A 57,671-nucleotide genomic window follows, 5' to 3' on the forward strand; every position below is an offset into this window, starting at 1 on the left:
CACTCTCTCGACGGAACGCACCACCTCACGCTCTCCCTCACCAACGCCGGCGCCCCCGTCCCCGAAACCGCCGCCCTCTTCCGTCGGCTCCTCGGCTAGCCCCGCAGCCAACTTTCGGCCGCGTCCTCGATCCAGCTCCCGAGATCCGGTACACCGTCGAACGTGTAGAGCGAGTACGGCGGACACCCCTCCAACGGCGTGACGTCGTCGAAGCTGTGGTCCGGCGCGAACAACAACAACCGCCCACCCGCCCGCGGTGCCAGGGTCAGATTCCCGTTCGCCTCGACGCCAACCACGTAATAGGCCTCACCATCGATCGGCACCCCGATCCCCGCCCGCTCCCAGATCCACCCGTAATCCGCGAGCACCTGTCCCACCGCAAGCCGCGTCGCCCCGGCCGTCAACACCTCATTGTGATTCAGCCACCTCGACTCCGGCTCCCCGAACCGCTCGACCACCCCACCGCAAACCCCCGCAAACGCCACGTGCAAAGGGTCAAGACCCTCAGGCCACGCCGAATGCGCCGGCTCCGTCAACCACCCCCGCCGCGCGTCCCCCGTCCCCCACCCCAACAGCTCGTACTTCGTCCCACCCACCTCCACCGCCGTAACTCGAGCCCGCCCCAACAACTCCGACAATCGAGCCAACCCAGCCACCTCACCCCGCCCCCAAGCCCGCGTCTCCCCCACCGCCACCGACTGCCCCCGCTTAACGAACCAAGGCGCCACAGTCAAAAACCGCTCCCAGTCATCCACCCACCCAGTCTCCCGAACCCCAGGTGCACGCGCCGGTCAGTTGCTCGGATGCTGCAGCGTGCTGGAACAGCGGACGGGCGCAGATGCAGGCTGAGGGCTGGGCGGGTGGGTGCGGCGCGTAGCACGCGACGGAGGAGCGGGCGTAGTCGGCGCGGGGGAAGACTTCTTTTGTTTGTTCACGCTCTGTAAGTTTTCGTGACTGGGGGGTGACAGGGGTGGGGTGGGTGGTGACAATTGGCGGTCATGGGTGAGGTGGCTATGGCGGGGGAGGTGGCTGCCCGGATTGCTGCTGCGATGACGTTGGCTCAGTCGGGTGGGCATGCGAGTGCGGCGGTTGAGGTGGAGGCGCTGCGCGGGGTTCTGGGTGGGGTGGCCAGTTATGAGTTGGCTGCGGTGGAGTATGTGCGGGGAGTGGCTGCGCATCACGCGAGTGATGCGGATGAGGCGCTGCGCGCGGTCGAGGCTTTGGTGGGGGTTGCCAAGGCGATTGAGGAGCCTGGGTGGGAGGCCAACGCGCTGCCGATCCGGATCATCAACCTGGCCCGGAGTGGGCGGGGTGGGGATACGGTCAGCGATCTGGTGGCGGCCGAGTTCGCGCTGAGCCGGACGACGGATGCCGGGCTGGTGGCGTGGGCGCATACCGGGTTGGGATACGCGTACGACGTACTGCGGTTGTTCGAGTTGTGCATCCCGCATTACGAGCGGGCGGCCGAGCTCGAGGACGACGTGTTCGAGCTCGCGGAGTCGACGGCGATCGACCGGTTGAACCTGGCGGAGACGCACCTGCGCTGGGCGCACGAGTTGGAGCGGCTCGGGGATCCCTTGTATACAAGCGAGATCCGAGAGCGGCTGGCATCGGCGGCGTACTGGGCGCGGGAAGCCGAGCTGGTGATCGTGGACGACGAGAGCCAGGAGTTCTGGCGGTTGACGGCCCGGCTGTGGCTGGCTGCGGCGGCGATCGAGCTCGATCCGGCCAAGGCAGCCGCGGATCTGGCCGAGTTGCGCGACGAGATCAGCAAGCTGGGCGAGACCGAGCGTCTCGCCATCGCGGGTGCCTATCTGGCGCGGGCGCTGGCCGCTAAGGGTGATCTGGCGGCCGCGCGCGCGGCCGCGGATCGAGCCGCGGCGGACCTGATTCCGCTGGCCGATCCGTCGACGCATGTGCTGGTGCTGCAGGTGCGCTCGGAGATCTCGGCGGCGAGTGACGAGCCGGGATCCCTTGCCGGGTTGGAGTATGCGCGCTCGGTGTCCCGCGGCTGGTGGAAGGAGCGCCAGCGTGCGCTGAACGCCGTCCGGCATGCGCTTGCCAGCCACGATCTCTCCGCGCGCCACGACGCACAGTGGCACGCCGCGCGCCAGGACGCCTTGACCGGCGTGGGAAATCGGCGCGCGATGGCCGAGCGGCTGGCCGCCGCGCGGGACTCCGGGCGCGCGGTCACCTTGCTGGCCATCGATGTCGACGACCTGAAGGTGGTCAACGACACCCACGGGCACGCCTGTGGGGACGAATTGCTGCAGGTTGTGGCCAATCTGCTGGTAGAACAGGCGCGAGCGACCGACGCCGTGATTCGATCGGGCGGTGACGAGTTCTTCGTCGTACTCGATCAGCCGGATGCCAAAGGCGGCGCCCAGCTGGCCGAGCGGATCCGGCTCGCGGTGGCGAAGGTGGCCGCGACCACCGGCAAGCCGTGGTTGCGGCGGCTGGGCCTGAGCATCGGCTACGCCGCCACGGCGGAAGGCGTCGGCGTGGATCAGTTGGTCGCGACGGCCGACCGGCGGTTGTACGACGACAAGCGCCGGCGCAGGTGAGCCGGCGCAATTGAGGTTGGGAAAGGGAGATGGGTGCGCGAGACGTCGGGGGTGACGGCGCGGATCGCGGCGGCGATGACCAGGGCGCAGTCGGGGAGTCCGGCCGAGGCCGCCCTCGAAATCAATCGTTTGCTGGTTGAGCTCGGCCAGGAGCCGAGCCCGGAGCGGGCCGCCGCGGAGTACGTGCGTGCCGTCGCGGCACACCACGCGACTGACGCGGTCGAGGCGCTGGATGCCGTCGACGGCTGTATCCGGGTCGCGCGGGCGATCGACGAGCCGGGCTGGGAGGCGAATGCGATCGCCATCCGGATCGTCACGCTGATCCGCACCGGCGAGGGCGGTGACTCGGTCGCCGACCTGGTCGCTGCCGAGAATGCGCTGTCCCGCACGCTCGACCGTGGGCTGGCCGGCTGGGCGCACACCGGTCTCGGCTACGCCTACGACCTGCTCCGGCTGTACGAGCTGTGCATCCCGCACTTCGAGCTCGCGGCCGAGGGCGACCACGTCCCACTCGGGCTGGCCGAAGCGCCCGCGATCAACCGGCTCAACCTCGCCGAGTCCAACCTGCGGTGGGCGCACGAGCTCGAGCGGCTGGGCGACACGTCGTACGCCGAGGAGATTCGCGAACGCCGGCAGGCCGCGCACCGCTGGGCCGGAGCCGCGGTCGAAGTGATCGTCGAGGCCGATCTGCTCGGATATTGGCCGATCGCCGGCCGGATGTGGCTGGCCGCGAGTAACGACGAGACGGACGCCGCCGAGGCAGCTGTCATTCTGAAGGACTGCCGGGACCAGCTGGCCAAGCTGGGCGATCTGGAGCTGGCCGCGATCGCAGGCACCTATCTGGCCCGCGCGTACGGCGCAGTCGGTCGGCTCGATGATGCGGTCGAGGCAGCGCAGCGGGCCGGCAGTGACCTGCCCCCGACCTCCGATCCGCCGGTGGAGGCATTGGTGCGGCACACCGCCGTACAAATCGCTGCTGAGGCTGGGGATGTCGGTGCGGTGACCGGCCTGCAGTACGCGCGGGCGATCTCGCGCGGCTGGTGGGCTGAGCGGCTGCGTGGTCTGTACGCCGTCCAGACAGCGCTGGCGAACCACGAGCTCTCGATCCGGCACGACGCCGAGTGGCGGGCCGCCCGGGAGGATCCGCTGACCGGTGTGGGCAATCGACGTGCGCTGGACGAGCGCATGTCGCTGGCACACGACGGCGGCCGGTCGATCGCCGTGGTGGCGATCGACGTCGACAATCTGAAGGTCATCAACGACAGCTACGGGCACGCGTGCGGTGACGAGGTGCTGCGGCGGGTCGGGCAGTTGCTGCGTGAGCAGAGCCGTGCTGAGGACGTCGTGGCCCGTGCGGGTGGTGACGAGTTCGTCGTTGTCCTTGACAACCCGGATGAGCGCGGTGCGCGCGAGCTGGTCGAGCGGATCAAGACTGCGGCTGAGCGGTTCGCGCAGGCGGCTGCTGACCCGTGGTTCGCGCTGCTGCGGCTCAGCGTCGGGCAGGCGAGCAGTCTGGACGGGACGCCGGTCGGCGAGCTGCTCACAGTCGCCGACCAGCGCATGTACGCCGAGAAGCGGCGCCGTCGTCAGTAGTCCAGGAAGCCTTCCACCACAAGGCTTCTGATCTGCGGAAGGTACTCCGTGAGGACGTCGACGGCTGGGCGGTCGAGGAGGTCGGCCAGCGCGGCGAGGATCTGGCCGACGCTGAGGTCGCCGTCGCAGGCGCCGACGAAGCCGGCCAGCACGGTGTCGACCTGTTCGGCGCGCCGCATGCCACGCTGGCGGCGCAGCACGATGGTGGCCGGGTCCTCGGCGCCGGGCTGACCGGTGGTCTCCTGGATGACGTCGTCCGCGACTACTAGGTGGAGCGCGGTCAGATCGGCCGGGAGACCTTCACGGCGTTCGAAACGGTGTAGTACGTGCGGGCCGATCGGCCGCTCGATCTCGTACGGCCACTCCTCGGCCTCGAGCTCGCCGGGGACGTTGTGCAGGCTGATCCAGCCCATGCCGATCGCCTCGACGTTCTGATCGGCGAACCAGCGCATCCAGGCGTCGTACCGGGTCTGGTACGCCGGTGTGCCGTGCAGACCGGCGTCGCGGAGCCAGAGCTCGACGTACTCGGAGGGGTCGAGCTGCTCGCGCTGCACGGCCCAGGCGGACCGGTCGCCGGTCCAGGAGGCGATGCGGTCTCGCCAGTCTTCGCCGCGCACACAGGTCCAGTTGGCGAGCAGCTGGAGCCAGCCGCCGTCGGTGAGGTGTTGTGGTGCGTTTCTGACCAGCTGAGCGACCACGCTGTCGCCGGTGAAGCTCGTTTCGCGGTAGGTGAGCTGGGAGTCGGGCGGGGAGATCACGTACGGCGGGTTGCTCACGATCAGGTCGAATCGTTCACCCGCGACCGGCTCGTACAGGCTGCCGTTGCGAACGTCGAGGTCGATCCGGTTCAGGGCCGCGGTTGCGCGGGCGAGCTCGAGGGCGCGTGGGTTGACGTCGGTCGCGACGACCTGGTTGACGCGGTTCGCCAGGTGGAGGGACTGGATGCCGCAGCCGGTGCCGACGTCGAGGGCGCGCTCGGCCTTGATCGGGACGGTCAGGTGCACCAGGCTCAAACTCGCCGGGGCGATGCCCAGCACGTAGTCGTCGCGCATCTTCTCCCGGCGCCCGTCGAGCCCCGGCGTCAGATCCGCAATCACCCACCAGGCCTGCTCGTCCTCCGCGAACGGCCGCACGTCAACCCGCGCCCGGCCGTCGCCGACGATACCCAGCGCGACCAGGTCCACCCCCGGAAACGCCCTGTGTGCAAGGTCTTCCGGTACCTCCCGCTGCAGCAGGAACAGCCGAATCATCGTGTCCAGCGCATCACCACTATCTGTGCGCGCGTACGCCGGCGTCGTCTCGTTCCGCGCTAGCGCCGCGTTCGCCTGGACGCCGAGCCGCGTCGCAACCCCTTCGACGCTGTAGTTGGCCGCTTCGAACGCAGCCCGCAGCCCGTCCACCACACTCCCCGTCAGCTCCACCCCCACATCCTCCCATCACCCAAGACGACTCGAAGTCGGTGAAGGACGGACGCCGAGGGCCGCCGTCGGGGCGGGGGAGGAGCGCTCCGAGGGCAGGCGGGAGGCGGCCCCGGCGGGGTATGGGGTCGGAGACGGCGAGAGCCCGCCCCGGGGTGGGGCGGGCTCGGGGGCCACCGGCCCGCACCACCTCGGCTCAGGTGAGGTGGTGCGGGGGTGGGGTCAGGGGGTGCAAGTGAGTTTGGCTTCGGCCCAGTTGGCGTGGTCGGAGGTGGTGCCGTCGCCGGCGTCGGTTACTTGGAGGGTGAGGGTTTGGGCGTTGGTGACGTCGACGGAGACGGTGGCGGTGGGGGAGGCACCGGTGAGGAGGTCCGAGGTGTAGCGGGCTACGCCGTCCGTCAGCACCTTGAAGGAGACTTTGCCGCGGTCTTCCATTTCGTCGTCGACACCTACTTTGGCGGTGAAGGTTTGGCAGTTGGCGCCGAGGCGGACGGAGACGACCGAGGGGGCGTGGGTGCCCAGGCCTTTGGCATAGGTGACGCCGTTCAGGGTGAGGGGGTTGCCGTCGCCGGCGGCGTCCTCGTTGTTGCTGCGGTCGCGTTCGACCGGACCCCAGCCGTTGGTGGAGTCGAGGAACTCCAGGTCGCTGACCCAGGCTTCGCCGCGCGGTGCGGGTGGGAGGGGTTTGTCGGCGACGGTGGCGGCGAAGAAGCCGAGGCCGCCGCCGGGGAGTTTGATCGCCTTCACGGTCTTACCGGCCGTCAAGGGGACGGCGGTGTAGAAGACGCGGTAGTCGGTGGTGGTGTTGGCCAGACCGGCGGGCGTGTAGCGGCCCTTGACGGCGGTGGCGAGTTTGGCGCCGCCGGTGGTCGGGTCCTGACAACACCAGTTGGGCAGTTGGAAGGGCGCCTGGGACTGCGTGCCATCGGTGTAGAGGATGGTGACCGAGCCGCGGGCGTTCAGGCTGGCCCCGGCGCCGAGCAGCGCCAGGTGCGAGCCGGTGCCCGAGACGAGGATCGGCGCCGTCTGGTTCTTGACCAGGTTCGGCGTCCCGGGGGCACCGGTCGGCCAGGTGAAGTTGGCGTCCTGGACGGTGACGGTCGCGCCGGGCTTGTAACCGTTCGCGGCCAGAGCCTCACCGTTGAAGCTGTTACCCGACCCGTCGAAGTTCCCCTTTGCGTACGTCGAAGCATCGGTGATCCCGACCGTGTTCGCCGCCTGCGAGAGCGACCCGTACGGCAGCTGCGCCGTCGCCACCGCGGTGTTCGAGTACTGCTTGCCGTGAGCAACATACTTCCCGGCCAGCGACAACGTGAACGAAGCCGGCTGGACGTCGGCGCCCGGCGTCACCTGAAGTTTCGCGGTGACAGTCTGCCCCGGCCGAACCGAAGCGAACGACTTCGGGCCGCTCACACTCCACCCAGCAGGCAGCTGCAGATCCAGGTTCACCGACCGCACCGTGTCGCCGGTGTCGTTCCGGAAGGACGCCGTCACCTCGGTCGCCTGACCAGGCGCGTTCCACAGCGCCGGCGCTTCGAGCGAAGGCGTGCCGAAGGTCCGAGCGACCTCCGGCCCGCCGACGGACGACGTACCGAACAGCCGGACGACGGCGCTCCGCGAAGTCGGGATGGACGCGGTCGGAACCGTGACGACGCCGTCCTTGTACGTCCAGCCCTTCACGATCCGGCCGTCGATGGTGACGACCCGCGGCGCCGAGCCGGTGTGCACAGTCAGCTCGTACGGCCGAGCCGCCGGCTTACCGGCGTACGAGCCGTTCAGCGACCCGATCCGAACCGTCACATCACCGCGCCCGTTGGTCGGGGCGTCAACGGCGAAGGTCTGCTGAGCGGACTGACGAGCCCGCGTCACCCGGTCGTCCTCGAACAAGGTGAACGACGACTTGCCCTGCGGGTAGATGTCGACGGTGAGCCGGTCGCCGAAGCCGTGCTCGGCGGCCGCGTTGATCCCCGGCTTCCACATCGGTACGACGGCGCCCGCCTTCACGAACAGCGGGAGCGTGTCGAGCGGCGCGTGGTAGCCGTTGACCGTCGTCGGGCCCTGGTAGACGCGGCCGGTCCAGTAGTCGACCCAGCGGCCCGCGGGCAGGTAGATCCCGTTCTTGACCTCGTCCGCGCCCCACATCGGCGCGACCAGGAACTCCTTACCGGCAAGGAATTCGTACTTCGTGGTGTCGTCCCAGGTCTTCGGGTCGTCGGGGTACTCGAGCACCAGCGACCGGTTCAGCGGTGCGCCGGTGCGGTGCGCCTCGGCGGCGTACGTGTAGAAGTACGGCAGCAGGCGCTCGCGCAGCTTCAGGTACTTGCGGTTGATCGAGGTGTACGGGTCGCCGTACGCCCACGGCTGCTTGATCGCCGGCGTCGCCCAGCCCGACATCGTCATGAAGGCCGGGTTGAACACCTTCCACTGCATGTCCCGCACGTACGACGTCGCGGAGCCGCCGAAGATCCCGTCCACATCACCCGCGCTGTAAGCGATACCGGAGTTTCCGGAGCCGGTGATCGCCGGGATCTGCCACTTGATCGCGTCCAGTGAGCCGCTGTGGTCGCCGGTCCACTGCACCGCGCAGCGCTGGGCGCCGGCCCAGCCCTCGACCATCCAGGCGAAGCCGCGGGCATTGCTGTGCTGCTCGATGCCGCCGTGCGCGGTGTCGCAGGCGGTCAGCGCCATCCGGTAGCCCGGGCCGACCCAGGCGACGTCCAGCTTCCGGACGCGGACGCCGGCCTCGCCGACCTCCGCGGGCTGCCGGTCCAGCGAGGACTGCGTCCACAGGCCCATCTCGATGTTGCGCTTACGCAGCTCGTCACCGGTCTGCTTGAGCGGCGGGATCTCCCGCTTGCCCCACCAGGTGCCTTCGACCTGCTCGAACTCGGTGTTGTCGGAGTAGCCGCAGCCGTAGTCGTCGTTGACGAGCATCCAGCCGCCGGGCATGTCCTCGTCGCGGAACCGTTGGGCGACCTTGACGGCGTCCAGGGTGGTGGTCTTGTCCGGGTTCACCTTCCAGTCGTTGCTCGGGTCCGGGTCCTTGGCGTAGTGACCGCGGTTGTAGCAGTCGGAGTCGCCGTACTCGAGGCCGTAGATCGGCGGCATGAAGGGCCGGCCGCTGAGCTCGGTGTAGCGGTCGAGCGCGGTCTTCAGGTCGGCGATGAAGAAGTAGGCGTCGAAGCGTTTCTCGTCGTGGGAGGTGACGGCCGGGCTGGTGAAGCGGTAGCTGCCCGGGCTGAACGTGTTCCGCAGGACGCCGTAGCCCGCGGTGCTCATGTAGTACGGCGACGCGTTCGGGTTGCCGCCGTCCTCCCAGTTGAAGTCACGGGCGATCTTGATCGTCTGGTCGCGGTGCGAGAAGCGGCCGTTCTGCATACCGCCGCCGAAGTACTGCTCGTTCGCGCCGCGGGTGAGCGACTGCGTGGTGGCGGTGTCGGTCCAGGACAGCGGAACGCTCTCGGCGAGGATCAGGCGGTTGCCGCGGTAGACCGAGAACTTGAGCGGGGCCTTCTGCGCCCGGACCTCGATCGCGCCGGTCGTGAGCGAGTAGTAGCTGCCGCGGTCCCGCCAGGACGTGCGCGGCGTGCCGTAGTCGGTCTTGGTGACGATGTTCGAGCCCTCGCCGGTGTTGGCCGGGTCGGTGAACTGACCGTCCGGGGCGAGCCAGAGCCGGAAGACGTCGTCCTTCAGGAACACCACGCGGACCTTCGCCGGACCGGCGCTGAGCGTGTACGTCGCGCGGTCGGCGGCGAAGCCGGTGACGTCGCCGAGGCTGGTCGCGGCGGCCGCGGGCTCGGCCTGGGCAGCGGCGCCAGTGCTCACCAAAGCGCCCGCGACCAGGGCTATGGCGACTACTGAACGTTTCATGCGGACAAAGATGCTCACTTGGCCTCACTTCACGCATCTATGAACAAGATGTGCACAGTGAAGCGCACTGCGCCCGTCTTGTCACCACGTCGGGCCGAGATCAAGTTGGAACGAGCTCTCCATCACAGGGTGAAAACAGCCGGTGACGATGAGTCGCATGGCGAACTCCAGTCACAACAGCCACACCAGTCCCGCCGCCCCCGGCCGTGACGGCATGCCCGCCGCCCGGCGGGCGGCGGCGGCCGCGGCTGCCCGACTGGCCGACGGCCGGGCGGCTGCGGGCCCGGAACACCCTCGGGCGTTGGCGCGGCGGGTGCTGCTTGCCGGTGGGCTGGCTGCGGGGGCTGTGGGGTTCGGGGTTGGGGCGCCGGCTTGGGCCGGGCCGGTGCCGGTGGATCTGGAGGAGACCGCTCCTGCCGCGCCGACCACGCCTACCGCGCCGACTGCGGCTGCGGCTTCGCCGAAGGATCCGGATTTTCATCCGGTGAAGTTCCGGTTGCCGGAGCCGAGTGGGCGGAAGGCGTTGGGGACGACGTCGATTCATCTGATCGACGAGAAGCGGCCGGACCCGCGGATGCCGAGTGGGCAGCGGGAGCTGATGATCACGCTCTGGTACCCGGCGACGATCATGGGCTCGAAGAAGCTGGCGAAGTACATGCCGGAGCGGACCGCGCGCGAGGTCGACGACTCCTGGACGGGTGAGTACGGGCTGGCGCTGCCGAAGGGCACCTTCGACTTCGCGAACACCGAGACCCACAGCCGGGTGAACGCGCCGATGCAGCAGCTCAAGCACCCGATCCTGCTGTTCTCGCCCGGCTATCAGTACAGCCGGTTCGTGAACACCGCGCAGGCCGAGGACCTGGCCAGCCGGGGGTACGTCGTCGTCGCGATGGACCACACCCACGAGACGCCGACCGAGTTCCCCGGCGGCCGCTTCCTGCCCGGCGTCCCGGCGTCCCAGCTGCCCGACCCGCTGTTCACCCGGCAGGCGGTCGAGACGCGCGTCGCCGACACCCGCTTCGTCCTCGACCAACTCGAGAAACTCGCGGCCGGCCGCGAGGTCGGCGCCAAGGACAACGAGCTGCCCAAGGGCCTGGCCGGCGGCCTCGACGTCCGCCGGGTCGGCATGTTCGGGATCGGCCTCGGCGGGTACGCGACCGCCGCCGCGATGTACGCCGACAAGCGGATCGGCACCGGCCTCAACCTGGACGGCACCCTCCAGGACGACCGCCGGAACGGCCCGGTCGCCGAGGTCGCCACCAAGGGTATGGACCGGCCGCTGCTGCTCTGGGCCTCGGACGAGACGCAGTTCACCGACCCGAAGCAGGACACCTTCGACCTGTCCTGGGCGACCTTCTGGGCCGTCCAGAAGGGCGGCAAACTCAACCTGGCGCTGAAGGGCGCCAAGCAGAAGGCATTCACCGACTACCAGTTCGTCTTCGACCAGGTCTTCCGCGACATCTATGGCGACGACCCGATCATCACCTCGGTGATGACGGCCCTGGTCGGCCAGGTCGACCCCGGCCGCAGCATCCTCGCCCAGCGCGAGTACCTGGCGGCCTATTTCGACACCACCCTGCGCCGCCGTCCCGACGCCCTGCTCCGGCAGAACTCCCCGAAGTTCCCCGAAGTCCACGTTCAGTGGTGAATCCCACGTCCGTGGAGCGCGGCACCCCGGCGGCGTACCCTCTGAGGGCCTGCGACGCGCGGTAACAGAGGTTTTCGGATACTTTCTGAAACCCTGAGAGGGTCGGCCGACGGGTGACCGGTTACCGTGCGTTGACGAGCGCGGAGGAAATCCGTTGTCGGCGGCCGTACTCTGTCCTCGGACGGACCGGCCGTGCCGGGGGAACACAACACCCGGTCACGGGCGTTGACGGCCACAACGAGGAGCGGAAGGAGCACGGTGGCAGGGGCAGCAGGGACGAAGACGACGGCGGGAACCCGTCTGGTGATCGTCGAGTCGCCGAAGAAGGCGCGGATGATCGCCGGTTTCCTCGGGTCCGGGTACGTGGTGGAGTCCAGCTTCGGCCACATCCGGGACCTGCCGAAGGGCGCGGACGAGATCCCGGCGAAGTACAAGGGACTCCCATGGGCCCGGCTCGGCGTGAACATCGAGGACCACTTCGATCCGCTGTACGTGGTGCCGGCCGACAAGAAGGCCCAGATCCGGAAGCTGAAGGATCTGCTCAAGGACGCCGACGAGCTCTTCCTGGCCACCGATGAGGACCGCGAGGGCGAGGCGATCGCCTGGCACCTGCTGGACGAGCTGAAGCCGAAGGTCCCGGTCAAGCGGATGGTCTTCCACGAGATCACCCCGAAGGCGATCCAGGACGCCGTCGGCGCGGCCCGGGACATCAACGAGTCGCTGGTCGACGCCCAGGAGGCGCGCCGCATCCTCGACCGGCTGTACGGCTACGAGGTCTCGCCGGTGCTCTGGAAGAAGGTCATGCCGAAGCTGTCGGCCGGCCGGGTCCAGTCGGTCGCGATCCGGATGGTGGTCGACCGCGAGCGGGAGCGGATCGCGTTCCGCAGCGCCTCGTACTGGGACCTGGACGCCACCCTCGACGCCGGTGAGAGCCGGACGCCGCGGCAGTTCCCGTCCCGGCTGGTCGCCGTCGACGGCGCCCGGGTGGCCCAGGGCCGCGACTTCGCCGCCACCGGCGAGCTGAAGAGCGCGAACACCGTCCACCTGAACGAGGCGACCGCGACGGCGCTGGCGAGTGCGCTGGCCGACTCGCAGTTCACGGTCCGCTCGATCGAGTCCAAGCCGTACACCCGCAAGCCGTACGCGCCGTTCCGGACGACGACCCTGCAGCAGGAGGCCGGCCGCAAACTCGGCATGTCCGCCTCGCAGACGATGCAGATCGCCCAGCGGCTCTACGAGAACGGCAACATCACCTATATGCGTACCGACAGCGTCACGCTGTCGGACACCGCGATCACCGCGGCCCGGGCGCAGGTCCGCGAGCTGTACGGCGCGTCGTACCTGCCGGACAAGCCGCGCGTCTACACCTCCAAGGTGAAGAACGCCCAGGAGGCGCACGAGGCGATCCGGCCGGCCGGCGAGCACTTCCAGACCCCGGCGCAGACCGGCCTGTCCGGTGCGGAGTTCCGGCTCTACGAGCTGATCTGGATGCGCACGATCGCGTCCCAGATGAAGGACGCCGCGGGGAACAGCGTCTCGATCAAGATCGACGCGACGGCGTCCACCGGCGAGAAGGTCGACTTCACGTCGTCCGGCCGGGTGATCACCTTCCACGGCTTCCTGAAGGCGTACGTCGAGGGCGCGGACGACCCGTCCGCCGGGACGGACGACCAGGAGACCCGGCTGCCGGATGTCGCCGAGGGCGACGTGCTGCCCGCGATCGAGGTGCTCGCCTCCGGTCACGAGACCAAACCGCCGGCGAGGTTCACCGAGGCCACCCTGATCCGTGAGCTCGAAGAGCGCGAGATCGGCCGGCCGTCGACGTACGCCTCGATCATCGGCACCATCCAGGCCCGCGGGTACGTGTACAAGAAGGGCACCGCCCTGGTGCCGGCCTGGCTGGCGTTCGCCGTCGTCCGGCTGCTCGAGGAGCACTTCACCCGGCTGGTCGACTACACCTTCACCGCCTCGATGGAGGACATCCTCGACGAAGTTGCCGCGGGCAACTTGCAGCGCGAGGGCGTGCTCGGCCGGTTCTACTTCGGCGACGAGGACACCGAGGGCCTGCAGTCGATGGTCACCGATCTGGCCGATATCGACGCCCGCGAGATGTCGACGTTCCCGGTCGGGGCCGCCGACAGCGGCGTCGTCGTCCGGGTCGGGCGCTACGGGCCGTACGTCGAGGGCAAGGACGAGCGGCGCGCCAACGTGCCGGAGGACCTCCCGCCGGACGAGCTGACCGTCGAGAAGGCGCTGGAGCTGCTGGAGCAGCCGTCCGGCGTCGAGCACGAGCTGGGCAACGCGCCGGACAGCGGCCTGAAGGTCGTCGCCAAGGCGGGCCGGTTCGGGCCGTACGTGACCGAGGTGCTGCCGGAGGACGCGCCGAAGGGCGCCAAACCGCGGACGGGCTCGCTGCTGAAGTCGATGCAGCTGGACACCATCGACCTCGACGACGCGATGAAGCTGCTCTCGCTGCCCCGGGTGGTCGGCAAGGACCCGGAGTCCGGTGACGAGATCACCGCGCAGAACGGGCGCTACGGGCCGTACCTGAAGAAGGGCACCGACTCGCGGTCGCTGGCGACCGAGGAGCAGATGTTCGAGATCACCCTCGAAGAGGCGCTGAAGATCTACTCGGAGCCGAAACAGCGTGGTCGCCGGGCCGCCGCGCCGCCGCTCAAGGAGCTCGGCGAGGACCCGGAGTCCGGTAAGCCGGTGGTGGTGAAGGAGGGCCGCTTCGGTCCGTACGTCACCGATGGGGAGACCAACGCGACGCTGCGCAAGGACGACTCGATCGAGTCGATCTCGCTGCTCCGCGCGGCCGAGCTGCTGGCCGACAAGCGGGCTCGCGGGCCGGTGAAGAAGACCGCGAAGAAGGCGCCGGCGAAGAAGGCCGCGGCCAAGAAGACCGCGGCCAAGAAGACGGCTGCGAAGAAGACGGCGACGAAGAAGACGGCGGCCAAGAAGACCACCGCCAAGAAGACGGCTGCGAAGAAGTCCTAGGGGGCGCGCGTGACGAGTGCGGTCGAAGTCACTGCCCAGCGGCTGCGGGACCGGGGTGAGCGCGTCACCCCGGCCCGGCTCGCGGTGGTCGAGGTGCTGGCCGGCACCGAGGAGCACCTGAGCGCGGAGCAGATCGGCGAGCGGGCCGAGCAGCTCCGGCCGGGGATCCACCGGGCCACCGTCTACCGGGCGCTCGACGCGCTCGGCGAGTTCGGGCTCGTCACACATGTCCACCTCGGTCGCGCCGGGACGACGTACCACCTGGCGGGCGATCTGGCCCCGCGGCACCTGCACCTGCGCTGCGGCCAGTGCGGCACGGTGTACGACGCCCCCGGCGACATCCTGGAGTCGGCGCGGAAGAAGGTCGCCCGCGAGCTCGGCTTTCAGCTCGCGCCCGAGCAGGTCGCGCTGGTCGGCGTGTGCAAGGAGTGTCGGGCCTGATTCGCCCTGTCCATACTTGTTGACGAGTGTGGATTTTTGAACAAGTCCGGGCTTAAAGTCATGACTTGTGACGGATGACCTGAGCTATGTCGAGGACTTCGCCCCCGGTGAGAACGTGCTGCCGGCGCGGGCGTGGCTGGATGACGACACCGAGCGCGTCGCGCTCGGTGGGGACTGGAGCTTCCGGTTGTCGCCGAGTGTCGCCGACGCGCCGGACGACCTGAAGGACCCGGACACCTCCGGCTGGGACACGCTTGCCGTCCCCGGCCACTGGCAGCTGAGCGGGTACGGCGCCCCGGCGTACACCAACGTGGTCTACCCGTTCCCGCTGGAGCCGCCGTACGTACCGACGGACAACCCGACCGGGGACTACGTGCGGACGGTCGCCGTCCCGGCGTCGTTCGCCGGGGCGCGGGTGGTGCTGCGGTTCGAGGGCGTGGACTCGCGGTTCAAGGTGTACGTGAACGGGTCGGCGGTCGGGTGGTCGTCCGGGAGCCGGCTGCCGAGTGAGTTCGACGTGACGTCGCTGGTGACGCCGGGGTCCGAGGCGCGGATCGCCGTCCGGGTGCATCAGTGGTCGGCCGGGTCGTACGTCGAGGACCAGGACATGTGGTGGTTGTCCGGGATCTTCCGCGAGGTGAACCTGCTGGCCCAGCGGCCGGAGGCGGCGACCGACGTCTTCGTGCACTCGTCGTACGCCGATGGCGTCGGCACGCTGCGCGTCGATGCGGACGTCGCGGGGACGGTCGTCGTACCGGAGTTGGGGCTGGAGACGCCGACCGGGGTCGAGGTGACCGCGCCGGTCGAGCCGTGGAGCGCCGAGGTGCCGCGGCTGTACGACGGCGTGCTGCAGACGGCCGGCGGTGCCGTGCGGCTGCGGATCGGCTTCCGGACGGTCGCGATCGCGGACGGCGTCCTGACCGTGAACGGGAACCGGGTGCTGTTCAACGGCGTGAACCGGCACGAGTTCCACCCCGACCGCGGGCGGGCGCTGACCGAGCAGGACATGCTGGACGACGTCCTGATCATGAAGCGGGCCGGGATCAACGCCGTCCGCACCAGCCACTACCCGCCGCACCCGCACTTCCTGTCGCTGTGCGACGAGTACGGCCTGTACGTCGTCGACGAGTGCGACCTGGAGACGCACGGGTTCGGCTACGAGCCCGAGCCGCCGGACCTGCCGAACCCGGTGATGGACCCGCGCTGGCGTGACGACCTGGTCACCCGCATGCAGCGGATGATCCACCGGGACAAGAACCATCCGTCGATCGTGATCTGGTCGCTCGGCAACGAGTGCGGGATGGGCGAGAACCTGAAGGCGATGTACGACGCCGCCAAGGAGCTCGACCCGTCGCGGCCGGTGCACTACGAGCGCGACCTCGAGGCCGAGTTCGTCGACATCTACTCGCGGATGTACACCGACCCGGCCGGCTGCGCGGAGATCGGCGCCGACGCCTCGAAGTACCGGAACCTGCCGTTCATCCTCTGCGAGTACGGCCACGCGATGGGGAACGGGCCGGGCGGCCTGCTCGACTACCGGGACGTCTTCGACAAGTACCCGCGCTGTCAGGGCGGCTTCATCTGGGAGTTCATCGACCACGGCCTGCGGACCACGATCGACGGTCGCGAGGTCTACGCCTACGGCGGCGACTTCGGCGAGACCATCCACGACGGCAACTTCGTCTGCGACGGCCTCCTCTTCCCCGACCGCACCCCGTCGCCGGGGATGCACGAGTTCATCAAGGTCATCGAACCGCTGCGCATCCTTGCTGCTGGCAACGGTGCGATCTCGATCACCAACCGCCACGAGGTCCTCGACACCGGCCACCTCACCTTCACCTACAAGATCGAGGCCGAAGGCAACCAGCTGACCACCGGCACTCTCGACGTCCCCACGATCGCCCCCAGTGCAACCGTCGAGGTAGCGCTCCCCGCCCACGACGCGTCAGCCCCCGAGACCTGGCTGACCGTCACCGCCGCCCTCACCGAGCCCACACCCTGGGCCGAAGCCGGCCACCGCATCGCCTGGGGCCAACTCCGCCTCGACGAGCCCGCGGCGGCCGCACCTGCAGTCAGCGGTTCGCCCGCGGAAGTTTCGGCTGGGGTGCGGGGGATTGCGGTTGGGGTGGTGTCGAATGCTCGGGTGGAGGTTTGGCGGGCTCCGATCGACAACGATGCGCAGCCGGGGGTTGTGGAGAGTTGGCGGGAGGAGGGGCTGCACCGGGTGCAGCAGCGCGTGGTCTCGCAGGGGGAGCGGGACGGGGCGTACGAGGTGGTGACGCGGACGGCGCCGCCCGCCCTGCAATGGGGGCTGCGGAGTACGTGGCGGTGGACGGCGACCGAAGGCGGCGTGCAGCTCGACTTGAGCGTGGTGCCGGAGGGACAGTTCCCGAAGGTGCTGCCGCGGTTGGGCATCACGTTCGAGCTGCCGAAGGTCGAGCGGGTCGAATGGTTCGGGACCGGGCCGAACGAGGCGTACGTCGACACTCGGGAGGCCGCGGCCGTGGGTAAGTACTCGGCGACGGTGGCCGAGCTGCAGACGCCGTACGTCCGTCCGCAGGAGAACGGCCACCGGATCGACACCCGCTGGGCCACCCTCGACGGCCTCCGAATCGATGCCGTAGGCACCCTTTTCGGCCTGACGGTCCGCGACTGGACCACCCACGACCTGGAGACCGCGACCCACGCAGCCGACCTCAAGCCCGGTGACGTCACCCACGTCACCCTCGACATCGCCCAAACCGGCGTCGGCACCGCCGCCTGCGGCCCCGCCCTCCCCGAGCGCGACCAGCTGAAGACAGCCCCGGCCAACCTGTCGGTCCGCTTCACCCAGCAGTAGCACGAAGAACAGGACGTAGCCAGCTACGCACACCGCCCCTCCCGCCCGGGCTGAGCCGCCAACCGGCTCAGCCCGGGCACCACCTCCTGTCCTTCATGCAACCCAACCCGACGTCCAAGAAGCCGTCAGATGGCGATGACGGGGCGGGTGGGTGGGCGGGTGGTGGGGGCTTGGTAGGTGTGCCAGGCGGTGGTCAGGCGGCGGACGGACTCGGTGAGGGTTGGGGTGGGGGTGTGGAAGTGGAGGCGGATGTGGGTGGAGCTGGCGGCGGTGAGGTCGAGGCCGGCGCCGGGGAGGACGGCGATGCCGTGGCGGAGGGCGGTTTGGGCGAAGGAGTTGCCATCGCCGTGGGGGAGGCGGATCCAGAGGACTTGGCCGCCTTGGATGGTGGGGAACGTCCAGGTGGGGAGGTGCTGGGCCAGGAGGGTCGTCAGGTGGGCGTGGCGGGATTGGAGGGTGGCGCCGACGTCCAAGGAGTCGAGTTGGGGCACGAGGTGGGCTGCGGCCAGTTGGGCTGGGACGTTGCCGCCCAGGTCGTGGACGGCGCGGAGGCGGGCGAGCCGCGTGATGAAGGGGGCGGTGGCGCGGACCCAGCCAATGCGCAGGCCGCCCCAGATGCTCTTGCTCAACGAGCCCACTGAGATGACTGAGGACCCGTACGCCGCGAGCGGCGTCGGCCGGGTTTGACCTGGAAAGCCGAGATCGGCTGGAACCTCGTCCTCGATCAGCGGGACGTCGGCAGCGGCCGCGGCGCGGGCCAGCCGCTGACGGTCCAAACGCGGCAGCACCGAGCCAGTCGGGTTGTGGTACGTCGGAATCACATAAGCCAACGCCGGACGCCGATCCCGGCACGCAGCCTCGAATCCGGCCAGCCCGACCGGCAGCCCGCGCAGTACGGCGCCCTCCTCGCGAAACACCTCCAATGCGCCCGGAAACGTCGGCGCCTCCGCCAACACCTGATCACCCGGCGACACCAGCGCATGGGCGAGCAGCGACAACGCCTGCTGCCCACCGTTCGTCACCAGCACCTGCTCGGCAACCGTCGGTACGCCGAGCCGCGTGTACCGCTCCGCAATCGCCGACCGCAGCGACAGATGCCCGTACGGGTAGTACCCGATGTCGCCAGTGATCCGGCCCAGCTCCGGGATCATCCGCGCATACGCCTCGGCCAGCTCCGGCGGCGGCTCACCGGGCGCCGCGCAGATCGCGAGCAGGACGCCGTCGTCCCGCGTCTCCAGCGAGCCCAGGAAGATCGGATCGGCGGGCGCGTCGTCGTCCGCGCCGGTCGGTGTGCCGGCCACGCGGGTGCCGCTGCCCTGGCGGCGGGTGATCCGGCCCTCCGAGCGCAGCAGGTCGTACGCCGCGACGACCGTCGTCCGCCCGACGGCGAGGGCCTCGGCCAGCGTGCGGTCGGGTGGCAGCAGGACGCCGGGCGGTAGCTCGCCGTCGTCGATCAACTGCCGCATCCGGGCCGCGAGCAGCACGTACAGCGGGCCGCGGCCGGACGACCAGCGGCCGAGGCGATCGCACAACTCGATTGGTCTCATCGGCAAACCAATTCTGCCGGATTGGCTCTGGGACGGCCAGCCCTCGGCCCAGACGATGAAGGACATGCCGACCTTTCCCGCGAACCCGCTGCAGTCCCTGTCCGAGATCCATCCGCGCTACGACCTCGGCGAGAGTTACGGCCCCGAGCTCCGGCTGGCGGACCTGCTGACACCCGAGCTGGGCGATCTGCCACTCGGCTACGGCACCGCGCAGGGCGATCCGGCGCTCCGGGCCGCGATCGCCGCGCAGTACGACGTCGAACCCGATCAGGTCGTGGTGACGATCGGAGCGCAGCACGCGATCTTCCTGCTCTCCTTCCTGCTGGCCGATCCCGGCAGCCAGGTCATTACCACCGCGCCGCTGTTCCCGTTGGCGCGCAACGTCTGCGAAACCATCGGTGCGGACGTCGAGGTCATCCCGCTGTCCTTCGACAGCGGCTATCAGGTGCGAGCGGACGACGTCCGTGCGCGCCTCACTCCGGACACCAAGCTGGTCAGTCTGGCCAGTCCGCAGAACCCATCTGGTGTCGCCGTCCCGCTGCCGGTCCTGCGAGAGATCAGCACGGCGATGGCCACGGTCTGCCCCGAGGCGGTGCTGCTGGTCGACGACACCTATCGGGTCGCCGCGTACGGCGATGACTCGGCTGCTCAGTCCGCGCTGGTCCTAGGGCCCAAGGTGGTGACCACTGCATCGCTGTCGAAGTGCCACGGCTCGGCCGGGCTGCGGGCCGGCTGGGTGATCAGCACGGATCCTGAGCTCGTGCAGCGGCTGACGACCGCCAAGTTCAGCACTGTGGTCAGCGGGTCGCCGGTGACCGAGGCGCTCGCCGTGCGGGTGTTCGAGCTGCAGGACGGCATCCTCGCCGAACGCCGCCAGCGGCTGGCGGACGGGCTCGCGGCGACAGCGGCCTGGGTGCAGGAGAACGCCGAGCTGGTCGAGTGGGTCCGGCCCGACGCCGGAGCCTTGTGCTGTATCCGATTGCGGCCTCAGCTCGACCTCGATCGGTTCCGGAGCGCCGCGGCCGGCCTCGGCGTCCGGCTGGCCGACGGCGAGTGGTTCACCGATGAGCCGCGCGTCTTCCGGCTCGGTTTCGGCTATCTGCCGCCGGTCGAGTTCAAGGCCGCGCTGGAGGCTCTGACCACCGCACTGCACAAGGCTGTCGTAGCACCCGACTAGTCTTGGCGGCGTGCCGGAGGCTTACGACCCGTTGACCGACCCTGCACCGGCGCACGACGTGCGCGCGGTGCTGCGGATCCGGGCGTTCCGGCGGCTCTGGATCGCGTTCGGGCTGTCCAGCCTGGGCGACTGGATCGGGCTGCTGGCGCTGACCGCGATGGCGAAGTCCTTCGCCGGTGACGACTACCAGGCGGCGAACTTCGCCATCGGCGGCGTGCTGTTCCTCCGGGTGCTGCCCGCGCTGGTGATGGGCCCGGTGGCCGGCTGGATCGCCGACCGGCTGGACCGGCGCTGGACGATGATCCTCGGCGACGTCATCCGGGCGGCGTTCTTCGTCAGCATCCCGATCGTCGGCACCCTCACCTGGGTGCTGGTCGCGACCGTGCTGATCGAGATCGTCAGCCTGGTCTGGGGTCCGGCCAAGGACGCCAGCGTGCCGAACCTGGTGCCCCGGCACCGGCTCGAGGCGGCCAACCAGATCAGCCTGATCACGACGTACGGGACGGCGCTGCCGGCCGCGGCGATCTTCACCACGATCACGCTGATCTCGCATTTCGCCGGTGACTTCGCGATCGACCTGGCCGTCTACGTGAACGCCGCGACGTTCCTGATCTCCGGGCTCGCGATCGTGTCGGTGGCCGAGATCGGCAAGGCCGTCCACGAGCACGAGGAACACCCGACGCTGTGGCGGACGATGGTCGAGGGCTGGACGTACGTGACCGGGACGCCGGTCGTCCGCGGGCTCGTGGTCGGGATCTCCGGCGCGTTCGCGGCCGGTGCGGTGGTGATCGGCCTCGGCCGCACGTACGTCGAGGATCTCGGCGCCGGCGACCCGGGGTACGGCGTCCTGTTCGGCGCGGTCTTCGGCGGTCTCGCACTCGGTATGGGGTTCGCCCCGCGGATCTTCTCCGGGCTGTCCCGGCGGCGGTTGTTCGCGGCCGGCCTGGTCGGCTCCGGGATCTGCCTGGCCGGGCTCGCGCTGATCCAGCAGATCGAGATCGCGACGATGATCGCGATCCTGCTCGGTTTCAACGCGGGCGCGTCCTGGGTGTCCGGTTACACGCTGCTCGGGCTCGAGGTGCCGGACGCCGTCCGCGGGCGCACGTTCGCATTCGTCCAGTCCGCCGTCCGTACGGTGCTGGCCGTGACATTGGCGATCGCGCCGTTCGTCGCGGGCGCCATCGGCCGGAACACGTTCACGATCAGCGAGCGCTCGGTCACCTACAACGGCGCCTCGATGACGATGCTGATCGCCGCGATCGTTGCCGGAGTCATCGGCTTGCTCGCCTGGCGGCAGATGGACGACCGGCCCGGTGTGCCGTTCTGGCGGGATGTCCGGCGCAGCTTCGGCAAGTCGCCGGGCGTCTACCCGACGACCGGGTTGTTCATCGCGCTCGAAGGCGGTGAGGGCGCGGGCAAGTCGACGCAGTCCGCGCTGCTCGTCGAGTGGCTGCAGGAGCAGGGCCAGCAGGTGCTGCTGACCCGCGAGCCGGGGGCGACCGAGCTCGGGCAGAAGCTCCGGCAGATCGTCCTCGACCCGGCGACCGGCGACATCTCGCATCGCGCCGAGGCGCTGATCTACGCCGCCGACAAGGCCGAGCACGTCGACTCGGTGATCAAACCCGCGCTGAAAGCAGGCGCGGTGGTGATCACCGACCGGTACGTCGACTCCGCGCTCGCCTACCAAGGCTCGGGCCGCGACCTGGATCTGTCCGACGTCGAGCGGGTGAACCGCTGGGCCACCGACGACCTCCGGCCGAACCTGACGATCCTGCTCGACCTGCCGCCGAAGAGCGGCCTCGGCCGCTTCGAGGAGCGGGACCGGATCGAGGCCCAGGCGCCCGACTTCCACGAGCGCGTCCGGGCGGCGTTCCTCGAGCTGGCCGCCGCCGAACCGCAGCACTACCTCGTCCTGGACGCCGCCCAGGACCGCGAGGCGATCGCCCAGCAGATCCGCGCCCGCCTGACTCCGATCCTCCCGAAGGTGGGCCCATGACGGTTTGGGATGACCTCGTCGGTCAAGAGCCGGCCGTCGCCGTCCTGCGGAAGGCCGTGGACGGCGCTGCGGCCGTGCTGCGCGGCGAGTCCGGTGCGGCCGTCGCGGGGATGACCCATGCGTGGCTGATCACTGGGCCGCCGGGGTCCGGCCGGTCGAATGCGGGGCGGGCGTTCGCGGCCGCGCTGCAGTGCCCGGACAACGGCTGCGGCGAGTGCAACGACTGCCGGACGACGCTCAGCGGCGCCCACCCGGATGTGTCGCTGATCCGCACCGAGCTGTTGTCGATCCGGGTCGGCGAGATTCGCGAGCTGGTCCGCAGGGCGGCGATGAGCCCGACCCAGGGCCGCTGGCAGGTGATGGTGATCGAGGACGCCGACCGGCTCACCGAGCAGGCGGCCGACGCGCTGCTGAAGAGTATCGAGGAGCCCGCGCCGCGGACGGTCTGGGTGCTCTGCGCGCCGACCGTCGAGGACGTCGTCCCGACCATCCGCTCGCGTTGCCGGCTGCTCGTGCTGCGGACGCCGCCGGTCGCCGCGGTCGCGGAGATGCTGGTCGGCAAACTCGGGATCGACGCGGAGCTGGCCGGGTTCGCCGCCCGCGCCGCGCAGGGTCACATCGGCCGGGCCCGCGCTCTGGCGCGTGACGAGGAGGTCCGGTCGCGGCGGTCGAAGGTGTTGGAGGTGCCGTTCGCGCTGCGCGATATCGGCGCCTGTCTGAAGGCCGCGCAGCAGCTCGTCGAGGCGGCCAAGACGGAGGCCAAGGCGAGTGCGGAGAAGGTCGACGAGAAGGAGCGGCTCGCGCTCGAGCAGGCGCTCGGCGTCGGCACGAAGGGCGCCCGGCCGCGGGAGGCCGGCGCCGCGATCAAAGAGCTCGAGGACCAGCAGAAGGCGCGTGCCAAACGCTGGGAGCGCGATGTGCTCGACCGGTCACTGGTCGACCTGATGGCGCTCTACCGCGACGTCCTGATCGTCCAGACCCAGGCCGGTACCGAGCTGATCAACGCCGAGCTGAGCCGCCCGATCGAGCAGTTCGCCGCCCGGACGACACCCGAGCAGACGATCCACCGGATCGACGCGATCGCCGGCTGCCGGGAGGCGATCGAGACCAACGTCGCCCCGCTGATCGCGCTCGAGGCGATGGCCATCGCGCTATTCGAGGGCTGAGACGCTCGTCCGGTGCTCGGGCGACCGCTGTAACACCAGCGGCGATCCTGGCGATGTCCGTGTGTCCGGGCAAAGCAGACCGCTCGGCAGAAGCGCCGAACGGACCCGAAAACTCGATGACGCAGCCGCCCCCTCCGATCCAGCCTGCGCGGCCGGCGTTGCCGTCCGCGGAGTCCTGGCTGGCCGGGGTGCCGACGCCGGCGCAGCAGCGGCAGGACCGGTACGCCGTGGCGGCGCTGGTGACGAGTCTGCCGGGTATGGTGCCGATCGCGGTGGTGCTGGCCGGGATCGCGCTGCGCCGGATCAAGCGCACCGGCGGCCGCGGTAAGCGGTTCGCGTACGGCGCGCTGGTGATCAGCCTGTGCTGGGTGATCATGACGTCGGTCGCCGTCGCACTCGGCCTGGCCGACCGGATCCGGACCGGCGTCGGCGAGACCGTGCCGATCGCCCGGGTCGAGGTCGGCCGCTGTTTCGACGCGGATCTGGAGGCCGAGACGCTGCGTCAGGTCCGGATCGCGCACTGTGCGAGCCCGCACACCGGCGAGGCCTACGCGACCGTGCGCGCGGAGCTGACCGGCAAGGACGCCGAGGCCACCCAGACGATCGCCACCCAGCAGTGCGCGACCGCGTTCCGCGAGTTCATCGGCAAACCGTACGAGGATTCCGAGCTGGACATGTACTTCGTCGTCCAGGAAGATCGTGCTGTTGCTGATGGCAACGTGTTGTGCCTGGTCGGGATGCCGGGGAAGAAGCTGACCGGCAGTGTGCGTGGATCGCAGCGGTAGGAACTGGGGGAAACCGTGAGTCAACCGCCCTACGGACCGGACCCCGGTCGTCCGCAGGACCAGCCGCCGGCGTTCCCGACGTACGGCCGGCCGGAGCAGCCGCCGGCGCCGCAGCAGCCCTCGGGCTGGGCCGCGCCCGGCCAGCCGACGCCGCCGCAGCCGCCACCACCGGCCCAGCCGCAGCCCACACCGGCGTACCAGCCCGGCCCGTATCAGCCAGGTCCGCCGCAGCCCAACCCTTATCAAGCGGCGCCGCAGCAGGGGTTCGGGCAGCCGTACCCGCAGGCGTACGGCTACGGCTACCCGGCGCAAGGCGCATCGAAGACCAACCCGATGGCGATCGCCGCGATCGCCTGCGGTCTCGGCGGGCTGGCGACGATGATCTCGGCGCCGTTCGGCGTCGGCTTCGGGATCGCCGCGCTCGTCCAGCTCCGTAAGCGCCCCGCCGAGACCGGTAAGGGACTGGCGATCACCGGCATCGTTTCGGGCGGGCTGATCACGCTCGGCTACGGGTTGTTGTTCACGCTGATCGCCGTCTTCAGCTCCGGCGTCGACGACGATCCGTACAGCGCGCCCCTGCCCGGCACCAGCACCTCCGGCACGTACGTCGACGAGCTGGCCGTCGGCGAGTGCTACGACGACGGCGACGAGGACGGCGAGGTCACCCGCCGTGACTGCGCCCGCCCGCACGACGGCGAGGTCATCTCGAACGTGACGCTGCCCGACGGCCCGTACCCCGGTGACGCCGAGGTCGACCGGCTCGGCAAGGTCCGCTGCGGTGAGGAGTTCGCGACCTACGTCGGGAAGACCGCGGACAAGTCCGAGCTGGACCTGGCCTGGTGGACGCCGACGAAGCGGCTCTGGGAACGCGATCACGACCGTCTGGTCGTCTGCTCGGCGTACGGCGCCGCGTCCGGCGATCGGCTGACCGGCTCCGTGAAAGGCACCAAACGCTGATCGATTCCCGGCGCGGCAAGTACGCTGGCCGCGTGGGCATGGTGATGGCGGTGTCGTTCGAGCGCTACGGGCGGCTCTACTACCTGGACCCCGGCCCGCATCGTCCGCGCGTCGGGGAGAAGGTGCTGGTCCCGACCGACGACGGTCCCGAGGTCGCCGAATGCGTCTGGGCGCCGCAGTACGTCACCGAGGAGATCGGCGGGCTGCCGGAGTGTGCGGGCATCGCCACCGCCGCCGATCTGGACCGCGACGAGCAGAACCGCGAGCGCCGGGCCGACGCCCGGGTGATCGCGAAACGGCTGATCCGGCAGCACGACCTGCCGATGAAGGTGGTCGGGATCGACTTCGTCGACCGGCGGGCCGACGTCGACCAGCTGGTCATCGTGTACTTCTCCGCGCCGCATCGGGTCGACTTCCGCGAGCTCGTCCGGGAGCTGGCGCGCGGCCTGCGGGCCCGGATCGAGCTGCGCCAGGTCGGCGCGCGCGACGAGGCGCGGCTGCAGGGCGGGATCGGGCCGTGCGGGCGCGACCTGTGCTGCGCGACCTTCCTGAAGGACTTCGAGCCGGTCAGCGTCCGGATGGCCAAGGACCAGGACCTCCCGCTCAACCCGCTGAAGATCTCCGGCGCCTGCGGCCGCCTGATGTGCTGCCTCAAGTACGAGCACCCGCTCTACCAGGAGTTCAACGCCAAGGCCCCGGCCGTCGGCACCGCGGTGGAGACCCCCGCGGGTGATGGAGTGGTGGTCGGGCACAACGTGCCGAGTGACACGGTCGTGGTCCGGTTGGCGGCGTCCGGGCGGCGCTGCGCCTGCAGCCGGGCGGATGTCTGCTCGCCCCGGCAGCAGTACGAGGCCTCCAGTACGACGACGCCCGACGCGCCGCCGGTCGTGCCGGAGGCGGTCGTCGAGGGCCCGGAGACCAAAGAACAACGTCGCCAGCGCAAACCCCGCCTTCGGCGTCGCCTGAACCAGGACGAGGGAGAATCCGAGCAGTGAAGCTCAGCAGGACAACCGTCGTACTAACTACCTTCGCGGTGCTGCTGAGCGGATGCGGTGTGGCGAGCCGGGCGCAGGACGCCGACCGGGGTGGCAGCACCACGGGCGGGCCGCGGCCGTCGTCCGGTCCGGTGGGGCCGATTCCGGCCGGGCTGGAGCAGTTCTACCAGCAGAAGCCGGATTGGGAGCGCTGCGGCAGCGGTCAGCAGTGCGCGACGATCACCGTCCCGCTGGACTACCAGAAGCCTGCTGGGAAGACCATCGAGCTGCAGGCCCGGAAGGTGCTGGCCAAGGATCGCGGCGGCCGGATCGGCACGCTGTTCATCAACCCGGGCGGCCCCGGCGGCTCCGGGGTCGACTTCGCGGAGTCCGCCGGGTTCGCTCTCGGTGCGAGCCTGCTGCGCAAGTTCGACGTGATCGGCTGGGATCCGCGCGGCGTCGGGAAGTCGACGCCGGTGAAATGCCTGAGCACCGAGCAGATGGACAAGTTCATCGCGACCGACGGCAGCCCGGACGACGAAGCCGAGATCACCCAGCTGAACGACCAGGCCAAGATCCTCGCCAACGGCTGTCAGCAGGGCTCCGGCGAGCTGCTGCCGCATGTCGGCACCAAGGACGCCGCGCGCGATATCGACGTCCTGCGTGGCATCGTCGGCGACGCCCAGCTGAACTTCCTCGGCTTCTCTTACGGCACCTACCTCGGCGCGACCTACGCCGAGCTGTTCCCGAAGAACGTCGGCCGGCTGGTGCTCGACGGCGCCGTCGACCCGGCCAAGACGTCCGAGGAGAACAACCTCGCCCAGGCGAAGGGGTTCGACACCGCGCTGGAGGCCTTCGCCGAGGACTGCGCGCAGCGCGAGTGCCGGCTGGGCCGTTCGAAGGCCGACGTCCTCGCACAGGTCGACAAGCTGCTCGCCGACACCGATGCCCAGCCGCTCCCGGGCGACGACGAGCGGCAGGTGACCCAGGCCGTGGCGGTGCTGGGCGTGATCTACCCGCTGTACGTCAAGGAGTCCTGGCCGCGGCTCGAGGACGCCGTGGTCGACGGGCTGAACGGTAAGGGCGCGCGCTTGCTCGCGCTGGTCGACGAGTACACCGACCGCAGCAGCTCCGGCTACGCCAACAACAGCGGTGAGGTCATCTACGCCGTGAACTGCGTGGATCGTCCGGACATCACGTCGCTGGCCGAGGCCAAGAGCGAGGCGGTCGAGTTCGCGAAGGAGTCACCGCGGTTCGGCCCGTACCTGCTCTGGGGCTCGCTGCCCTGTATGAACTGGCCGGTCAAGGCCGAGGACAAACCGCACCCGATCAAGGCGGCCGGTGCGAAGCCGATCGTCGTCGTCGGCACCACCCGCGACCCGGCCACGCCGTACGCCTGGTCCGTCGGCCTGGCCGAGCAGCTGGAGAGCGGCGTGCTGATCTCCCGGGACGGCGACGGTCACACCGGCTACAAGGCCGGCAACTCCTGCGTCGACCAGGCCGTCGAGACCTACCTGCTCCAGGGCGTCGCCCCCGCCGCTGACATCAAATGCTGAACTAGCTCGGCCGGTAGTCGGCGTCGGCCAGTTTGAGGGACGACGTCGCGCGCTCGAGGACGGCGCGCAGGCCGGCCTCGTCCTGCGGGCGGCCGCCGACGGTGATCTCGACCGCGGAGCTGTCGCCGTTGTCGGTGGAGATCCAGCGGGACAGGCCCATCCGCGGGCCGCGGGTCTTGTCGACGTAGGTGTACACGAGGGTGCCGTTGTCGCGGCTGATCACGGTCAGCTGCTGCTCCTGGATGCTCCGCTCGCGGTCGCTGACCTGGCGGTCGGGCGACTTGCTGCTGCCGCGGGTGTCGAAGCGGATCTGCCAGACGCCGGTCGGATCCAGGTACCGCGGGCGGGTGCCCTCCTGGGCGGACCGCCAGCCGGTGGGGATCTCGCTGGTCACCGGGGCCTTCTGGGTCCCGAACGTCTGCGCCGCGTACTGCAGGCTGTCGGCCTGCAGACCGTCACCGCGGGGCGACGGCGTCGTGGTGGGTTGACTCGTGACGGTATCGGTGGCCCGATCGCCGTCGTCGCGGTTGCCGTTGATGGCCAGCACGGTGCCGAAGACCGCAACACCGACGGTCATTCCCGCCAGTGTCATCAGCAGCGCCTGGTGCCTGGGCGTGAGCATCCCGACCTCGCTTCCCTGTCTCGCCCCTGATTATCGTCCACGAAGGGGGCGTCCCCACAATCGGCGCGTACGCTGGCACGTCGTGACCACGCCCTTCGATCAGGCCTTGCGGCGTTACGACGCCGGGACCGCCGAGCGCGCCGACCTGAAACTGCTGACCAAGGAGCTGCTGAAGCTGCTGGTCGCCAAGGCCCCCGGCCATGCGGTCGAGGTCCGGGTGCCGCCGTACGGCGCCGTCCAGTGCATCGAGGGGCCGCGGCACACCCGCGGGACGCCGGGCGCGGTGGTCGAGATGCCGGCCGAGCTGTGGATCGAGCTGGCGCTGGGCCGGACCGACTGGCCGGCCGCGCGCGGCTCCGGCAAGCTCCGCGCGAGTGGCGAGCGGACGGATCTGAGCGCTTGGTTGCCGCTCGTGACCGAATGATTACTTACCGGACAGAAAGGGGCCGCGACACCCCGCCCCGGGTGCCGCGGCTATAGATACAGACGCTCGGTCGGCCCAGAAAGTTCACTATTCGAAGAAAATCGAAAAGATTCTGGGCCGACCGGTATGTCAGCGCCCGGCGGTGTTGGTCCGCCAGACGACCGAGCGTCCGTTGATGATCTGCAGGTCGCCGCTGTTCTGCAGGACCAGGACCGAGCCCTTGCGGTTGGTCTTGCTCGACCACAGGGCCTTCTTGGCGGCGCTGTAGACGACCAGGTTGCCGTCGGCCTGCATGGCCGCGAACGCGCCCTTGCTCTGGGTCTTGGTGCTCCACAGCGGCGTCTTGCCCTTGACCAGGACCAGGTTGCCGTCACCCTGCATGTACACGCGGTAGGTGCGGTTCACCGACGTCATGTACTCCGGGTGCTTCAGGACGCGGTTGGCGCCGAGCGTGCCGACCACCATGTAGCGCGACCAGTTCGGCTTGTTCCGGGTGTTGTAGATCACCAGGTTGTTGTCGTTCTGGACGACGAGCCGCGCGTTCGCACTGGTGCCGGTGTTGCTCCGCCAGACGGCGGTCTTACCGGACACGACCTGCAGGTCGCCGTTCTTCTGCATCACCAGGACCGACGCCTTGCGGTTGGTGGCGGTCGACCACAGCGCGGTCTTGCCCTTGTAGAGCACCGCGTTGCCGTCGCCCTGCATGATGAACTTGAACTGCTTGTTCTTGGACAGGATGTACTGGCCGGCCTTGAGCTTCATGCCGGGCTTCAGCGTGTCCGAGGCCGCGGCGACGGCGGCGGGGGCCGTCGTGGCGGTGGGCGCGGCCTGCGCGGCCACGGGCGCAAGCAGGGTGGCACCTGCGGCGGCGGCCCCCGCGGCGAGGGTGGCGAACACCTTGGTGCGTGCCGACTTGGTCGAGATCATCCGGTTTCTCCGTCTTCAAAGGCTGGGTACCGACAGTCAGGATTGACGCCGAGGGCAACCAATCGGTTCCACCGTAGACACAAAAGGGTTCGTTTTAGCACGATCGAACTGACACTATGTGCCAGTGGCAGCAAGTTTCCGAGCGCGGCTGGCCCGGCTCCGTGTCGACCTGACTCCGTGGCGTGGTTCCCGGGACTTCCGGATCCTGCTGGTCTCGGGGTCGGTCTTCTTCCTGGGCGCGATGTTCGGCTACGTCGCGCTGCCGTTCCAGCTCTATTCGCTGACCCAGTCCAACTTCGCGGTCGGCGCGATGGGCCTGATCAACATCGTCCCGCTGGTCGTTTTCGGCCTGTACGGCGGCGCGCTCGCCGACCATGTCGACCGGCGCAAGATGCTGATCTTCACCGGTCTCGCCCAGGTCGTCGTCTGCGCCGTGCTGCTCGCGAACGCGCTGCTGGCGAGCCCGCAGGTCTGGGTGATCTACGTCTGCGGCGCGCTGAACGCGATCGCGGCCTCCTTGCAGCGGCCGAGCCGGGACGCGCTGTTCCCTCGCGTGGTCAAACATGCCGAGCTGCCGGCCGCCGTCGCGCTGAACGCGTTGACGCTGCAGGCCGGTCAGCTGGTCGGCCCCGCGCTCGGCGGCGTCCTGATCGGCACGGCGGGCGTGGCCTGGGCATTCGGGATCGAGCTGGTGGCGTTCGTGATCGCCACCTTGTTGTACCTGGGCCTCAAGCCCTACCGGGTCGGTGAGCATTCACAACCGCCGTCCTTGCGGGTGATCGGGCAGGGAATCCAGTACGCCGCCCGGCGCAAGGATCTGCTCGGGACGTACGTCGTCGACATGGTCGGGATGTTCATGGCGATGCCGATCGTGTTGTTCCCGGCGTTCGCGACCGACGTACTGAAGGAGCCGAAGCTGCTCGGGCTGCTCTACAGCGCGGAGGCGGTCGGCGCGTTGCTGGCGACGCTGAGCAGCGGCTGGACGCAGCGTGTGCACCATCACGGGCGCGCGGTGGTGCTGGCGGCCGCCTGCTGGGGTGCGGCGATCGGTGTGGCCGGGTTGGCGCCGAACATCTGGTTCGCGCTGGTCTTCCTCGCCTTGGCCGGTGCTTCCGACATGGTGTCCGGGCTGTTCCGGTCGGTGATCTGGAACCAGACCATCCCGGATGAGATGCGCGGCCGGCTGGCCGGGATCGAGATGCTCTCCTACATGCTCGGCCCGATGGGCGGCCAGAGCCGATCCGGCCTGGTGGCCGACCTGACGAGTGTGCGGACGTCGATTGTCAGCGGCGGCATCCTCTGCGTCGCCGGAGTCGCGGCCACCGCGGCCGCGCTCCGCGACTTCTGGCGGTACGACGCGCGCACCGATGAGCATGCGGTCCGCGAACGCGAGCTGCGCGCGGCAGCCGAGGCCAACGAAGCGTAGGCTTTGTCGCACCATGCGTATCCGTCCGGCAGTTCCGTTGGTGTTGTTCGCAGTGGTCGCCGCTGGGTGCGGTGGCCCTGGGCAGGAGACGGCGCCGAGCGTGCCGCCGCTGGTCTCGGTGCCGACGACGCCCAGCCTGACTCCGACCGAGACGCCGTCGACGCCGCCGTCCGCGAAGGTTGCCGACACGTTGTGCGTGCGGATGGATCAGGCATTGGTGCAGTCGACGCTCGCGGTGCCGCTGGTGGAGATTCAGCCGAAGCCGATGCCGGCCGAGTTCGGCGTGCCGATCACGTACGACGTCTGCCAGCTGCAGCTGAGCCAGCTGCCGAACGGGCCGGTGCTGCGGGTCGGCGTATCGCTGCAGCTGGCGACGAAAACGACGTTGGCCCAGCAGCAGAAGGCTTTGAAGGGTCAGGCCGCGGTCGTCGGTGAAGGCGGGTTCGGGAACGCGACTTCGGTGGTCTTCCTGTTCCAAGGGCGGTTGTACAAGGTGGCCGGGCCGAAGGCCACACTGGCGCAGTACGTCGTCCTCGCGCAGGACGTCGTCCGACAGATACCGGGCGTCCCGGCGCCGGAGACGCTGATCGTTCGCGAGGGCTGTGAGCGGGGGACGGCGGCCGTCGCGAAGGTGATGGGTGCGCAGGCGACGTACCGGCGGGACGGCGAGAACGAGCGCGGCGACCTGGTCTGCGGGTGGATCTCCACGAACGGCGTGCTGACGACGTCGGCCCGGCGGACGCCGCAGGCGGTCGCGATCATGACCGCCTTCCGGAAGCTGCCGACCGCGCAGACCATCCCGCTCGGCGAAGAGGCGTACGTCGACTCCGCCACCGGGCGGACGTCGATCCGGTTCGGCGACGACAAATTGGTCGACCTGGTGCCGCTGCCGGCCCGCGCGGTGGATCCGGACGCGATGACCCAGTTGGCGCTGGCGGTCGCCCGGCTGTACCGCTGACCACACTTCGGCGTGCGACCGCGTCGCGGGTGTTACTGTGGCGCCGCCGTGGTGTACGGGAAGCCGGTGCGGTACCGGCGCGGCCCTCGCCACTGTGATCGGGAGTTGACCGGCCGTTCCCTTCGGGGAGGTCACTGGCGCTTGCTGGGAAGACCAGGTCGGTGAACGCAGTCCCGTCAGCCAGGAGACCGGCCACGGCATGATCCGTCCACGAGGTGCTGGAGGAGCGGTTCCGTGCTGCGTACATCCGTCGTGTCGGTGTTGTTGCTGGGCCTGGTGGCCGGGTGTGGCAGTTCGGCTACGGCCGACGCCCCTGGTCCGGGTGCGACGACTGTGAAGAACTGCGGGATCGACGTCACCGTCGACGGTCCGCCGAAGCGGGTGTTCGCGGCGTACCAGCCCGCGATCGAGATGGCCCATGCGCTGGGGATCTCGGATCGGCTGGTCGGCACGGCGTATCTGGACTCCGAAGTGCTGCCGGAGTACGCCGATGCGCAGTCGAAAGCCAAGTACTACAAGAACCTGCCCAGCCGCGAGGAGTTGCTCGCCGCGAACCCGGACTTCGTGCTCTCGGGTTTCAACGACGTGTTCAGCGCCGGTGGCGGCAGTGATGAGAGCTTCGGCAGCCGCAAGAGCCTGTCCGAACTCGGCGTCCGGACCTGGATCTTCAGCCCGCTCTGCCCGACCGCGGACGGTAAGGGCGACGAGGCGATCGACCCGGCGAGCGTCTCCATGACCAACGTGTACGCCGATCTGCGCGACCTCGGCAAGCTCTTCGGCGTCTCGGATCGCGCGGAGCAGGTGATCGCGGATCAGGAGAAGCGGATCGCGGCGGTCGAGGCGAAGGTGAAGGACGCCCCGAAGCCGACGGTCGCGATCCTGCGGCCGGGAATGGAGGGCGGCGGGCTGACGGTCTCCGGCGGGCCGGACTTCGGGACCGTGCTGATCAAGCAGGCCGGTGGGGTGAACGCCTTCGCGGATCTGACGTCGAAGCGGAACGTGAAGATCGGCGTCGAGGAGCTGATCAAGCGCAACCCGGACTACATCTTCATCAGCGGGTGCTGTGATGCGGCGCTGACGCCGGCGTCCGCGCAGCCGGAGGTGGCGCGGATTCTGGCGAACCCGGCGTACCAGAACCTGAAAGCGGTGCGGAACAAGCAGGTTGTGCCGTGGCTGTTCGCCAACCACTCCGCTGGGGTGCGTGGCGCGCACACGACCGAGGACATCGCCAAGACCATTCACGCCGACCTGTTCAAATGATCAAGGGCGGCGGCTGGCGCGCGGCCGGGCTGCTGTTGTGCGGTGGAGTGCTCGCTGTGGCCGTGCTGCTTTCGCTGAGTGTCGGCAACCAGTTGTTCGGGGCGCACGACGTCTATCTGGCGCTGGCGGATTTCAGCGGCAGTGACAACGATCGGGTGATCCGGTATCTGCGAGTGCCGCGGACCGTGGCCGGGTTGCTGGTCGGGGTGGCGCTCGGGCTGGCCGGGGCGTTGATGCAGGGCGTGACGCGGAATCCCTTGGCGGATCCGGGCATTCTCGGGGTGAACGCCGGCGCCGCGGTGGCTGTGGTCGGGGCGATCGGCGTCCTCGGGGTGACGAGTCTGACGGCGTACGTGTGGTTCGCGATGGGCGGGGCGTTGGTGGCGACCGTCGTGGTCTACCTGGTCGGCGCGATCGGGCGGGGTGGTGCGACGCCGGTGAAGCTGGCGCTGGCCGGGGCGGCGATCTCGGCGCTGCTGGGATCGGTGACGTCGGCGATCACGTTGACGGATCTGTCGACGCTGAACGAGTTCCGGTTCTGGGTGGTCGGATCGTTGTCGATGGCATCGGGGCCGGTGGTCACGCAGGCGGCGCCCCTCGTTGCGGTGGGCATCTTGTTGGCGCTGGTGCTGGGGCGGTCGCTGAATCAGCTCGCGTTGGGGGACGAGTTGGCGCAGTCGTTGGGGACTCGGGTGCTGTTGGTCCGGGTAGCGGCCGGGCTGGCGGTGGTGGTGCTGGCGGGGACAGCGACGGCGATCGCGGGGCCGATCGGGTTTGTGGGGCTCGCCGTACCGCACGTGGCGCGGAGCCTGGTCGGAGCCGACTATCGGTGGATTCTGCCGTGGTCGATGGTGTTGGCGCCTGCGCTGTTGTTGCTGGCGGATGTGGTTGGTCGGGTAGTGGTTCGGCCTGCGGAGTTGCAGGTGGGGATCATCACGGCGTTGATCGGGGCGCCGTTGTTCATCGCGTTGGTGCGGCGTCGACGGACGGCGGAGCTGTGAGGACCGTGCGGGTCGGGCCCGTGTCCACTCGGGTGGACGTCGCGAGTCTGGTGGGGTCGAGTGTCGCGTGGGCGCTGACGCTGGTGGTGGGGGCGGTGTCGTTGACGGTGGGGGACTACCGGATTCCGCTGCCGGTGGTGCTCGATACGTTGGCCGGGCACGGGACGTTGATCCTGAACGACATCATCGTGAACAACCGGCTGCCGCGGGTGCTGGTCGGGATCGGCGTCGGGACGGCGTTCGCGGTATCGGGGGCGATCTTCCAGCGGCTGGCGCGGAATCCGTTGGTGAGTCCGGATCTGATCGGGGTGAACGCCGGGGCCGCGTTGGCCGCCGTCCTGATGATCACGGTGTTCGGGAGCGGCTGGATCCCGGCCGGGGCGCTGGCCGGATCGTTGCTGTCGGCAATTGCTGTGTACGTGCTGGCCTATCGGGGTGGGGTTTCGGGGTACCGGCTGGTGTTGGTGGGAATCGGGGTGACGGCGATCATCTCGTCGGCGACGGCGTACTTGCTGACGCTGGCGGATATCTATGCGGCGAAGAGCGCTTCGCAATGGCTGGCTGGGAGTTTGGCGGGGCGGACGTGGTCACACGCTTGGGTGATCGGCGGCGCGCTGGTGGTTTTGTTGCCGGCGGCATTGGCTTCGGCTCGGCAGTTGCGGTTGCTGGAATTGGGCGACGACCTGGCGCGGACGCTGGCCGGTCGGGTCGAGTTGTCGCGGGCGTTGCTGATCGCGATCGGGGTGGCGCTGGCGGCGATGGCGACCGCGGTGGCCGGGCCGGTGGCGTTCGTTGCGCTGGTCGCACCGCAGCTCGCACGGCGATTGGTCCGCGAGCGCGTTGCCGGGTTGCTGGCGGCTGGTGCGCTCGGGGCCTTGCTGGTAGTCGCGTCCGACCTGGTCGCCCGGGAGATCTTCGCGCCGACTGCGCTCCCGGTCGGCGTCATCACGGCCTTCCTCGGAGCGCCGTACTTACTCGTCCTGATGGCTCGTGCGAACCGCATCGGCCGAGGAGGCTGACATGTCCGAACTGCGCGCCGACACCCTGACGCTGGCCTACGACGGCCGCGTCGTCGTCCATGAGCTCTCGGTTCTGATCCCGCGCGGGCAGATCACTGTCATCGTGGGCGCCAATGCCAGCGGCAAGTCCACCCTCCTCCGCGGCCTGGCCAGGCTCCTGAAACCCCACTCCGGCACCGTTTACCTCGACGACACCAACCTGGCCACCCTCTCCGGCGCCACCCTGGCCACCCGCCTGGGCATGCTCCCCCAGCAACCGGTCGCCCCCGACGGAATCACCGTCTCCGACCTCGTCGGCCGCGGCCGCCATCCCTACCAGAAATGGTTCCGTCAGTGGACCCCCGCCGACGAACAAGCCGTCCACCAAGCCCTCCAAGCCACCGGCACCGCCGACCTCGCCGACCGCCCCCTCGACGAACTCTCCGGCGGCCAGCGCCAACGCGTCTGGCTCTCCCTCGCCCTGGCCCAAGACGCCCAAACCATGCTCCTCGACGAGCCGACCACCTTCCTGGACCTGGCCCACCAACTGGAAATCCTCGACCTGGTCCGCACCCTCAATCGCAGCCACCGCAAAACAATCGTCCTGGTCCTCCACGACCTCAACCTCGCCGCCCGCTACGCCGACCACCTGATAGCCCTCAAATCCGGCCACATAGCCGCCACCGGCACCCCCACCCAAGTAATCACCCCCACCACAGTCCACTCCGTCTTCAACCTCCCCGCCCAAATAATCCCCGACCCCCAAACCAATACCCCGTTGGTAATCCCCATTCCCCGCGACTAACTGCTGGAGACGAGTTGGGCGAGGGTTTGGATGGCTTGGGTCAGGGCGGTGGGGGGTTGGGCGGCGTAGCCGAGGACGAGGCCGGGGGCGGTGGGGAGTTGGGCGTGCCAGGAGAGGGGGTGGATTTTGATGCCTTGGGTGAGGGCTTGGGCGGCTAGGTGGGTGTCGTCGAGTGGGGTGGGGAAGGTGAGGGTGAGGTGGAGGCCGGCGGCGGCGCCGTGGATGGTTGCGGTGGGCAAGTAGGTGGTGATGGCGGCGACGGTGGCGTCGCGGCGGGTGCGGTGGCGGCGGTGGACGTAGCGGAGTTGGCGTTCGAGGTCGCCGGAGGTCATGAGGTGGGCGAGGGTCAGTTGGGGGAGGCCGGCGTTGCCCAGGTCGGCTCGGCGTTTGAGGGCGATGAGCTCTTCGCGGTAGGCCGCGGGCGGGACCATCCAGCCGATCCGGAGGGCGGGGGCGAGGAGTTTGGAGATGCTGCCGGCGTAGACGACCTGGTCGGCGAGCATCGAGCGGAGGGCCGGGACGGGCGGGCGGTCGTAGCGGTGCTCGGCGTCGTAGTCGTCCTCGAAGATCAGGCCGCCGTCGGCTGCCCAGCGCAGGAGGTCACGACGGCGTTCGCCTTCGAGGACGACGCCGGTCGGGAAGTGGTGCGCCGGCGTCACCATCACGACCTGCGCGCCCGACTCCCGGAGTACGCCGACCTGGATGCCGCGCTCGTCGACCGGGATCGGCGGCGTCGCCAGGCCCCACTCCTGCAAGTGCTGACGGGAGCCCAGCGAGCCCGGGTCCTCGACGGCGACCGACGTGATGCCACGACCGCGGAGGAGCTGGGCGAGCAGGCCGATCGCCTGCGAGACCCCGGCGACGACGATCACCTCGTCCGGATGGACGGCGATGCCGCGGTAGCGCGCCAGCCAGGTGGCGATCGCGCGGCGGAGGGCCGGCGTACCGGACGGATCGCCGTACCCGAAGGCGCTGGCTTCGAGGTTGTTGAGGACGGCGCGCTCGGCGCGTAGCCAGGCGGCGCGGGGGAAGGCGGCCAGGTCGGGTACGCCGGGGGTCAGGTCGATCCGGCAGGGGGCGGCGCGGAGGGCGTCGAAGATGTCGAGACCCGGCGTGTGGATGGCCGGGGCGGGGGCCGGGCCGCGGCGCTCCCGTGGCGGTACGGCGGGGGCCGCGACGACGACCGTGCCGGCGCGACCGCGGCCCGCGAGCTGACCGTCCTCGGTCAGCCGCTGGTAGGCCTCGGTGACGACGCCGCGCGACACCTGCAGCTCGTCCGACAGCCGCCGGCTCGCGGGCAGCCGGCTCCCGATCGGCAATCGACCGTCCGCGATCGCGGCGCGCAGCTCCTCGGTCAGCCAGTCCGCGAGCCCGCCCGCGGGTGCCTCCGCCGGGTTCAGCTGCAGGAAGTCGGCCGAGCCTTTGGACTGCTCGTTTACCCCAGTATTGGACCTGTCCACCGGACCATTGTCACGCGACCGTGGATCTATGCGAACCGACTACGTGCACGGCTACACCGCCGCCGAAACCCGCCGCCTCGCCGACCAGGCCGGCACCCTCGCCAGCCTCCTCCACGACGGCCTCCACTTCCCACCCGGCGCCCGCGTACTCGAAGCCGGCTGCGGAGTCGGCGCCCAAACCGTCCAGCTCCTCATCCGCCACCCCCACATCCAGCTGGTCGCCATCGATCAGTCCGAGGCCTCACTCACCGAAGCAAAAGCCCGCGTCGCCGCCGCCGGACTCGACACCCAAGTGGAGTGGCGGTGTGGGGATTTGCGGGAGTTGGAGGGGGAGACGTTCGACCACGTGTTCGTGTGTTTTGTGCTTGAGCACTTGGCTGATCCGGTGGGGGTTTTGCGGGGGCTTCGGCGGTTGGCGCCGGCGATCACGGTGATTGAAGGGGACCACGGGTCGGCGTTCTTTCATCCGTGGAGTGCGGCGGCGCAGGGGGTGATCGATTGTTTGGTGGGGTTGCAGGCGGAGGTGGGTGGGGACGCGTTGGTCGGGCGGCGGCTGCAGCCGTTGCTTCGGGAGGCCGGCTTCACGCAGGTGCGGGTCGAGCCGCGGGTGGTTTATGCGGACGAGACGGTGCCGGGGCTCGTCGAGGGTTTCACGCGGAAGACGTTCGTGGCGATGGTCGAGTCGGTGCGAGAGCGGGCGGTGGCGGCAGGGATGTTGTCGGCGGCGGAGTGGGCGCACGGGGTGCGTGAGTTGGAGCGGGCGGCCGAGCCGGGTGGGACTTTCCACTACACGTTCTTCCGAGCGGAGGCGCGGAGATGATCGGCTTGCTCGCGGTGGTCGGGTTGACGGCTTGGGGCTTGTGCCGCAACCACAGACGCCAGGTGCGGACGACGTCCGCGAACGGCGTCCCGGATCGGGATCTGGAACGGCTGCTCGCCGACCTGCGGGCGATCAGCTGACCGGTTCATGAACTGCTGGTAAACAAGAGGCATGCCGACCGAACAGCTGGAGATCGAGACCAAGTACGACGTCGCCGAGGCCACGCACCTCCCGGCGCTGCACGAGCTGCCCGGGGTGGCGAGTGTGGAGCAACCGGTCGAGCTCGATCTCGAGGCTGTGTACTACGACACCGAAGCCCTCGATCTGGCCGCGCACAAGGTGACGCTGCGCCGGCGGACCGGTGGTGAGGACGACGGCTGGCACGTGAAGTTCCCGAAGTCGTCGGGCGCTCGGCTCGAAGTCCAGCACCCGCTCGGCCGGTCGACGCGGACTGTGCCGATCGCCGTCGTCCGCACGGTCCGGGTGCATGTCCGCGACAACCCGCTCGTCCCGGTGGTCACGTTGGAGACCAGGCGCGTCGTCCACCGGCTGCTCGACGCGGACGGCGCCGTCGTCGCCGAGCTGGCCGACGACCATGTCACCGCGACGACTCCGGGCGGCGAGCCGGACAGCTGGCGCGAGTGGGAGGTCGAGCTGGTCGGCGGCTCGGAGGAGCTGCTCGTCGCCGCGGACGGCGTCCTGCAGGCCGCTGGAGCGACGCCCGCATCCGGTCCGAGCAAACTCGCGCGCGCCCTCGGCGACCGCGTCCCGAAACTCGAGGAGTGGGTGCTGCCGGCGAAGCCGAAGACCTCCGACCTGTTCCGCGCGTACGCCGCCGAGCAGGTGCAGGCGATCCGCCAGCGTGACCCAGAGGTACGCCGAGACGCGCCCGAGGGGATCCACAAGTTCCGGGTCGCGACGCGGCGGCTCCGGTCGGCGCTGGCGACGTACCGGCCGGTCGTCGACCGTGAAGCCGGGGATGCGCTGCGGGCCGAGCTGAAGTGGCTGGCCGGTGAGCTGGGCGTCGCTCGGGACGCCGAAGTCCAGCGGGCCCATTTCGCGGCCGAGGTGGCCGAGCAGCCGGCCGAGCTGGTCTTGGGTCGGGTCGCCGGCCGGATCGACGACCACCTGCGCGGCGTTTACAAGGAGGGCCGAGCGGGCGCGCTCGCCGCGCTGGAGAGTGAGCGCTACTTCCGCCTGCTCGACGCGCTCGACAACCTGCTCGCCGACCCGCCGCTGACCGGCGACGACAAGAAGGCCGCCAAGCAGGCGCCCGACCTGCTGCACCACGACTGGAAGCGGATGCGCAAGGCCGTCCGCCGGGCCGAGACAGCTGAGACCCCCGAAGAGCGCGACCACGAGCTGCACGAGGTGCGCAAGTCCGCCAAACGACTCCGGTACGCCGGTGAGTCCGCCGTACCGGTCCTGGCTGACGAGGCGACGGCGTTGGCCACGCGGGCCGAAGAGGTGCAGGAGGTCCTCGGCGACTTCCAGGACTCGGTGGTCTCCCGCGAGCTGCTGCGGGAGCTCGGCGTACAGGTGCACCTGGACGGCGGTAACGCGTTCACCTTCGGTCGCCTGCACGCCCTGCAGGAGGCGCGCGGCGAGGCCTCGATCGCCGCCTTCTTCGCGCTCTGGCCGCAGCTGAAGTTCTGAACACAACAGTAGGACCCGGCTTCAGGGAGCACCGGGTCCTACTGGGGGCGGTGGTTGGGGCTGCCAGGCAGGTCCGCCAGATTTCGCAGGGCCTGCCTGACAGGTCTAGGGGTTAGTGCTCGATCGCCTTCTCCGCGCCCGCGCCGGTCAGCGAGCGGACCTCCATCTCGGCGAACTTGTCGACGTCGACCTGCTCCTTGCTGGTGATCGTGCCGATCCAGCCGAGCAGGAAGGCCAGCGGGATCGAGACGATGCCCGGGTTGTCGAGCGGGAACCAGGAGAAGTCGATCCCGGTGTCGGTGATCATCGACAGGCTCTTGCCGGTCTTCGCGTCGACCTTGCCGGAGACGACCGGGCTGAACGCGATCAGGATGATCGACGCGGCCAGACCGCCGTAGATACTCCACAGGGCGCCGCGGGTGTTGAAGCGCCGCCAGAACAGCGAGTAGAGGATCGTCGGTAGGTTCGCGCTCGCCGCGACCGCGAAGGCCAGGGCGACCAGGAAGGCGACGTTCTGGCCGTTGGCGAAGATCCCGCCGACGATCGCGACCGCGCCGATCACCAGCGCGGTGATCCGGGCGACCTTGACCTCGCCGTCGCCGCTGATCTGGCCCTTCTTGATCACCTGGCCGTAGATGTCGTGGGCGAACGACGTACTCGCGGTGATCGTCAGACCGGCCACCACCGCGAGGATCGTGGCGAAGGCGACGGCCGAGATGACGCCGAGCAGCAGCTCACCGCCGAGCTCGAAGGCCAGCAGCGGCGCGGCCGAGTTGGCCTTGCCCGGAGCGGCGCGGATCGCGTCCGGGCCGACGATCGCGGCGGCGCCGTACCCGAGGACGAGCGTGAACAGGTAGAAGATGCCGATGATCCAGATCGCCCAGGTGACGCTACGGCGGGCTTCCTTGCTGTTCGGCACCGTGTAGAAGCGCATCAGCACGTGCGGCAGACCCGCGGTGCCGAGCACCAGGGCGAGCGCCAGTGAGATGAAGTCCAGCTTGCTGATCCCCGTTGCGCCGTACTGGAGACCCGGGTTCAGCAGGCGCTCGCCGGCTGCCGGGTTCTTGTCGACGGCCGCACCGAGCAAGCCGGACAGGTTGAAGCTGTACTTGGCGAGCACCCAGATCGTCATCAGACCGGCGCCGAACACCAGCAGGGCGGCCTTGATGATCTGCACCCAGGTGGTGCCCTTCATGCCGCCGACCAGGACGTACGTGATCATGATGATGCCGACGATCGCGATCACCAGGCTCTGGCCGGCGCGCTCGTCGATACCGAGCAACAGCGCGACCAGACCGCCGGCGCCGGCCATCTGGGCCAGCAGGTAGAAGAAGCAGACGACCAGCGTCGAGAGCGCGGCGGCCATCCGGACCGGGCGCTGCTTGAGCCGGAACGACAGCACGTCGGCCATCGTGAACCGGCCGGTGTTGCGGAGCAGTTCGGCGACCAGCAGCAGGGCGACCAGCCAGGCCACCAGGAAGCCGATCGAGTACAGGAAGCCGTCGTACCCGTTCAGCGCGATCGCGCCGGCGATCCCGAGGAACGAGGCGGCGGACAGGTAGTCGCCGGCGATCGCGACGCCGTTCTGCGGGCCGGTGAAGGAGCGGCCGCCGGCATAGAAGTCGGCCGCGGTCTTGTTGTTCCGCGAGGCCTTGATGACGATCGCGAGGGTGGCGATCACGAACAGCGCGAAGATCGCGATATTCACCACCGGGTTACCGATATCGGTTGCCATTGGCAACATCAAGGGGGCGGTCATCGGGGCTCTCCCTCGATCTGGTGGCGCAGCTTCTCGGCGTCCGGGTCGACCTTCTTGTCGGCCCAGCGCACGTAGATCATCGTGATCGCGAACGTCGACACGAACTGGCCGAGCCCGAACAGCAGGCCCACGGTGATGTTCCCGCCGACCTTCGTCGACATGAAGCCGTGCGCGTAGTCGGCGAGCAGGACGTAGACGAAGTACCAGACCAGGAACAGTCCGGTCATCGGGAACACGAAGCGGCGGAACCGGCGGCGTAGCTCGGAGAAGTCCGGCGAGAGCTGGACATCGCGGTACGTCGTCAGATCCGGGTCGCCCGCGGAGCGGGTTTCAGACATTCGCGGGACCTCCAGACAGGGGTGAGGCCGGGCGGAAGCCGGCGACGAGTGCTGCCCGTACTGTGGTTCAGGTCACGCCCGCAGGCCCAGCACCGGAGCGCATCGAGCGCTCAGCGGCCACGACCGGGCGACCAAGTGGTCTGCCGGTTGCGGCGAACGGTCGGTTCGAGGCGATGAGCGGACCGTCCCCACTCACCAACACTGCGGAGTAGCTTCCGCTCAGGCGCGGCGGGGCGGCGTGGAGTCGCTCGGGGGGAGGTTGGTGAATGCCTGGGGTCCGCGATCCACTTCCACCGCCTCCGGCGTGTGCAGCCGCACCATGCTGCGGGCGGTGCCGGCGGGGATCTTGTCGGGGGTCAGCTTCGAGACGACGATCACGGTCAGGAAGGCGAGCGGCATCGTCCAGGCGGCGGGCTGACCGACCAGGGCGCGCGGCCAGCCGGCCGTGGGTGCGCCGACGACGTTCACCAGGGCGGCCGCGCTGGCGGCGATACCGCCGACGATCAGGCCGGCTGCGGCGCCGGTCGTCGACATCCGCCGCCACCAGATGCCGAGGACGAGCAGCGGGCAGAACGTCGAGGCGGCCACGGCGAAGGCCAGGCCGACCGTGTCGGCGAGGCTGAGCGCGCCGGTGACCCGGAAGGCCAGGTACGGCACGGTCATCGCGAGCAGGGCCGCGATCCGGAAGCTGTTCACCGCGAGGTAGTCGCCGCCGGTCAGCCGGTGCAGCCGGGACCGCAGCAGGTCCTGGTCGATCACACCGGCGATCGCGACCGTCAGCCCGGACGAAGTGGACAGGAACGCCGCGAACGCCCCGGCCGCGACCAGAGCGCCGAGCAGGTCACCCGCCGTCCCGGGGAAGATCCGGCTGGGCAGCTCGAGGACGACGGTATCGGCGCCGCCGGCAACCAAATCCGGCGCGAACGAGCGGCCGAGGATCGCGTACATCGGCGGGAACAGGTAGAACATCCCGAGCAGGGCCAGTACGACAACCGTCGTCCGCCGGGCCGCGCGCCCGTCCGGGTTGGTGTAGAAGCGGACCAGAACGTGCGGCAGGCCCATCGTGCCGAAGCACAGCGCCAGCAGCAGAGAGTACGTCGCGTAGAGCGGGTGGTCCCGCCCGCCGGCTGTGGACAGCGGCTCGGCCCACTCGGCGGCCGCGCCCTGCAGGGACTGCAGCAACCCGATCGAATGGTCACCTGAGCGCCAGGCGATCAGGATGATGAAGATCGGCGCTGCCAGCGCGGTGAGTTTCAGCCAGTACTGGAAGGCCTGGACGAACGTGATCGAGCGCATGCCGCCCGCGGCGACGTTGATGACCACGATGACGGCGACGACCGCGGCACCGACGTCCGGCGGGGCTCCGGTGACGGTGTGGACGGTCAGACCGGCGCCGTGCAGCTGGGGGAGCAGGTAGAGGGTGCCGATACCGACCACCAGGCCGGAGCAGATCCGGCGGACCACTGCGGACTCGAAGCGGGTCTCGGCGAAGTCCGGCAGGGTGTACGCGCCGGACCGGCGGAGCGGAGCCGCGACCAGGACCAGCAGCATCAGATAGCCGACGGTGTAGCCGATCGAGAACCACAGCATGTCGGCGCCGTTCACCAGCACCAGCCCGGCAACGCCGAGGAACGAGGCCGCCGACAGGTACTCGCCGCTGATCGCGGAGGCGTTCCAGCGTGGGCTGACCGCGCGGCTGGCGACGTAGAAGTCACTTGTGGTGCGTGAGATGCGCAGCCCGAACAGACCGATCCCGATCGTTGCCACGATCACCAGACCGATGCCGGTGAGGCTCATTGCCGATGACATCTATTGCCGCCCGACGAACTCGGTGAACTCGGTCTCGATCCGTTCGGCCTTGCGGACGTAGATCCGGGCGGCGACGTACACCACCGGGTAGATGGCGATGCCGAGCAGCACCCAGGGGAGTGGCAGACCGAGGACAGCGACCGTACGGGTGGGTGGGATCAGCCAGAACAGCAGCGGGAGGCTGCCGAGGACCAGCACGGTCACGCCGATCACCGCCAGCGTGAGGCGCAGCTGGGACTGGATCAGCGAGTTCATGTAGACCTCGCCGAGCCGCGTCTGCTCGTCGATCTCGCGAGTCCCGGTCGGGACGGTCGGTCGCCGGGCCGCGCTCGTCCGCGGGCTGGTGATCCGGACGCGGCGCGGCCGCAGCTCACCGGGGCCCTGGGACGTGCTCATCAGGGGCGCAGCGACGTCGATCGGACCAGCAGGTCGCGCAGCTCGCGGGTGTGCCGTCGGCTGACCGGGAGCCAGTCGTCGCCGACGCGGACGGCGCAGCGGCCGCTGTCGACCCGCATCTCGTCCACATGCGCGAGGGCGACGAGCGTACTGCGGTGGATCCGGGTGAAGCCCGCGTCGCGCCAACGCTCTTCCAGCGTGCTGAGCGGGATGCGGACCAGGTGTGAGTTCTGGCCGGTGTGCAGCCGGGCGTAGTCGCCCTGGGCCTCGACGTACCGGACGGTGGAGCGCTGGACGAAGCGCGTCACCCCGGCCAGCTCGACGGGGATGACCTCGTCACTGGGCTCCTCGGCCTGCTGTGGGCCGGCCGGCGTACCTGCGTTCACCACGCGGCGGACCGCCTCGGCCAGCCGCTCGGCGCGCACTGGCTTCATCACGTAGTCGGCGGCCTCCAGGTCGAAGGCCTGGACGGCGTGCTCGTCGTACGCGGTCACGAAGACGATCTGCGGGCGGCTGGCGAAGTTGGACAGCACCCGCGCCAGGTCGAGCCCGTCCAGACCGGGCATCTTGATATCGCAGAAGAACACGTCGACGTCGGCCGCCTGCAGGATCTTCAGCGCCTCCGGCCCGTTGGCGGCGGTCCGGATCTCGCCGATCCGGTCGTCCCGGCGGAGCAGGTACACCAGCTCGTTGAGCGCGGGCTCCTCGTCGTCCGCGACCAGCGCGCGCAGTGGTAGCTCTGCCATGGAGCGAACACTACGGTGAGGCATGCACTCCTGAGGAGTATTTGGGGATCCGGAAGGTCACCTTCGTGCCCGCGTCGACCTGGGTCTCGACGACCAGCCCGTAGGCGTCGCCGTACACCTGGCGCAGCCGGGCGTCGACGTTGCCGAGGCCGATCGAGTCGCTGGCCGACTCCCCGGACAGGACCGCCCGGATGACCTCGGGGTCGCTGCCGGCGCCGTCGTCCTCGACGCTGATCTCCGCCTCGTTGATCTGGTCCCGCGCGCGGATGGTGATCCGGCCGACGCCGGTGGTGCCCTCCAGGCCGTGCCGGACGGCGTTCTCCACCAGCGGCTGGACGACGAGGAACGGTACGACGACCGGGAGCACCTCGGGGGCGATCTGCAGCGACACCGTCAGCCGGTCGCCGAAGCGCGCCTGCTCCAGGACCAGATAGCGCTCAACGTTGCGCAGCTCATCAGCCAGCGTGGTGAACTCACCGCCACGCCGCAGTGCGTAGCGGGAGAAGTCTGCAAACTCCAGCAGCAGCTCGCGGGCCCGCTCGGGGTCAGTGCGGACGAACGACGCTATGGCGGCCAGAGCGTTGTAAATGAAGTGCGGACTGATCTGGGCGCGCAGCGCGCGCAGCTCGGCCTCCATAGCCCGCGTGCGCTCTTTGTTCAGCTCTGCGAGCTCCACCTGGCCGGAAACCCACCTGGCGACCTCCTCGGTCGCTCTGACCAGTGCTGCGGACGAACGCTCGCTGTACGCGACCAGCACCGCGACGACGCGCTCCTCGATCACGATCGGTGCAACAGCCGCCGTACGGACTGGGCACTGCGGATCGCCGCAGGCGACGTCGTGGACGCCGAGAACCGCCGTCCGGCCGGTGCGGAGGGTGGGGGCGGCCAAGGAGCGGGCATCCCGCCGGTGGTTGCTTTCGTACGCGCCGCCGACGCCGTCCCATGCCAGTACGCCGGACGAGTCGCAGATCGCGAGCGCCGCCGTACCGAGTAGATCTCTGAGGTGCCTGCTCGCCTTGCCGGCCGCTGCGGGGGTCAGGCCCTCGCGCAAGTGCGGAGAGGCCAACGAGGCGGTATGCAGAGTCGCATACGTCGCCTTGTCGGCCGGAGTGCCGAAATGCTTCCGCTGCCGCGCGAACACCCCTTGACGGTAGCTGCTCAGCCCTCCGACCGCGCTCTGAACGCCTCCAGCGCCTCCGTGTCGGAGTAGTTCGCCAGCAGGTACGCCGACACCCACTCATGCCGCCCTGGGTACGCCGACTCCCGCACGACCCGCTCCGCGGCCGCCTCTCGGTCCATGGTCGCCCGGCGCAGTTGGACGCCGTCCGGCGTGATCAGCGCCCAGCTCGGACCCGGAGCGCCGTACGGCATCCCCACGCTGCCGGCGTTCACCACAGTGCGCCGATCGACCTGCCGGACGAACGGCATATGCGTATGCCCGCAGACGATGGTGTCGATGTGCTCAGGCACCGTGCTGAGCACCTCCCGCCACCGCCGTACCGAGCTGTCCACCAGCACCACCTCCTCGTCGTCCCGAGGAGTCGCGTGACAGACCAGCACGTCCCCGATGGTCACGCTGGTCGGCAGACTGCTCAAGAACTCGACCTCCTCCGCCGACAGCTGCCCAGCAGCCCAAGGACTCACCGCATCCGGCGCCTCACCCTCGAACTCGCCCCGAGCCATCGCCACGGCCTCCCGGTCCGCATTCCCCCGAACCCACACCACATCCATCCCCCGAAGCACCCGCAACACCTCCCGCGGCTGCGGCCCACTAACCACATCTCCCGCCACCACAACCACATCCGCACTGGCCTCCGCCAGCACGGCCTCCAACGCCGGCAACACCCCATGAACATCCGCCAACACAGCAATACGCCCCATCCGGCCAGTCTCCTCCCCGGACCGGCCGCACAGGGCGCCATTAGCTACGAGCAGACGCTTCAGGTGCCCAGCACGAGGTTGGTGTTGAGGCCGATGGGGGTGGCGCGTTCGCAGGCGCCGGTCGTGATGGCGCAGCGGACGATCGCCGTCTTGACCTTGTCGATCTCGCCGGGGGGAGTGGCGTAGGCGACGATCAGGATGTGCTGGTCGTCCTCGGCGACGAGGTTCTGGAAGCAGCCCTTCCACTCGTGCAGCAGCTTGCCGGAGCTCGCGTCCAGCGCCGCGGTCACGCCGGAGCAGTAGCCCTCGCTGTTGCCTTCGACGCCGTAGGCGGTGAGGCCGCTGGGGTTGAAGCCCTCCACGCGGTAATCACAGGTGCGGAACGCCTGGGTGCCGTCAGGCACGCTGACGACGTGCGTGCAGGTGCCGTCGTCGGTGATCGTGCCCATCGAGGCGGCAGTAGCGCCGCCGGCGGAGATGGCGGTCGGGGAGACGATGCGCTTCAGCAGCTCCGGCTTCGACTCGCCGGGAGTCCACGTGTAGAGCTTCCAGGGACCCAGTTCCTTGTCGCTGGCACGGTAGTAGACCTTGCCGTCGACGATGGACAGGACCTGGAGCTCCCAGGCGTCCGGCAGCTTCAGCGACTTCAGCGATTCACCGGTCTCGGCGTACACGGTCCCGCCCTTGACGGCCACACCGAGGCTGCTGATGTGTGCGGCTGCGTAGGCCGCCATCGTCTGGTCCGGCGTGGTGACCAGTGAGGTGACGTTGGGGGTCCGTCGAGGCTCCGCGTCGGAGGTGGTGAGTTTCAGCAACTCGCTGCCGTCACCGTCCGGCTCGTACATGACTACAGCCAGCGTGTCGTTGCCCAGCCTGCCGACCCTGAGCACGGAGCCCTTCCCCGGAACGACCTGCACACCTGCCGAGCCACCGCGAACCTCACGACCGACCAGGTGTGGAATCTGCGGGGCGCGCCCTTCGCTCAGCTTGTTGACGTCCACCGTGGTCTTCACCGGTCCCGTAGCGGCAGGAGGTGTATTGGGTGTGTCGGGGGCGTTCGGCTTGTTGGGGGCGCTGGTGAGGGGTGCGGCTTGGGCGCCGGCGTTGGTTGGCTGGGGGCCCTGGCGGTAGGCGAGGGCAGCGCCGAGCACTACGGCGGCCACTGCGACCGAGGCCACCAGGGCTACGAGGCGGCCGTTGTTGTTCCGCATCGCGGACTCCTTAGAGAGGGTCGTTCCCGCGCTCATGAGCCGAGGAGAAGTGGTTCTGGGGACAGGGGCGTCGCCAGCTCGCACTGGCGGGTGGTGATGGTGCAGCGGACGATCGCCCCCGGCGGATTCGGCTCGTCCTCGCTGCCGGGGCCGGTGTAGGCGACGAAGAGCAGGTGCTGGTCGTCTTCGGCGGTCATGGTCACGAAGCATCCGTCCCACTGGTTGAGCAGCGTGCCGGTATCCGCCGCGACGGCGGTCGCCCTACTCGAGCAGTTGCTCGCCGGCGTGCCCTCCAGACCGAACCTGACGTCACCGGCGGGCGTGAAACCCTTCACCTTGCCGTCGGTCGCGACGGTGACCGGGGAAGGCGCGGACCTGATCAGCTGGGACTTCGGCTCACCAGGAGTCCAGGCGTGCAGCCTCCAGGTGGAGCTCTCGGTGGTGTCGTCCGAAGTCCGGTAGTAGACCTTGCCGTCGGTGTACGCCAGGACTTCGACGTTCCAGCTGTCCGGCAGCTTCAGCGACAGGACGTGCTCGTCGGTCTCGGCGAAGAGCACGCCGCCCTTGGTGGGTTGGCCGTGGGCGCCGATGCGAGCAGCCGCGTAGGCCGCGGCGCCCTCGTCCGGGGTGGTGACCAGTGAGGTGACGCCGGGTGTCCGTCGGACGACCTTGCCGAACCGCAGCTTCTGCAGCTCCGAGGTGTAGACGTCCGGGTGGTCGGGCCGCATCACGACAGCCAGTGCTTCGTTGTGCAGACGGCCCACCGCGGTCACCGTTCCGGTGCCGTCCACCGTCGCAACGCTGCCGGCTCCAAGGCGGACACTGCGACCGACCAGATACGGAATCTGGGGTGTGCGACCGGTCGGGAGCTTGGTGACGTCCAACGTGGTGCTGGCCGGCTTCGGAGTCACAGAGCTGCTCAGCGGTGCGGCTTCGGCGCCTGCCGCTCCTGGGCTCTGGTTGTAAGCGAGGGCCGCACCGATCGCAACAGCGGCTACTGCGACCGCAGCGACCAGGGCTGCCGGCCGGCCGCGCTTTCCCTTGGCAACGGGTTCTTCTGCGCTCATGAGCTGAGGAGAAGTGGTTCTGGGGACAGGGGGGTGGCCAGCTCGCAGCGGCCGGTGGTGATGGTGCAGCGGACGACGGCGGAGCGGGACTGCGGACCGGCTTGGTCGTGCCATTCGATGAGGACGTGGTCGTCGTCCTCGGCTACGGCGTTTCGGAGGGAGGGGCCGAGCCAGGTGCGGCTGACGGTGCCGTCGTTGGCATCCAGGGTGCTGAGGGTGGTTTCGCCGTACGGTCCACCGGCGGTGGGCGGGTAGCCGATGACGAAGGCGTTGCCGGGGCTGAAGGTGTCCAGGCGGTACTGGCAGGTGCGCCACTTCTGGCGGCTGGTCTCGATATCGGTCACTACCGAGCAGAGGCCGCTGTCGGTCAAGACAGGCAGCCCGGCCGCCAGTGCGCCGTCGGAGGAGACTGCGACCGGCCGCAGGATCTTGGGCAGCTCGGTGGCCTGGCGGGCATCGACGTCCCAGCGGTGCAGCGTGGTCACCTCGCCGTCCTCGGGCCGGCTGGCGAGGAAGACCGAGCGGTTCAGAACGGCCAGGACCTCGATGTCGCGGGCGCGCGCGTGGGTCAGCGTCTGGAGCGTGCCGTCGCTGGTCCGGAAGTAGACCAGCCCGCCGTCGAAGCCGGTGTACCGCCCGCCGGTGGCGAACGCCGACGAGTTGCCGTCCGCGCTGCTGACCAGGGAGTCGACACCGGGCAGCCGCTTCGAGACGGTGCCGTTGTCCCCGACGATCACCAGGTTGCTGGTGGTCGCGTTGGGGACCTCCATCGCCAGCGTCGCCGACCACACCTTCGCGACCGCATCGACCGGAGTCGTGCCGGGGAGCCGGACGGCGCCGCCGACGCCGCCGAGCACGGCGCGACCGCGGAGGTAGGGGACCTGCGGCGGCCGACCGGTCGGCAGCTTGGTCGCGTCGATCAGGACCTTGGTGGCCACTGGGGACGCCGGGGGCGTCGTCACGGCCAGCGGGGCAGCGGCCGCGCCGGACCGGTTCTCGGGGCCGCGGGAGCCCGCGAGCAGGCCGCCGCCGACGACAGCAGCGACCGCCACCGCGGCCACCGCCGCGACCAGCGCCCGGTTCCTGATCGCCACCCGTCCCGTTTCCATCCCCGTTGTGACGCACGAACTGCCAGATAAGTTCGAACCGGCGAGTGAGTCGCAGGAACGATCGAGCATAATGCGTACATGGACCAGCCAGCGCGGATCGGCCGGTACGCCCTGGTCCGCCGGGTCGGCGCCGGGGGTTTCGCGACCGTTTGGCTGGCCAGGGACGAGCAGCTGGACGCCGAGGTCGCCGTCAAGATCCTGTCCGACCTGTGGGTCGACGACGCCGACGTCCGCCGCCGGTTCGTTGCCGAGGGCCGCTTCCTGCGCAAGGTCGACTCGCTGTACGTCGTCGGCGCGCACGACGTCGGCGAGACGGACGACGGCCGCCCGTACCTGGTCCTCACGTACGCCGACGGCGGCACGCTGGCCGACCGGATCAAGGCCGGCCCGCTGGCGATGGACGACGCGGTCCGCATCATCACCGAAGTCGGTAAGGGCCTTAAGCACCTGCACAGCCGCGGCGTCCTGCATCGGGACGTCAAACCGGCCAACGTGCTCTTCCGGACGGTCTCGGGCACCGAGCGGGCCATGCTCGGCGACCTCGGCCTGGGCAAAGCCGTCCAGGACGTGTCGCAGCTGACCATGCCCGGCGGCACTCCGGCGTACGTCGCCCCCGAACAGGTGCTCGGCGAGCGGCTGGACCACCGTGCCGACCTCTACTCCCTCGGTGCGGTCGCGTACGCCGCTTTCACCGGCCAGGCGCCGCATGGGGTGAACAGCCTGGGCGCGGTGATGCACATCGACAAGCCGCCGCCCTCGATGACCACTCTGCGCTCCGACGTCCCGGATGCGGTGGACGCCGTCGTCCGGCGGGCTCTCGAGCCAGACCGGGACAAGCGCTGGCAAGACCTGGACAGCTTCCTCAATGCGCTCCGAGAGGCGCATCTGACCGGTGAGATCCCTGCGGGCCTCGTACCGGCCGCAGATCTGACCCCCGCGACACCGAACCCTGGCGGCGTCGACCAGGCGACTGCGCTGTCGAGTGCGAACCAGCTGACGCAGCCGACGGCCAAGCGGGGGGCCCGTGGTCGGGTGATCGCGCTGGTGCTGGCGGTCCTGCTCGCCGCCGGTGGCGGCTACGGCGGCTACCAGTTCGTGCTGGCCCGGCCGATGCAGGTGTCGTACCAGCAGTTCTCTGTCGAGGTCCCCCGAGCGTGGTCGCAGCAGGCGGAGAACGCGGACGGTCCGCGGCTGCTGGTCAGCACGGACACAGCGAACTGGCAGACCTCACCGACGGCCGACGGCGTCTTCATCGAGCTCGTCAAGGAGAGCAAGCTGCCGACTGCGCCGAAACCGCCGCCTGGCTGTACCGGAGGTACGCCGGACGGCGGCAGCTCGAACGGCCAGCAGCTCGCGACTTTCCGCTACAGCTGCGCCGGGCACTCGGTCGACGAGCAGTACCGGCAGATCGACGGGTCCACGTTGCTGCACATCCAGGTGCGCGACGAGAACCCGACGACCCGCTCGAAGGTGATCAGCACCGTCAAGTACACGCCTTAGGGCACGAGGGCCGTCAGCGACGAGATCGACGCCTTGTGCAGCCGCGGGATCACGTTGAGCGTGTTCGGGTCCGGCGCGTAGAGGTGTGAGCCCGACTCGTAGACGAGGTACGCCGTCCCGTTGTACTCGGTGATGCCCTCCGTCATGCTCGGCGCCCGGAAGCAGCTGAGCTGTGCGGCGTCCAGGTCCTTCTGGCCGCGCTTCACGACGTACAGGTTGCTGCGGTTGGAACGCCCGTACGACGTGCTGTAGATGAAGTGGTTCGCGGTGACGGTCAGACCCTGCGTCTTGGTCGGCACCTCCCAGCCACCGGCGACTGTGGTCAGTGTGCCGTCGGTGGCGACCTTGTACTCGTACATGGTGCCCCGGCCGGTCTCGTTGAAGGAGCCGGCCCACAGCGAGTCGCCGTAGCTGCCGATGAAGGAGGCACCGGCGACATCGCGCGCTGTGCCGACCTGCGTCAGGTACGGCGTACCGGCGGCCTTCAGCGCGTCCCGGAGCGCAGTCAGGCTGTACTTGCGGATGCTGCTGCCGGCGCCGGATACGAATGCCCAGCCCTTGGTGACGGTGATGCCACCGACATGCGACTCGGCAACGGCCACTACGCCGACAGTGGTGCCGGTGGCCGGGTCGATGCCGTAGATCTGCGAGTCGGCGCCGTCACGGTAGGAGGTGACCAGCAGCAGGTTCTTGCCGGAGCCGTCCCAGTTGTACCAAGTGGCGGCGCCTTGCGGCGTGTGCGTGCTGAGGTTGGGGATGCTGACGCTGTTGCTGAACCGGGCGTCGTACTTCTTGGACGCCGACGGCCCGTCGTAGAACGTCGAGCCGCCGGTCGTGGCGGTGTCGCAGGTGATCGCGGCCTGCGCGGGCAGCGCCGCGGTCGCGGTCAGAGTGGTTGTGGTGAGGAGCAGTGCGGTGAACATCGGGCGGAGCATGCGGATCCTCTTCCGTGGGGCGGAAACTTACGGCGACTCACCTTATGCGGTCATCCACTCACCTTGAACCCGTCGCGTGTCTAGGGTTCGCTGCGTGCTGCTACGCGTTCTGACGATGACTCTGCTGGCCGGTGCGCTCGCCGTCCCCACCCAAGCCCAGGCAGCCGACCCGACGCCGTGCACCGGGGTCAAGGTCGGCCCGGCGCAGGAGGTGGTCTCCAACGCCACCCGCCGCGGGCTCGGTCTTGAGGGCTGGGCGGACACGGCGTACGGCGTCCTGTCCGCCGGCGGCGGTAAGTACGACTTCCTGGCGGTCGCTGCGCTCGTCCCCAAGGAGGGGAAGAACCAGAGCATCGCGGTCACCAAGGGCACGCTCGACAACCCGGTGTCGGACGGCGTCAGCCAGCTCGCACCTGTGGTCGGTCTGCCCGCCGGTTACGACTACGGCGGTGGCGGGCCGGTCTACCGGGATGCGGCGTCCGGAATCATCCTGCAGATGCTGCACCTGGAGCAGAGCACACCAGGCGGGTTCTACTCGACGCTGCACCTCGGCCGCTTCGACCCGGCGACCAAACGGACGACGTACCTCGGTCCGCTGGCCGCACCGCGCGCAACCAAGGACCAGGTCGCAGCTCTGCGTGCAGCGGCGGACATGGGCACACCGGCCTTCACTGCCCGAGACGGCTACCTCTACGTGCATTTCCCGGACTACTTCATCCCGGCCGGCGGCGGATACGGCAGTACGGCGTTGTCCGTCGCCCGGGCACCGCTGGCCGACGTACTGAGCGCTGCGGCCGACAAGCGGGTCGTGCCGTGGCACAAGTACCTCGACGGCCGGTGGGACTCGCCAGCTGTGGGAGGCGCGTCATCCGACGTCCGGCCGGGGGAGCGGGGCGCTTGGCACCCCAACGTCGTCCGGACCGCCGGCGGCGGCTCGCTGCTCGTTCAGGGCGTCTCTCCGAACGAGTTCGTCTTGTCCAACTCGTCCGACGGCATCCTGTCTTGGTCGGCTGCAGTGCCGTTGTTTCGCGACCCAGACAAGTTCAACGCCTACCCGACCGTGGTCGGGACCGGTGCGGACCCGGCGGTCGTGGGCAACGAGTTCTACGTCTACTACCTGCAGTGGAACACCATGAACCAGGACTGGACGACCGCACAGATGATGCGTCGGCTGGTCAGCTGCACCGGCGGAATCGAACAGGGCCTCACAGCGCTGGTCCGCTCCGACAACGGCAGTCGGCATCGAGTCACGACTGCACCGGTGACAGAGCGCGGTTTCTACCCAACTCGCACCTGGATGCTCGAGTCCGGCAGCAAACCCGGCACAGTGCCGGTCTACAGCTGCCGCAGCGGCGCACAGGACCAGTTCGTCTCCACCAACGCCGACTGTGAAGGCACGAGCTTCCTGCAGACACTCGGCTGGATCTACGCCGCACCGCCGTCCGCGCCCTCAGTCGCTCTCTACCGCTGTCATGTGCCTGGTCTCGACGACCACTACCTCTCGACCGACACCGGATGCGAGAACAGCAAGGCCATCAACGAGTCCCGGGTCGGCTACGCGCTCAGTACGACGCGAGTCGCGTTCTCCCGGTTCTTCAACGGCTCCGAACGCTGGGTGACCAGTGGAGCGGTCACTTCGGCCTATGCAGCGCAGAAACGCTGGTTCATCGAAGGAACCCAGCAGCCCGGCACCGCAGCGCTCTACGGCTGCTCCTACGGCATTCCGAACGGCACCAACCACTTCATCTCCGTCGATGCCGGATGTGAAGGCCAGACCCGGTTGCGGACCGAGGGCTGGATCCACGCCAGCCCCAGCGGCGCAGCGACGACTCCGCTGTACCGGTGCTACCTGCCGTCGACGTACGACCACTTCCTCGGCGGCGCCGACTGTGACGGAGTCGGCGGCGCTCGGCGTGAAGGGCTGATGGGATACGTCGTACCGTAGGCGGCATGACCGATCTGTCCGCGGCGATCGACCGCGTTCTGCCCAGTGTTCGTGCCGACCTCGAGGACCTCGTCCGGATTCCGTCGGTCAGCTCCGAGCCGGCCCGCGCGGCCGACGTCCAGCGGTCCGCCGAGGCGACCGCGGCGCTGTTCGAGGCCGAGGGGTTCGAGGTCAAGATCGTCCGCGCGGGCGCCGGCGCCCCGGCCGTGATCGCGAAAAAGGCTGCCCCGGCGGGTAAACCGACCGTCCTGCTGTACGCGCACCACGACGTCCAGCCGACCGGTCCGGTCGAGCAGTGGACGTCGGACCCGTTCGAGCCGACCGAGCGCGGTGACCGGCTGTACGGTCGCGGCTCGGCCGACGACAAGGCCGGCATCGCGGCGCACCTGGCCGCTGTCCGGGCCTTCGGCAACGACCTGCCGGTCGGCGTGACGGTGTTCGTCGAGGGCGAGGAGGAGATCGGCTCGCCGACCCTGCTGCAGCTCCTGGACGAGTACTCCGCCGAGCTGACCGCCGACGCGATCGTGATCGCCGACTCCGGCAACTGGGATGTCGGCCACCCCGCGCTGACCGTTTCGCTGCGCGGCCTGGTCGAGGCGTACGTCGAGGTCCGGACGCTCGACCACGCCGTCCACTCGGGCCTGTTCGGCGGCCCGATCCCGGATGCGCTGTCCGCGCTGTGCCGCCTGCTGGCGACGCTGCACGACGACAAGGGCGATGTCGCCGTCGACGGGCTGCACGCGTCCCGCGCGGCCGACGTCGTCTACCCGGAGGGGCGGCTGCGCGCCGAGTCCAGCGTCGTGGAGTCCGTCCGGCTGACCGGCTCGGGTTCGCTGGTCGACCGGCTGTGGACGCGCCCGGCGATCGCCGTCCTCGGGATCGACGCGCCGTCGGTCGCCGCGGCCAGCAACACGCTGGTGCCGGTCGCGAAGGCCAAGGTGAGCCTGCGGGTCGCGCCGGGCGACGACGCGGTGAAGGCGAGCGCGGCCCTCAAGGCCCACCTGGAGAACAACGCCCCCTGGGGCGCGCAGGTCACCGTGACCGAGGGCGAGGTCGGCCAGCCGTGCAGCATCAATGCCCGCGGCGCCGGCTACGAGGCCGCGCGCTCGGCTTTCCACACCGCCTGGGGCGTCGAGCCGATCGACATGGGGATGGGCGGCTCGATCCCGTTCATCGCCGAGTTCCAGCGCGTTTTCCCGGCGGCCGCCATCCTGGTCACCGGCGTCGAGGACCCGGACACCCGGGCCCACGGCATCGACGAAGGCCTGCATCTCGCCGAGTTCCGCAAGGTCTGCCTGGCTGAAGCGCAGCTGTTGCAGAACCTCGCAGACAACGCCTGAGACACAACCTGGCGGCCGGACTTTTCGGCGACACACGGTTTGGCATAGGTTTCGGCGAGTGAAGATCGCAGTGGTACGGGAGACCAGGCCCGCCGAGCGCCGGGTCGCGTTGGTGCCGGAACAAGTCGCGAAACTGATCGAGCTCGGGTACGAGGTCGCCGTCGAGCCGGCCGCCGGTGAGCGGGCGCTGTTCTCCGACGACCAGTACCGCGAGGCGGGCGCGGACGTCGCCTGGGGCGCCGACCATGCGGCGACCATCGTCGCGTCGGTCCAGCCGCTGGAGCGCGAGCGTCTGCAGCGGCTGCATGCCGGTACGGCGTTGCTGTCGTTCCTGCCGACCAACCCGCCGGATGTGGTCCGTACGGCGATGCGGGCCAAGCTGACCGCCTTCGCGATGGAGCTGATCCCGCGGATCTCCCGGGCCCAGTCGATGGACGCCCTGTCCTCGCAGGCCCTGGTCGCCGGCTACCGGGCCGCGATCGTCGCCGCCGAGCGGCTGCCGCGGTTCTTCCCGCTGAACATGACCGCCGCCGGCACGGTCCCGCCGGCGCAGGTCGTCGTCCTGGGCGCCGGCGTCGCCGGTCTGCAGGCCATCGCGACCGCCAAGCGGCTCGGCGCGGTCGTCAAGGCGTACGACGTCCGGACGGCGGCCGCCGAGGAGATCGCCTCGATGGGCGCCCAGCCGATCGAGCTCGAGCTCGGCACACTCGACGGCCCCGGCGGCTACGCCCGGGAGATGACCGCCGAACGCGCGCAGTTGCAGCGTGAGCTGCTGACGCCGTACATCGCGGCCGCCGACGCGCTGATCACGACCGCCGCCGTACCGGGCCGGACGGCGCCGATGCTGGTCTCACGCGCGATGGTCGAGCAGATGAAACCCGGCTCGGTCGTCGTCGACCTCGCCTCCGAGCAGGGCGGCAACGTCGAGGGCTCGGTGGCCGGAACCGAGCTGACCATCGGTAACGCGCTGGTCTGGGGCGGCGCGAACGTGCCCAGCCAGATGGCCGGGCCGGCCAGCCGCCTCTACGGGCAGAACATCGCGAACCTGATCCGCCTGATGACCCGCAACGCCGCCTTCGACCCGGACTTCGACGACGAGATCGTCCGCGGCTGCTGTGTCACCCACGACGGCGCTGTCCTGCACGAGCCCACCCGCGAACTCCTGAACGGACCTCAGTCGTGACCGAATCCATTGCGTTGCTGACGATTTTCGTCCTCGCGGCGTTCGTCGGGGTCGAGGTGATCAGCAAGGTCTCCTCGACCCTGCACACCCCGCTGATGTCCGGCGCGAACGCGATCCACGGCGTCATCCTGGTCGGCGCGATCATCGTCACCGGGCAGGCCGAGTCCACGCTGGTGGTGATCGTCGGGCTGCTGGCCGTCGTCCTGGCGACCGTGAACATGGTCGGCGGGTTCGTCGTCACCGACCGGATGCTCGAGATGTTCAAGGGCCCGGCGGCGCGTAAGAAGGAGCTGCACAAGTGATCCCCACCTGGGCCCAGATCGGGTACCTGATCGCCGCGGTCTGCTTCATCGTCGCGCTGAAGGCGTTGTCGTCGCCGAAGTCCGCCCGGACCGGCAACCTGCTCGGCGCCGCGGGCGCCGTCCTCGCCGTCATCATCACGTTCGTCGCCTACAAGCCGGACCATCTGGCCCCGATCCTGATCGCGCTCGCGATCGGCACCGTCGGCGGCGTGGTCGGCTCGCGCCGCGTGCAGATGACCCAGATGCCGCAGCTCGTCGCGCT

At 69.5% G+C, this 57,671-nt stretch carries 48 protein-coding genes and 1 riboswitch (2 of these 49 only partly in view); of the genes, 30 read left to right on the forward strand and 18 right to left on the reverse strand.

Annotated features, from left to right (window positions below; all coding sequences use genetic code 11):
* Positions 1 to 99, forward strand: partial view of a serine hydrolase domain-containing protein gene (locus HPO96_RS33095; RefSeq protein WP_171678334.1) — the final stretch only. Its footprint begins 903 nt before the window's first position; only the last 99 of its 1,002 coding nucleotides appear in the window; its start codon lies off the left edge, out of view; its stop codon occupies positions 97 to 99.
* Here the strand turns inward: HPO96_RS33095 and HPO96_RS33100 are convergent.
* Positions 96 to 404, reverse strand: coding sequence for a hypothetical protein (locus HPO96_RS33100; protein WP_171678335.1), 309 nt, complete (start codon positions 402 to 404; stop codon positions 96 to 98). The two genes, HPO96_RS33095 and HPO96_RS33100, sit on opposite strands and share 4 nt — an antisense overlap.
* Positions 405 to 998: 594 nt before the next feature.
* On the opposite strand from HPO96_RS33100, the gene HPO96_RS39345 reads away from it, so the two are divergent.
* Complete coding sequence (locus HPO96_RS39345) at positions 999 to 2,564, forward strand: GGDEF domain-containing protein (RefSeq protein WP_272954762.1); 1,566 nt, start codon at positions 999 to 1,001, stop codon at positions 2,562 to 2,564.
* A 33-nt stretch (positions 2,565 to 2,597) separates the two neighbouring features.
* Positions 2,598 to 4,157 carry a GGDEF domain-containing protein gene (locus HPO96_RS33110; RefSeq protein ID WP_337796912.1) on the forward strand — a complete coding sequence of 520 codons (1,560 nt, stop codon included), beginning with the start codon at positions 2,598 to 2,600 and terminating at the stop codon, positions 4,155 to 4,157.
* Here HPO96_RS33110 and HPO96_RS33115 read toward each other — a convergent pair.
* Both HPO96_RS33115 and HPO96_RS33120 read right to left on the reverse strand, forming a co-directional pair.
* Positions 4,151 to 5,578, reverse strand: coding sequence for a DUF7059 domain-containing protein (locus tag HPO96_RS33115; RefSeq protein ID WP_171678336.1), 1,428 nt, complete (start codon positions 5,576 to 5,578; stop codon positions 4,151 to 4,153). The genes HPO96_RS33110 and HPO96_RS33115 overlap by 7 nt on opposite strands.
* A 219-nt stretch (positions 5,579 to 5,797) precedes the next feature.
* Positions 5,798 to 9,445 (reverse strand): NPCBM/NEW2 domain-containing protein, encoded by a 3,648-nt coding sequence (locus HPO96_RS33120; RefSeq protein ID WP_171678337.1) that lies wholly within the window; start codon positions 9,443 to 9,445, stop codon positions 5,798 to 5,800.
* A gap of 157 nt (positions 9,446 to 9,602) precedes the next feature.
* Between HPO96_RS33120 and HPO96_RS33125 the strand changes: the two genes are divergently transcribed.
* The 4 genes from HPO96_RS33125 (at position 9,603) to HPO96_RS33140 (ending at position 17,373) form a co-directional block, all read left to right on the forward strand.
* On the forward strand, positions 9,603 to 11,093 hold the full coding sequence (locus HPO96_RS33125) for an alpha/beta hydrolase family protein (RefSeq protein ID WP_171678338.1): 1,491 nt from the start codon (positions 9,603 to 9,605) through the stop codon (positions 11,091 to 11,093).
* A gap of 258 nt (positions 11,094 to 11,351) precedes the next feature.
* Positions 11,352 to 14,093 carry a type I DNA topoisomerase gene (topA, locus tag HPO96_RS33130; RefSeq protein ID WP_171678339.1) on the forward strand — a complete coding sequence of 914 codons (2,742 nt, stop codon included), beginning with the start codon at positions 11,352 to 11,354 and terminating at the stop codon, positions 14,091 to 14,093.
* A gap of 9 nt (positions 14,094 to 14,102) precedes the next feature.
* A complete protein-coding gene (locus HPO96_RS33135; protein ID WP_171678340.1) occupies positions 14,103 to 14,534 on the forward strand; it encodes a transcriptional repressor in 432 nt (143 codons plus the stop codon).
* 67 nt (positions 14,535 to 14,601) lie between these two features.
* Positions 14,602 to 17,373: a glycoside hydrolase family 2 TIM barrel-domain containing protein gene (locus HPO96_RS33140; protein WP_337796913.1), complete on the forward strand. Its 2,772-nt coding sequence runs from the start codon at positions 14,602 to 14,604 to the stop codon at positions 17,371 to 17,373.
* Between the two features lie 125 nt (positions 17,374 to 17,498).
* On the opposite strand, the gene HPO96_RS33145 is transcribed toward HPO96_RS33140, so the two are convergent.
* Complete coding sequence (locus HPO96_RS33145) at positions 17,499 to 18,920, reverse strand: aminotransferase-like domain-containing protein (RefSeq protein ID WP_171678341.1); 1,422 nt, start codon at positions 18,918 to 18,920, stop codon at positions 17,499 to 17,501.
* 64 nt (positions 18,921 to 18,984) lie between these two features.
* Here HPO96_RS33145 and HPO96_RS33150 point away from each other — a divergent pair, with 64 nt between their 5' ends.
* The 7 genes from HPO96_RS33150 (at position 18,985) to HPO96_RS33180 (ending at position 27,531) form a co-directional block, all read left to right on the forward strand.
* Positions 18,985 to 20,097, forward strand: a complete 1,113-nt coding sequence (locus tag HPO96_RS33150; protein WP_171678342.1) for a pyridoxal phosphate-dependent aminotransferase — start codon at positions 18,985 to 18,987, stop codon at positions 20,095 to 20,097.
* A gap of 10 nt (positions 20,098 to 20,107) precedes the next feature.
* A complete protein-coding gene (gene tmk, locus HPO96_RS33155; RefSeq protein ID WP_171678343.1) occupies positions 20,108 to 22,093 on the forward strand; it encodes a dTMP kinase in 1,986 nt (661 codons plus the stop codon).
* A complete protein-coding gene (locus HPO96_RS33160; RefSeq protein WP_171678344.1) occupies positions 22,090 to 23,259 on the forward strand; it encodes a DNA polymerase III subunit delta' in 1,170 nt (389 codons plus the stop codon). Before tmk ends, HPO96_RS33160 begins: the two co-directional genes overlap by 4 nt.
* 116 nt (positions 23,260 to 23,375) lie before the next feature.
* On the forward strand, positions 23,376 to 24,044 hold the full coding sequence (locus HPO96_RS33165) for a DUF4190 domain-containing protein (protein WP_171678345.1): 669 nt from the start codon (positions 23,376 to 23,378) through the stop codon (positions 24,042 to 24,044).
* A gap of 15 nt (positions 24,045 to 24,059) precedes the next feature.
* Positions 24,060 to 25,001 carry a DUF4190 domain-containing protein gene (locus tag HPO96_RS38680; RefSeq protein WP_171678346.1) on the forward strand — a complete coding sequence of 314 codons (942 nt, stop codon included), beginning with the start codon at positions 24,060 to 24,062 and terminating at the stop codon, positions 24,999 to 25,001.
* A gap of 38 nt (positions 25,002 to 25,039) precedes the next feature.
* On the forward strand, positions 25,040 to 25,996 hold the full coding sequence (locus HPO96_RS33175) for a PSP1 domain-containing protein (protein ID WP_171678420.1): 957 nt from the start codon (positions 25,040 to 25,042) through the stop codon (positions 25,994 to 25,996).
* Positions 25,993 to 27,531, forward strand: coding sequence for an alpha/beta fold hydrolase (locus tag HPO96_RS33180; protein WP_171678347.1), 1,539 nt, complete (start codon positions 25,993 to 25,995; stop codon positions 27,529 to 27,531). Before HPO96_RS33175 ends, HPO96_RS33180 begins: the two co-directional genes overlap by 4 nt.
* A gap of 1 nt (position 27,532) precedes the next feature.
* Here HPO96_RS33180 and HPO96_RS33185 read toward each other — a convergent pair whose 3' ends face one another.
* Positions 27,533 to 28,108 (reverse strand): hypothetical protein, encoded by a 576-nt coding sequence (locus tag HPO96_RS33185; RefSeq protein WP_238355757.1) that lies wholly within the window; start codon positions 28,106 to 28,108, stop codon positions 27,533 to 27,535.
* Positions 28,109 to 28,235: 127 nt separating this feature from the next.
* Here HPO96_RS33185 and HPO96_RS33190 point away from each other — a divergent pair, with 127 nt between their 5' ends.
* Positions 28,236 to 28,577: a sterol carrier family protein gene (locus tag HPO96_RS33190; RefSeq protein WP_171678349.1), complete on the forward strand. Its 342-nt coding sequence runs from the start codon at positions 28,236 to 28,238 to the stop codon at positions 28,575 to 28,577.
* A gap of 129 nt (positions 28,578 to 28,706) precedes the next feature.
* On the opposite strand, the gene HPO96_RS33195 is transcribed toward HPO96_RS33190, so the two are convergent.
* A complete protein-coding gene (locus HPO96_RS33195) occupies positions 28,707 to 29,504 on the reverse strand; it encodes a hypothetical protein (protein WP_171678350.1) in 798 nt (265 codons plus the stop codon).
* Between the two features lie 124 nt (positions 29,505 to 29,628).
* On the opposite strand from HPO96_RS33195, the gene HPO96_RS33200 reads away from it, so the two are divergent.
* The 6 genes from HPO96_RS33200 to HPO96_RS33225 all read left to right on the forward strand — a co-directional run bounded on the left by HPO96_RS33200 (position 29,629) and on the right by HPO96_RS33225 (position 35,952).
* Positions 29,629 to 30,930, forward strand: coding sequence for an MFS transporter (locus tag HPO96_RS33200; protein ID WP_171678351.1), 1,302 nt, complete (start codon positions 29,629 to 29,631; stop codon positions 30,928 to 30,930).
* 13 nt (positions 30,931 to 30,943) lie between these two features.
* The gene (locus HPO96_RS33205) at positions 30,944 to 31,888 is read left to right on the forward strand and encodes a hypothetical protein (protein ID WP_238355758.1); all 945 of its coding nucleotides are present in this window, start codon (positions 30,944 to 30,946) and stop codon (positions 31,886 to 31,888) included.
* A gap of 32 nt (positions 31,889 to 31,920) precedes the next feature.
* Positions 31,921 to 32,099: riboswitch (cobalamin riboswitch) on the forward strand.
* A 23-nt stretch (positions 32,100 to 32,122) separates the two neighbouring features.
* Complete coding sequence (locus tag HPO96_RS33210; protein WP_171678352.1) at positions 32,123 to 33,148, forward strand: ABC transporter substrate-binding protein; 1,026 nt, start codon at positions 32,123 to 32,125, stop codon at positions 33,146 to 33,148.
* Positions 33,145 to 34,149 (forward strand): FecCD family ABC transporter permease, encoded by a 1,005-nt coding sequence (locus HPO96_RS33215; RefSeq protein ID WP_171678353.1) that lies wholly within the window; start codon positions 33,145 to 33,147, stop codon positions 34,147 to 34,149. The genes HPO96_RS33210 and HPO96_RS33215 overlap by 4 nt, the downstream gene beginning before the upstream one ends.
* A gap of 20 nt (positions 34,150 to 34,169) precedes the next feature.
* Positions 34,170 to 35,168, forward strand: a complete 999-nt coding sequence (locus tag HPO96_RS33220) for a FecCD family ABC transporter permease (protein WP_337796914.1) — start codon at positions 34,170 to 34,172, stop codon at positions 35,166 to 35,168.
* A gap of 1 nt (position 35,169) precedes the next feature.
* On the forward strand, positions 35,170 to 35,952 hold the full coding sequence (locus tag HPO96_RS33225; protein WP_171678355.1) for an ABC transporter ATP-binding protein: 783 nt from the start codon (positions 35,170 to 35,172) through the stop codon (positions 35,950 to 35,952).
* On the opposite strand, the gene pdxR is transcribed toward HPO96_RS33225, so the two are convergent.
* Positions 35,949 to 37,412 (reverse strand): MocR-like pyridoxine biosynthesis transcription factor PdxR, encoded by a 1,464-nt coding sequence (gene pdxR, locus HPO96_RS33230; protein WP_171678356.1) that lies wholly within the window; start codon positions 37,410 to 37,412, stop codon positions 35,949 to 35,951. The two genes, HPO96_RS33225 and pdxR, sit on opposite strands and share 4 nt — an antisense overlap.
* Positions 37,413 to 37,440: 28 nt before the next feature.
* On the opposite strand from pdxR, the gene HPO96_RS33235 reads away from it, so the two are divergent.
* From HPO96_RS33235 to HPO96_RS33245, 3 genes are read left to right on the forward strand one after another with little or no spacing between them, the layout of a single operon-like run.
* Positions 37,441 to 38,232, forward strand: coding sequence for a methyltransferase (locus HPO96_RS33235; RefSeq protein ID WP_171678357.1), 792 nt, complete (start codon positions 37,441 to 37,443; stop codon positions 38,230 to 38,232).
* On the forward strand, positions 38,229 to 38,372 hold the full coding sequence (locus tag HPO96_RS33240; protein WP_171678358.1) for a hypothetical protein: 144 nt from the start codon (positions 38,229 to 38,231) through the stop codon (positions 38,370 to 38,372). Before HPO96_RS33235 ends, HPO96_RS33240 begins: the two co-directional genes overlap by 4 nt.
* Positions 38,373 to 38,403: 31 nt before the next feature.
* Positions 38,404 to 39,888 (forward strand): CYTH and CHAD domain-containing protein, encoded by a 1,485-nt coding sequence (locus HPO96_RS33245; RefSeq protein ID WP_171678359.1) that lies wholly within the window; start codon positions 38,404 to 38,406, stop codon positions 39,886 to 39,888.
* 112 nt (positions 39,889 to 40,000) lie between these two features.
* Here HPO96_RS33245 and HPO96_RS33250 read toward each other — a convergent pair whose 3' ends face one another.
* The 10 genes from HPO96_RS33250 to HPO96_RS33295 form a co-directional block, all read right to left on the reverse strand.
* Positions 40,001 to 41,647, reverse strand: a complete 1,647-nt coding sequence (locus HPO96_RS33250; RefSeq protein WP_171678360.1) for a solute symporter family protein — start codon at positions 41,645 to 41,647, stop codon at positions 40,001 to 40,003.
* The gene (locus tag HPO96_RS33255) at positions 41,644 to 41,985 is read right to left on the reverse strand and encodes a DUF485 domain-containing protein (RefSeq protein WP_171678361.1); all 342 of its coding nucleotides are present in this window, start codon (positions 41,983 to 41,985) and stop codon (positions 41,644 to 41,646) included. Before HPO96_RS33255 ends, HPO96_RS33250 begins: the two co-directional genes overlap by 4 nt.
* A gap of 219 nt (positions 41,986 to 42,204) precedes the next feature.
* Positions 42,205 to 43,782, reverse strand: coding sequence for a sodium/solute symporter (locus HPO96_RS33260; protein WP_238355760.1), 1,578 nt, complete (start codon positions 43,780 to 43,782; stop codon positions 42,205 to 42,207).
* Positions 43,783 to 43,794: 12 nt separating this feature from the next.
* Complete coding sequence (locus HPO96_RS33265) at positions 43,795 to 44,190, reverse strand: hypothetical protein (protein ID WP_171678363.1); 396 nt, start codon at positions 44,188 to 44,190, stop codon at positions 43,795 to 43,797.
* Entirely contained in the window at positions 44,190 to 44,936 is a 747-nt protein-coding gene (locus HPO96_RS33270; protein ID WP_171678364.1) for a LytR/AlgR family response regulator transcription factor, read from the reverse strand. The genes HPO96_RS33265 and HPO96_RS33270 overlap by 1 nt, the downstream gene beginning before the upstream one ends.
* Before the next feature lie 10 nt (positions 44,937 to 44,946).
* A complete protein-coding gene (locus HPO96_RS33275; protein ID WP_171678365.1) occupies positions 44,947 to 46,077 on the reverse strand; it encodes a histidine kinase in 1,131 nt (376 codons plus the stop codon).
* A 17-nt stretch (positions 46,078 to 46,094) separates the two neighbouring features.
* Positions 46,095 to 46,817 carry a metallophosphoesterase family protein gene (locus HPO96_RS33280; protein ID WP_171678366.1) on the reverse strand — a complete coding sequence of 241 codons (723 nt, stop codon included), beginning with the start codon at positions 46,815 to 46,817 and terminating at the stop codon, positions 46,095 to 46,097.
* 59 nt (positions 46,818 to 46,876) lie between these two features.
* A complete protein-coding gene (locus HPO96_RS33285) occupies positions 46,877 to 48,028 on the reverse strand; it encodes a hypothetical protein (protein ID WP_171678367.1) in 1,152 nt (383 codons plus the stop codon).
* Positions 48,029 to 48,060: 32 nt separating this feature from the next.
* Positions 48,061 to 49,095 (reverse strand): hypothetical protein, encoded by a 1,035-nt coding sequence (locus HPO96_RS33290; protein ID WP_171678368.1) that lies wholly within the window; start codon positions 49,093 to 49,095, stop codon positions 48,061 to 48,063.
* Positions 49,092 to 50,189 carry a hypothetical protein gene (locus HPO96_RS33295; RefSeq protein WP_171678369.1) on the reverse strand — a complete coding sequence of 366 codons (1,098 nt, stop codon included), beginning with the start codon at positions 50,187 to 50,189 and terminating at the stop codon, positions 49,092 to 49,094. The genes HPO96_RS33290 and HPO96_RS33295 overlap by 4 nt, the downstream gene beginning before the upstream one ends.
* A gap of 93 nt (positions 50,190 to 50,282) precedes the next feature.
* On the opposite strand from HPO96_RS33295, the gene HPO96_RS33300 reads away from it, so the two are divergent.
* Positions 50,283 to 51,704, forward strand: coding sequence for a serine/threonine-protein kinase (locus tag HPO96_RS33300; protein ID WP_171678370.1), 1,422 nt, complete (start codon positions 50,283 to 50,285; stop codon positions 51,702 to 51,704).
* On the opposite strand, the gene HPO96_RS33305 is transcribed toward HPO96_RS33300, so the two are convergent.
* Complete coding sequence (locus HPO96_RS33305; RefSeq protein WP_171678371.1) at positions 51,701 to 52,639, reverse strand: hypothetical protein; 939 nt, start codon at positions 52,637 to 52,639, stop codon at positions 51,701 to 51,703. The two genes, HPO96_RS33300 and HPO96_RS33305, sit on opposite strands and share 4 nt — an antisense overlap.
* Before the next feature lie 94 nt (positions 52,640 to 52,733).
* On the opposite strand from HPO96_RS33305, the gene HPO96_RS33310 reads away from it, so the two are divergent.
* The 5 genes in view from HPO96_RS33310 to HPO96_RS33330 are tightly spaced (at most 58 nt apart) and all read left to right on the forward strand, a layout consistent with a single transcriptional unit that may run on beyond the window.
* Complete coding sequence (locus tag HPO96_RS33310) at positions 52,734 to 54,584, forward strand: hypothetical protein (protein WP_171678372.1); 1,851 nt, start codon at positions 52,734 to 52,736, stop codon at positions 54,582 to 54,584.
* 5 nt (positions 54,585 to 54,589) lie between these two features.
* Positions 54,590 to 55,924, forward strand: coding sequence for a dipeptidase (locus tag HPO96_RS33315; RefSeq protein ID WP_171678373.1), 1,335 nt, complete (start codon positions 54,590 to 54,592; stop codon positions 55,922 to 55,924).
* Positions 55,925 to 55,982: 58 nt separating this feature from the next.
* Positions 55,983 to 57,107, forward strand: a complete 1,125-nt coding sequence (locus HPO96_RS33320; protein ID WP_171678374.1) for an NAD(P) transhydrogenase subunit alpha — start codon at positions 55,983 to 55,985, stop codon at positions 57,105 to 57,107.
* Positions 57,104 to 57,409: a proton-translocating transhydrogenase family protein gene (locus HPO96_RS33325; RefSeq protein WP_171678375.1), complete on the forward strand. Its 306-nt coding sequence runs from the start codon at positions 57,104 to 57,106 to the stop codon at positions 57,407 to 57,409. The genes HPO96_RS33320 and HPO96_RS33325 overlap by 4 nt, the downstream gene beginning before the upstream one ends.
* A protein-coding gene (locus HPO96_RS33330) for an NAD(P)(+) transhydrogenase (Re/Si-specific) subunit beta (RefSeq protein ID WP_171678376.1) crosses the window boundary here: on the forward strand, positions 57,406 to 57,671 show its 5' portion. 1,105 nt of this gene lie beyond the right edge of the window; the window shows 266 of its 1,371 coding nt (coding positions 1-266); it begins with the start codon at positions 57,406 to 57,408; its stop codon lies beyond the right edge, outside the window. Before HPO96_RS33325 ends, HPO96_RS33330 begins: the two co-directional genes overlap by 4 nt.

This window comes from Kribbella sandramycini, assembly GCF_013131805.1.
Lineage (GTDB): Bacteria > Actinomycetota > Actinomycetes > Propionibacteriales > Kribbellaceae > Kribbella > Kribbella sandramycini.

Coding starts and splice junctions, on each gene's coding strand:
- HPO96_RS39345 (WP_272954762.1), top strand. CDS start 999: ATGGGTGAGGTGGCTATGGCGGGGGAGGTGGCTGCCCGGATTGCTGCT.
- HPO96_RS33120 (WP_171678337.1), bottom strand. CDS start 9,445: ATGAAACGTTCAGTAGTCGCCATAGCCCTGGTCGCGGGCGCTTTGGTG.
- HPO96_RS33125 (WP_171678338.1), top strand. CDS start 9,603: ATGGCGAACTCCAGTCACAACAGCCACACCAGTCCCGCCGCCCCCGGC.
- HPO96_RS33145 (WP_171678341.1), bottom strand. CDS start 18,920: ATGAGACCAATCGAGTTGTGCGATCGCCTCGGCCGCTGGTCGTCCGGC.
- HPO96_RS33150 (WP_171678342.1), top strand. CDS start 18,985: ATGCCGACCTTTCCCGCGAACCCGCTGCAGTCCCTGTCCGAGATCCAT.
- HPO96_RS33160 (WP_171678344.1), top strand. CDS start 22,090: ATGACGGTTTGGGATGACCTCGTCGGTCAAGAGCCGGCCGTCGCCGTC.
- HPO96_RS33165 (WP_171678345.1), top strand. CDS start 23,376: ATGACGCAGCCGCCCCCTCCGATCCAGCCTGCGCGGCCGGCGTTGCCG.
- HPO96_RS33175 (WP_171678420.1), top strand. CDS start 25,040: ATGGTGATGGCGGTGTCGTTCGAGCGCTACGGGCGGCTCTACTACCTG.
- HPO96_RS33185 (WP_238355757.1), bottom strand. CDS start 28,108: ATGACCGTCGGTGTTGCGGTCTTCGGCACCGTGCTGGCCATCAACGGC.
- HPO96_RS33195 (WP_171678350.1), bottom strand. CDS start 29,504: ATGATCTCGACCAAGTCGGCACGCACCAAGGTGTTCGCCACCCTCGCC.
- HPO96_RS33205 (WP_238355758.1), top strand. CDS start 30,944: ATGCGTATCCGTCCGGCAGTTCCGTTGGTGTTGTTCGCAGTGGTCGCC.
- HPO96_RS33215 (WP_171678353.1), top strand. CDS start 33,145: ATGATCAAGGGCGGCGGCTGGCGCGCGGCCGGGCTGCTGTTGTGCGGT.
- HPO96_RS33225 (WP_171678355.1), top strand. CDS start 35,170: ATGTCCGAACTGCGCGCCGACACCCTGACGCTGGCCTACGACGGCCGC.
- HPO96_RS33235 (WP_171678357.1), top strand. CDS start 37,441: ATGCGAACCGACTACGTGCACGGCTACACCGCCGCCGAAACCCGCCGC.
- HPO96_RS33240 (WP_171678358.1), top strand. CDS start 38,229: ATGATCGGCTTGCTCGCGGTGGTCGGGTTGACGGCTTGGGGCTTGTGC.
- HPO96_RS33245 (WP_171678359.1), top strand. CDS start 38,404: ATGCCGACCGAACAGCTGGAGATCGAGACCAAGTACGACGTCGCCGAG.
- HPO96_RS33250 (WP_171678360.1), bottom strand. CDS start 41,647: ATGACCGCCCCCTTGATGTTGCCAATGGCAACCGATATCGGTAACCCG.
- HPO96_RS33255 (WP_171678361.1), bottom strand. CDS start 41,985: ATGTCTGAAACCCGCTCCGCGGGCGACCCGGATCTGACGACGTACCGC.
- HPO96_RS33260 (WP_238355760.1), bottom strand. CDS start 43,782: ATGAGCCTCACCGGCATCGGTCTGGTGATCGTGGCAACGATCGGGATC.
- HPO96_RS33265 (WP_171678363.1), bottom strand. CDS start 44,190: ATGAGCACGTCCCAGGGCCCCGGTGAGCTGCGGCCGCGCCGCGTCCGG.
- HPO96_RS33270 (WP_171678364.1), bottom strand. CDS start 44,936: ATGGCAGAGCTACCACTGCGCGCGCTGGTCGCGGACGACGAGGAGCCC.
- HPO96_RS33280 (WP_171678366.1), bottom strand. CDS start 46,817: ATGGGGCGTATTGCTGTGTTGGCGGATGTTCATGGGGTGTTGCCGGCG.
- HPO96_RS33285 (WP_171678367.1), bottom strand. CDS start 48,028: ATGCGGAACAACAACGGCCGCCTCGTAGCCCTGGTGGCCTCGGTCGCA.
- HPO96_RS33290 (WP_171678368.1), bottom strand. CDS start 49,095: ATGAGCGCAGAAGAACCCGTTGCCAAGGGAAAGCGCGGCCGGCCGGCA.
- HPO96_RS33300 (WP_171678370.1), top strand. CDS start 50,283: ATGGACCAGCCAGCGCGGATCGGCCGGTACGCCCTGGTCCGCCGGGTC.
- HPO96_RS33305 (WP_171678371.1), bottom strand. CDS start 52,639: ATGCTCCGCCCGATGTTCACCGCACTGCTCCTCACCACAACCACTCTG.
- HPO96_RS33315 (WP_171678373.1), top strand. CDS start 54,590: ATGACCGATCTGTCCGCGGCGATCGACCGCGTTCTGCCCAGTGTTCGT.